The organism is Tenacibaculum sp. SSH1-16 (assembly GCF_040104435.1).
GTDB lineage: Bacteria > Bacteroidota > Bacteroidia > Flavobacteriales > Flavobacteriaceae > Polaribacter > Polaribacter mesophilus.
In genome coordinates this window covers 1-43,342 of sequence record NZ_JBECOV010000019.1, presented here as the reverse complement: position 1 = coordinate 43,342, position 43,342 = coordinate 1, and the positions used below count along the sequence as shown (strand labels likewise).

The following is a 43,342-nucleotide window of genomic DNA, read 5'->3' as shown; positions in this document are numbered from 1 at the left end:
TTTACAAAACGATAACGAGGGTGTGTCTTGTTTTTTACTTGTTCGTACTCACTTATCAAAAATTGATACTTCTGTAAATAGCTTCGAACTAGAGTTAAATCATCTGTATTTATACGCATAACAAAATGTAAGATTTTGTCAACGAATTAGTTAACCTTTACAATTTCTTCCTAATTGGGTTAAGGCTGTAGAAGATTTTGGTGCAGCTCTATTGATTTCTTCAAATCTTTTGGATATTTCTCCAAACATAGTTTCATCCATCATATTTTTAACTTTAGAGAAATTAGTTAATGTTATTATGTCTGAAGGAGTAAATTGATTATTCATAGATAAATTTATTTGTTTCATGAATTTTAATAATTCTGAAATAATTGTGGAGTTTTTGTATTGTGTTAAAAATGAGAATATTTGATACCAACGTAATTGGACAAAATTAATTTGAGAGTTACAATTTTTTAAAATGGTACTAGTATGTTTTTTATCATAATCTCTAGTTAGGTAAACAAGGGTTTTATTTTTAAAAGGCTTTTTCTCTAGATGATCTGCGTAACGTCGTAGTTGATTATATCCTTCTGTTGCGTTTATTTTATTCTCAAAAAATACTAAACTATCCTCCATTGATATAACAATATCAGGACGACTACTTATGTTATGGGATTCTAATTTAGGAAGTTCTACTTGAGTTGATACGCTACCAAATTCATTTGCCTTTAAAGCTCCTATTTTAAAGTGTTTGAGAAACTCTTTTAAAACATCTTGGTTTTGTGCTAGGGTATAGGCAAATAGTTCAGTTAAGTAATCCTCTAAAGGTTCGTTATGGTTTCTTGCCTTTAAATCGAAGAGTATTTTAAAAATTCCTTTTGTCATTTATTTTTTCAGGCAAAAATAAAAAAAGATTAAAGTTTTATTTTAAAAAACTCTTGAAGTTCAACTTCCATAGCGATAGCTAATGCAGATATTGTTACTACGTTAGGTGTAACTACAGCTTTCTCGATTTTATATAAGTATTGTCTATCTTTTCCTACTAATTCAGCAAGTTGTGTCTGAGTTAGACCTTTTTGTTTTCTAATTTCTTTAACTCGTTTACCAATTTTTATTGGTATCTCAGATTTTAATGCCTCTAATTTTTTTTCTGGTAACTCTATCATATTGTAAATGTCCAATATGATAAAAGACATCTTGTAACCTTAAATAACTACATTTTTGTATGTTTGAGCGAATTAAAATAAAATCTTATGAAAAAATATTTAGCAAGTATTATGATTGCTTTTCTAGTATCATGCGGAACAACCACAAAAGAAGAAACCCCTAAGGAGAACTCTGAGAATGATAACTCAACAGAGAAGGTTATTCAAGCTGAAAAGGAAGAAGAATTAGCAAAGAAAAAACAAGAAGAAAAGAAGTTGGAAAAGCTTCACTATTACATGAATAACTCTTCTGTAACAGATGAAAATGGGATAAGATATAACTTGTCTATTAAGTCTAATATAGTGTCTAAAAACGCCTTATATACATCTGAAAAGATACATTATGAGTATCGTTATGATAAGTTTGATATAGTTGTTAATTCTTATGAAATAAACACGGTGTTTAAGTTATATGCAAATGGAGAGTTAAAAGATAAAGTAGAATTAAAAGGTTTTCTGTTGGAGTCTAAAAGAAGCGATACAGATGATGTTTTTGCATATTGTAACGATAGTTACACATATTACCCAAAGGTTGAAAATAAGGATATTAGGAAGCGTAAAGTTTCAAAATTTACAGGGGCTAATTGTGGTTTAGGGAAAGAGATAAATAATAAGGTAATAAACGCTAGAATTAAAGCTGTAAAAGCTTGTAATTTTTAACTCAAATAAATGTGCAAATCCTGGGGATTTTCCCTACTATTAATAGAATAAAAACCTATCCCCAGGATTTGCAGTTAAAATTTTAAGAAAATGACCCAAATTTGGGTCATTTTTCTTTTTAAGGAGTTAAACCTAACTCTTTATATTTTTCAATTCTATAGAGTAATTTTTTTTTTCTTGATTTCCTAACTCCCGAAAATAAATTAAAATAATTAGTAAGCAGGTAAGAATTATTAGAATTAAAGCTGTAAAAGCTTGTAATTTTTAACTCAAATAAATGTGCAAATGCTGGGAATTTTCCCTACTACTAATAGAATAGAAACCGTTCCCCAGGATTTGCAGTTAAAATTTTATTAATTTTGTATGCCTTTCATAGGAAGGGATTACGTTCTTTAATTGGTTGAGATAGTAGGGTATACAGAAAGAATCCTATTAAGAATCAACAAGAAAAATATTTATACAGTTGTTTCATGCAGAAACATGTTTGAGGAAAAGTAAACCTTAAACACAATATGAACGAAATAATAAACAAATTCTTAGTTTGTATAAATAAATTTCACTTAAGAATAAATGAGTTTTATTTTAATAATCCATCAATCTTTCAACTCCTAAAGATTTTGGTTGAATTATTAATAAAACAAGAAGTTTAAAAACATGCAAATCCTGGGGATTTTACATACTATTAATAGAATAAAAACTAACCCCCAGGATTTGCATGTTATTTTTACCTACTTTCCTCCGTTTTTCTCTTTTTCAGACTTTATAAACTGAAGTAAATCAGTATATCTTTTACGATTTTCTTCACCTGATTTCATTATAATAGGCTCAAATTCAGGAACTCTATCCAAAAGTTAAAAGGAAGAGTCGAAACAACTACTGAAACAATATAAAGGTGTTTTCTAATTTTTAGAATATAACTCTTTAAATTGTTTAGCATAATCATAGGATGTCTTACCTATGTAACCAAGAAATGTTTTTTCACTTCTATGACCTGTAACGCTCATGATTAAATAGTTTGGTAGCTTTCCGAAGTTGTTCGTACAGAAGGTTCTTCTACAAGTATGAGTCGAAATTAATTTCCATTTCTCATACTTACCAAATTCTTTACGTTTAGTATCTTTATTAAATAGAAACCCTTCGGTTAATTGATTAATTCTAGCAAGTCTACATACTTCTTTTATGTATTGATTAAACTTTTGTTGACTAATCTTATGAGGAAATCCATTAGATATAATTTCTTTTACCTCGTCTAAAACGGGTATAGTAACTAAACTACCCGTTTTTTGTTGCTTTAATTCGATAACTTCTAGGTCATTTCTAGTATGAAAATTATCTAAAGTTATGTTGAGTAAATCTCCTGCTCTTTGACCTGTGTAACAGCCTAAAAGAAGCCATTTTTGGACGTTTTTAAGGCTTTTTAAAGGGAGTTTAATGTTCTTTATAGATTCCAATTCTTCAGGGCTTAAAACGATTATATATTCGTTTTTCGTTTTATATCCCGATACTTTAAAGAGCTGTGAATGTGTTTCTAAACCATTAAATTTAGCGTCGTTACAAAGTGTTTTAATTACACTTAACATTCTGCCTGCATAACCAGAAGCATATTTCTTAATATCAATCATCCAATTAACAAAACAGTTGCTAAAATCAAGATTTACATCTTTAATTTTGATAGCTTCTTTTCCTTGAAATTCTACTAAAAACTTTTTTAAGATTTTAAAATCGTCAATTCTTGACTTAGATAAACCAAAAGTTCCTTTAGCATTTTTAATAGTCGATGATTTATTTATGTAGTAATCTACATAATTAACTAAAGTTAAAGGAAGTTTATGTTTTGTGTTAGTAGTTCTATTAAAAAAGTTGTTAATACAGTCTTGCAACCAAAGTTTATTAATGTCAGTAACTTCAAAATCAATATTGAACCTATTATAAACGAATTCTTCAAGATTAATAATAATTGATTTTACTTTTAAAGATTCTTTACAGTTCGCCTTAGGGATATTTTAATTGCTTGTTTTTAGAATCAAACCAGTAACTTCTTTTCGATTTAAATTCGGTATTAATAAAAATATCTAGTTTGTTGTTTTTATCCTTATGAGTAAATCTCATAGTTAATGAACCAAAGTCTTTTATAGACCTAAAAATAAATTTAATTGATGCCATTTTTTGCACACTATTTGCACACTAAAGCATAAAAACAGTTAAAATGTGGTGATTTAAGAATGTTGTGAAATTAAGCTTGTTACAGTCTTAAGTCCAATAAGTACGCGGGCGTGGTGGAATTGGTAGACACGCTAGACTTAGGATCTAGTGCCGTGAGGTGTGAGAGTTCGAGTCTCTCCGCCCGTACTAATTTAAAGATAAAACCTTAATTCGTTTAGAATTAAGGTTTTTTGTTTTTAATACTGTAAAAACTAACTATTTCGGTTTTATTAATAACCTTTAGTTATGCAGTTGTGTTAGTTGAATTTTTTTATAACTGAGTCTCTTAGGTGTTAATATTTTAAATACCTTTAGCAGAAAAAGATACTTTTATTTTGATAACTACACTACTTATAATTTTATATGTAGCTATTATTGCTACAGTTGCTGTTATTATTATTAATACTTCAACACCACCAAAAGCAATAGCTTATCTATTTTTGCTGATTCTGTTTCCTGTAGGAGGTATTATTATTTATTTAATGGTTGGAATAAACCATAGAACGTATAAGTTATATAATAAAAAGTTAGAAGTAGACAAAAACATTTTCTTCGACCTTAAAGAGAAGCTAAAAAAGTATAATGAAAAAATACTATCAACGTCTAAAAGCCATTTAGGACATTTTTATAATCTGACGAAGTTTATACATAAAGAAAATATTTTAACTAGTAATAACAAAGTTAATTTACTAATAAACGGGGAACGTAAGTTTCCAGAAGTTATAAAAGTATTAAAAGCTGCAAAAAATCATATACATATAGAATATTATATTTTTCAAAATGATACTATTGGTAAGCAAATAGGAGATGTTTTAAAAGAAAAGGCTAAAGAAGGAGTTAAAGTACGTTTTATTTATGATGATTTTGGAAGTAAAGATATTCGTAAATCGTTTGTGAAGTCTTTAATTGATAGTGGGGTGGAGGCGTACCCTTTTTATAAAATTAAATGGTTATTGTTAGCTAATAGAATTAATTACCGAAATCATAGAAAAATTATTGTTATAGATGGTAAAGTTGGTTTTGTAGGAGGTGTTAATGTTTCTGAAAGGTATATTAATCCTAATAAATTTAATTGTTACTGGAGAGATACACATATTAAAATAGAAGGACTCGCTGTTTTAAACTTACAACGAGTTTTTTTAGCGGATTGGAATTTTTGTGCTAATCAAAATGTTATTATAGAGGAAGAGCTTTTTCCAGCGGGAGATCAAGTAAAAACAAATGAACATAAGCAATTAGTTCAAGTAATTTCTAGTGGACCAGATTCTGATCATCCAGACATTATGTATGCTCTTATTCAAGCAATTTTATTGTCAAAAAAAGAAATCTTAATCACAACCCCTTATTTTGTCCCGAGAACTTCTTTTTTAGATGCTCTTAAAATAGCTAGTTTGAGTGGGGTTACAATAAAACTATTGGTACCAAGTATTTCAGATTCGAAATTAGTTAATGCAGTGTCAAATTCTTTCTATAAAGAAGTGTTAGAAATAGGAGTGGAGGTATATAGATATAAAAAAGGATTTGTGCACGCGAAAACAATTGTATTTGATGAGTTAGTTTCTTCTGTAGGAACAGCAAATTTAGATGAACGTAGTTTTGATTTAAATTTTGAAATTAACGCATTAGTTTATGATAAAGATTTTGCAAGTCAGTTGAAAAATGCTTTTATGGAAGATTTAAAAAACAGTGAGAAAATAGACTTACATCAATGGAATAATAGACCTGTTTTAATACGTTTTACAGAGAGATTAGCTAGATTGTTAGCTCCTATTTTGTAGTTAAGTTACAAAAGAGTAACGATAAAACTTCTTTTCCTTAAGGAGTTTTATCGTTATTTATTCCTCAAAAAGAGCTTTTTGAGTTATTCTTTAATTATAAACATGGATCTACGATTTAGTTGATGTTCGTCTTCACTACACGTAGTTTGGTTATTACATTTGTTAATAAGTTTTGATTCTCCATATCCTTTCGCACTTAGCCTTGTTATATCAATTCCTTTTTTAAGAAACCAATCTAATGTAGCTTGTGCTCTATTTTCAGATAATCTTGAATTGTAAGAATCATTACCTCTAGAGTCTGTATGTGATTCTATATGAATTTTTAAAGTAGGATATTCTTTTAATGCGGCCAAAATTTTAGCTAGTTCAATTTCTGCATCAGGGCGAATATTAGATTTGTCGTAATCAAAATAAAGAGGTTGTAACGTTAACTTACATCCTAAATTATTTGGAGGGCAAGGGTCAGAAAGCTCTAAAGCTAAAGGCATGTTTAGTTTAATAGGCATTTTAATAGTTTTTGGGTTGCTAGGGGTTTCTATAACTTTTTCTTTCGGAAAATATTCCTTTTTCTTTGCCCTTAGGGTATATTGTTCTTGGCAATCCAATAAGAAAGAAAAAGTAGCATCATTACCTACAGTCATTGTTTTTACTTCCTTGTTGTTACTATCTATTAAAGTAACTTCTGTATTTGGAATTAGTTCACCAGTTTTTTTATCAATCACAGGTCCTTGAATGGTGATTTCACAACGTTCCCAAATTTGATAAATATCGTCACTTTTACTACCTTCTTTACCATCACGATTAGATGTAAAATACCCTATTCTATCTTCTTTTATAATGAAGCCAAAATCGTCTTTTGAGCTATTTATAGGTTCTCCAAAAGTAGATATTTCACCATGAGAATCTTTTGTTAGTTTTGTTACAAAAATATCTAAGCCTCCCATACCTGATGAATGCCCATCACTAGAAAAATACAAATCGTTATCGTCACTTACAAAAGGGAAAGTTTCCCTTTCAACAGTGTTAATCTTGTTACCAAGGTTTATAGGATTTGTATAAATGTCTTCTCCTAAAATTTTGACATACCAAATATCGGACATTCCTAAGCTACCAGGCATATCTGATGAAAAGTAGAGTTTGTCTTCTTCAGGGTTAAGGGCTGGATGTCCAACAGAGTAATTATCGTTGTTAAAAGGAAGTTCTTGTATATTTCCCCAAGTATTACCTTTTTTAGTGGCTTTATATATTTTGAGTCTAACAACATGATTTTTATCTTTTTTCTTTTTACCATTTAAATAATTATTCCTAGTAAAATACATAGTGTTTCCATCTTTTGTAAAAATAGCGGTAGATTCATGGTAAGGTGAGTTAATACTTCTGTTAAAAGCTTTTACTTTACCAAAGTTCATATCCTTATCTAAAGGAACTTGATATAGGTTAAGAAAAGGTTGCTTATCCCATCCAGCAAGCTCAGTAGGATGTTCTTTTGATAAAGTTGGATCTTTTCTGCTTGAAGCAAAAACAATATTATTGCCATAAAAGGCTGGACCAAAATCTGAATACTCTGTATTAACAGGAATTTTCTCTATTTCAAAAAGTTTATCCTGAACACCTTTTTTAAATAAAGTGTCAGCAACATTTCTATAGGATTCTAAAGGGATGGCTTTACCTCCTTTTAATCTATAAATTTCCATGAGCTTTTCAGCCTCTTCAGGTTGATTAATGCTTTTTAAGCATTGAGCTGCTCTAAAATAATCAACTGTAAGGGCTTCATTTGGAAATCGGTCTATTAAATTGTAATACCATTTTGCAGCACTTGAATAATTACTATTAAAATAGTACGTATTTCCCAGTTTTCTATAAATTTCAGCTGATCCATAGTCTTCTTCAACGACTTTTAAATAGATTTTTTGTGCATCTATAAAATCATACGTATTGTATTTGATGTTTGCCTTTTCAACTAGTGCAATTTGAGTAAAAGCGTTTGTATTTGTTAAGGCAGTTAAAAAATAGAATATTAAATAATACTTTTTCATGATATTAAGAGTTTAAAAGAATCTTGGTGTTAGTATGCGTTCAGGGTTATTAAAGATGTCAAATCTTAAAAAGAATTCATAAGAACCATTACTATGGTCTTCGATATCTGTAGTTTGAAAATCATATCCCATTCCTAAGAATAACTGATTAGTTATTTGAAACCCTGCCATGGCGCTAATTGCAGCATCCCATCGATAAGAGGCTCCAAGGGTAAATTTATTGTTGAACAGAAAATTTGCAGATAAATCGGCTTGCAGAGGAGATCCATTAACCCACTTAAACATAGTTGCAGGCTTGAGTTTTAGGTTTTCACTAATATCAAAAACATAACCCGCTATAAAGAAGTAATGTAAACGTTCTATGGCTATGGCATCTTCATTGTTGTTATTGACGCTATCTGAATTATAATGTTTTGAATTGAAAAAATTAGGTACTGATAATCCAAGATAGAGTCTGTCGTTATTATAGTAAATACCTGCACCTATTTGAGGTTGTACTTTTTTGTCAATGTTTTCTGCAAATTGCCAATCGTTTTCATCATATATGTTTAGTTTGGAGTAATCTACGTCTAGTATACTCAGTCCTCCTTTAATACCAAACGATATTCTTGAACGACCTGATAAAAGTAATGAGTATGCATAATCTATTGTAATACCTGTTTCGTTAGAAGGACCTATTTTATCATTAATAATAGAAAGTCCTATAGCGTTTCGTTTTAAGGTACCCAAAGGCATATTAAAAGTAAAAGTTCCGGTATTTGGAGCTCCATCAAATCCAGCCCATTGTGTTCTGTATAGTAACCCTAAACCAAGAGCATTTTTTGAACCAATATAACCCGGGTTTACAACTTGGGTGTTATACATGTATTGTGTATACTGTGGGTCTTGTTGAGAAAAACACACATTTACACTAATAATTATTAATAGTAATATAGAATAATGTTTCATTAGGTTTAGTGGTTTTTAGTTTCTTTTTAGATATAAATATCCTTTATCAGTCATGGCTTCTTGATCGGAGTTCCATCGTGTTAGTATATAGAAATAGGTACCTGTGGGTAGTTTTTGATCTTTACTAACTGTTGTACGTCCTTCAGAGATTCCTCTAAATAAATTTCCGTTAATTCCATAAGCATCAGTTTGATAAACTAAAACACCCCATCTATTAAAAACTTTTAAATTATTGTTAGGATAATTTTCAATACCATTAATGCGGAAGAAATCATTAGCCCCGTCTTCATCTGGAGAAACAGCATTAAAAATTTCAAAAGGAATTTCTTCGACGGGTAGGTCTGTTATTGTAGGGTCATCTGGATCACCATCATTATCAATATCAATATCGTCTAAGTTGTTTGGATCGTCAGAAGTATCAGTTACAGAACCTCCTGAAGAGTCTTCAGCTGTAACCAATGCTTGATTGGTAACAGACTCGTTTGTTAAGTCTTGTTCAGTTATAACATAAATAGCAGTAAAGGTTGTACTATCAACTTCGCCAGGCAATAGTTGAGGAATGGTGCTACCGTTAATTGTAATTCCAGGTAAGTTATCTTGTAAAGTAATATTATATAAAACTGAATCTCCAGTATTGTATATGATAAAACTATATGTTATGGTTTCTCCAACATTAGCATATCCATTTCCATTAGCATCATTAAAGGTGCTTACTTTTTCAAGAGAAATACTGTTATTAGGTTGACACAATGTAGTTTGGGTTTGATCGTCTTCAAGAATACTATTGTCATCAGATAAATCACTTACATTGTTACCACTAATACTTGTACCTGTAACAGTTGCTTGATTACTAACTGAACCATTATCAATATCAGATTGTGTAATAGTGTAACTAGCAGAATAACTCCATGTTTCATTTATATCAAGTTGGTTGTTGCTATTGATATCACCTGAGGCAAGGGTAATTGTCCCGCCTAACATTGGGTCAGTTAGGATCACATTTGTAATAGTAGTGTTTCCTGTGTTTGTAAGAGTGAAATTATAAGTTATTGTTTCTCCTACATCGCTACAACCATCAGTGTCTTCATCATTGAAAGTAGCAGTTTTAATTAAGGCAATTCCATCAGACTGACATAGATTGGTTTGTGTTTGGTCATCTTCAAGAGTACTATTGTCATCAGATAAATCACTTACATTGTTACCACTAATACTCGTACCTGTAACTGTTGCTTGATTACTAACAGATCCGTTATCAATATTGGTTTGAGTAATGGTGTAATTAGCAGAATAACTCCAAGTTTCATTAATGTCAAGTTGGTTGTCACTATCGGTATCACCTGAGGCAAGAGTAATTGTACCACCAAGCATTGGATCAGTAAGAACTACGTTGGTAATGGTAGTATTTCCTGTGTTTGTAAGAGTGAAATTATAGGTTATTGTTTCTCCTACATCACTACATCCATCGGTATCTTCATCATTGAAAGTGGCAGTTTTAATTAGGGCAATTCCATCAGACTGACATAAGTTGGTTTGAGTTTGATCATCTTCAAGAATACTATTGTCATCAGATAAATCACTTACATTATTACCACTGATACTTGTACCTGTAACTGTTGCTTGATTGGTTACTGAACCATTATCAATATTTGCTTGAGTAATGGTGTAATTAGCAGAATAACTCCAAGTTTCATTAATGTCAAGTTGGTTGTCACTATCGGTATCGCCTGAGGCAAGAGTAATTGTACCACCAAGCATTGGATCAGTAAGAACTACATTGGTAATAGTAGTGTTTCCTGTGTTTGTAAGGGTAAAACTATAGGTAATGGTTTCTCCGATATCGCTACATCCATCTGTGTTTTCGTCATTAAAAGTAGCTGTCTTAATAAGTGCAATACTATCGGATTGACACACTGTAGTTTGTGTTGGGTCGTCTTCAAGCACACTATCATTATCAGATAAGTCTGTAACAACGACAGCTTGCGATGACTCTCCGCTTGCGGTAGCTTGATTCGTAATTGACCCATTATCAATATTGGTTTGAGTTATGGCATAATCAGCTGTATAAATCCATATTTCACCTACATCAAGTGTGTTGTTTGTGTTCAGGTCTCCTGAATTTAGTGTAACAGGTCCGCCTAATAAAGGATCATTTACAGTTACATTAATTAAACCAGTATTACCTTGATTTGTAACCGTCATTGTGTAGGTTATTGTTTCTCCGACATTGCTACAACCATCTGAGTTTTCATCATTAAAAGTGGCTGTTTTAACAATAGCAATGTCTGGTGCTTGACATAAATCAATCGTAGTGATATCATCTTCCAGGATACTATTGTCATCAGATTGATCACTAACTGTACCTCCAGAAACAGTACTAGCTTGCACTGTAGCTTGATTTTGTACAAAAGTGTTTGTAATATCTAGCGGAGTAACAATATAAGAACCTGTATATATCCAAATTTCATCAACATCTAACTCATTGTCAGAGTCAGTATCTCCTGAGCTGTAAGAAACTGTAAGTAAAGGGTCGGTTACAACTATTGAGTTTAGTGTTGTGTTTCCTGTATTTATAACAGAAAGGGTAAAAGTTATTGTTTCTCCGTTATCGCTACAACCGTCACCATTTTCATCATTAATGGTTCCTTGCTTAATAAGTGCAATACCTTCATTTTGACATAAATTGGTTACTGTAGGGTCGTCTTCCAGAGTACTGTCGTCATCAGACAAGTCGCTTACGTTAGTTCCTCCTGTACTTACTCCTGTTACAGTGGCTTGACCAGTAACAGAGCCATTGTCAATATCGTTTTGAGTGATAATATAGTCTAATGAGTATATCCATGTTTCATCAACATCTAGTTCGTTATCGCCATCAGTATCACCAGACTCTAATGTTAAAGGAGATGGAGAAATAGGGTCTGTTAATTCAACGTTTGTAATACTTACATTACCAGTATTGGTTACGGTATACGTATATGTAATTGTTTCACCTGGATTTGCGCATCCGTCACTGTCTGTGTCATTAAAAATACCTTGTTTTAATAAAGCAATGCCTGCTTGTTGGCAAAAGGTTGAGTTAGTAGCATCTATATATCCACCGTAAACTTCAATTGAATTTACAGCGGCAACTAATGAGTTTACTGTTAATTGAATTTCGTCAAAACTAGTGCTAGTATCAAAAGCTACAACGTAAAAGCTATCTGTACTAGTAGGAGTAATATTAACTAACCCAAGAGCTTCAAGGGCTAACAGATTATTTGCTGTTTGTTGCTCTTGTTGAACGCCATCAAGATAAGTTGTAATTGTGAGTGTGTTCAATAAATCTGCCTGAAGTAAGTCGTTTGTATCTCTAATTATAAAACCTGCTTGTGTACCAGCAGGGTAATCAACAAGTACATCTTGAACTGAAATAGAAGCATTTCCTGCTACACCAGCTACAATGTTTATAAGAGCATAATCAGAATTGTCTTCAGATATAACATTTACAGCATTATCAACTTCACAAGCGATACAAGCAACACCGTCGGTTCCTGTATTTTCGTTGTTAATAATAACCGAACTACTAGGATTTGATATTACGTAAGGTTCATCACAATTAATTATTCCTGGGCAGAAAGATTGAAGTACCATTCCGTAAATTCTGGTACTACCTAGGTTTAAAGAAAGAGTTTGTGTCATAGAAAGTTGTACTTCATCAAAAGGAGCGGTAGTAATAAACCCTAATCGTACAGATTCACTTCCCGTTAATAATAAACCAGAATAAATTGGGAGCAATTCGGTTGTGCCTGTTTTAGATTCAACAAGTGTTCCGTTTAAATAAGTTGAAATGGTTATAGCATCAAACAATTGAGTGTTTAAAAGTGTAGTATTTTCAATATCAAAACCAGCAAAAGTATTTGCGGTGTAATCGGTAATTTCATTTTTATAGGCTATAGTAGCTGTGCCTGCAACACCTGCTAATAAATTTATAGAAGCATAGTTTGAAGTATCAGAATCGATAGCATTATTTGTGTTGTTAACACTTCCTAGTGTTAAAAGTCCTCCAGTTCCTGTGTGTTCCTCTACAGCTCTTACAGGAAAGTTTGGCTTAGTTAGTTGTGTAGCGGTGTTACAGGCTAATTCAGGACCTTCACAAAATCTATTTGTTACAGCAGCATAAACATTAGTTGTTGAAGCAACTCCTGCTAAACTTGAAATAGAGATTTCAACAGCATCATAATTCATAGAGGTGTAAAAGCCGACATAAAATTGATCTTGACCTAAAATAGGACTGTCTAAAGCAAGTAAAGAAGTACTTGTGTTAGTTTCTTGTTGTACACCATCAAGATAGGTTGTTATTGTAATAGCATTTAAAAGATCGGCTTGAAGAATGGAAGTGTTTTCTATTAAGAAACCTGCATAACCACCCGATTCGATAAACTCGCTAGCTGTATTGTCAGTTACAGTTAATGTATGTGTTACTCCAAGACCAATAAGTGTTGATACAGAAGCAAAGTTAGAAGGATCTGTGTCTATAATGTTGCTAGCATCTGAAATGCCACAACCTACTACACAGAGTCCAGAAGTGTTTTCATCTACTGTTAAATCTGTAAAATTATCATTTGTTACTGCTACAGGATTTTCTGTATTACAGGGAACAGGGTATTGTACTCCGTCTGTATAAATAATATACTCTGCTGTTGATTGACATCCGCTAGCATCTGTTACTGTTACATTATAGCTTCCTTGAGTTAATCCAGAAATAGAGGAAGATGTTTGGCCTCCGGGGCTCCATAGATAAGTGTAAGGAGGTGTTCCTCCAGATACGGATAAAGAAATATTCCCATCTGAAGCTCCGATAGAAGTTTCTTTTATTGTGTTACCTGATATTTTTATGGAATTGTCTACATAACTACCATAAACCTCAATGCTGTTAATAGTAGCAGCGAGTGAACTAACTGTAAGTTGAACTTCATCATATTCAAGTGAAGTAGAAAAGCCAACCAAATAAAAACCATTAGTTGTAGAAGGAGTTATATTTACTAAACCTAATGCTTCGAGAGCTAATAAATTGTTTCCAGATTGTGTTTCTTGTACTGAACCATCTAAATAAGTTGTTATAGTTAGAGAATTTAATAAATCTAATTGTAAAAGGTCATTTGTATCCCTAATAACAAAACCAGCAGCGCTTCCAGAAGGAAAATTACTTAGAACATTTTCAACTGAAATAGAAGCTGTACTTGCAACACCAGCAGTTACATTTATCATAGCAAAGTCAGATTCACTTTCGCTAATAACATTTGTTGCGTTATCTACTTCACAAGCTACACAAGCTACTCCGTTTACACCAGTGTTTGTGTTATTAATTATTACAGGTTGAGAAGGATTGTTTAATAATGTAGCAGTATCACAGTTTAAATTCCCTTCGCTAAAAGCCTCTAATATAAGACCATAAACTCGAGTACTCCCTAAGTCTAAAGTAAGAGTTTGTTGAATGGATAATTGAGCTTCATCAAAAGGTAATGAAGTAACAAAACCTACTTGAGAGCGTTCAGTACCAGTAAATAATAAACCACTGTCTACCGATAATAATTCAGAGCTACCTGTTTTTACTTCCTGTTGAACACCATCTAAATAAGTTGTTATGGTAATTCCATCAAGTAGTTCAAGATTTAAAACAGAAGCATTTTCAATGTCAAAGCCTACATACGTTTGTGCAGGATAATTTGTCAGCTCATCTTTTATAGAAATACTTCCAGTAGCTATAACACCTAAAGTAAAATCAATACTAGCGTATGAGTTGCTATTAGAGTCTACCGCAGCATTAGTATTGGTTACGTTACCAACATTTAAAACACCTCCCATTCCAGTATGTTCGTCAACTACACGAGCAGGAAAATCAGGTTTATTAATCAAAGTGGGAGTATTGGGTTCTAAATTAGGGCCAACACAAAAACTATTAGTAACCGGATAATAAATATTAGTACTAGAAGCAATACCTGCTAAACTAGCTATTGAAACTTCAATGCTATCGTAGTCTAAAGTAGTGTAAAACCCCACGTAGAATTGATCATTATTTAATAGAGAACTACCAAGTGTTACTAACGAAGCTCCTGAATTAGTTTCTTGAGGAACACCGTTTAGGTAGGTTCTTATGGTAATAGCTCCTAGTAAATCTATTTGAGCAACAGAGCCATTTTCTATTAAAAAACCGGCATAGCTTCCTCCTTCAAAAAATTCATCCGTGGTATTATCTGTTACTGTTATTGTATGAGTTACACCTAAACCTAAAAGTGTAGAAATAGTAGTGTAGTTTGAAAGATTTGTGTCTGTCAAATTGTTGAGGTTTGAAATACCGCAACCCAATAAACAAAGTCCATTAGTATTTTCAGTTACAGTTAAATCAGTAAAACTAGATGAAGAGATAGCAACAGGAGCATCGGTATTACAGGGGACAGTAATAGGAGGAGAATAATTAATATTATTATTACTCGAATTTTCTTTTTTTACAAAAGAGGATAATACTAAGAGCAATAATATTAATTCAACAAATTTGAATCTTTTATAATTTTTTAGTAAGAGTAAATACGTTAGAGTAATTCTTTTCATAATAGTTGATTAGTTAGGTGTTATAAATAACTATCAAGCTTTAATTAGTGGTTGGTAAGCAAGGATAGTATTATGCGATTTGTAGTTTAGTAAACATGTTTAGTTTTTATTTACTAATACAACAAATAGTAATTCAGGTTTCTTTTTACAGAGCTATTAATAATTCTAAGTAATAATTACTTATGAATTTCAGGTTAATGAAAATCTTAAAAGTAACTGTATAGTTAATTATTAGTATAGCAGTATGTGGAATACGGATTAAGGAAAAACTAATAGTTTAATTATAGCTAACCTTTTGAATAAGAAAAAAATAAACAATCATAACACGAGAGACTTAAATTAAAAATAGCTTAAACATATTCTCAGTAAAACTTAAAAAAGCTTACCAAGTTTACAACAGTTAATAATGCATTATTAACAGTCAACAGTATTTTAACTTTAAGGGGAGAAAAAATTATAACTTTTAATTACATCATAATAAATTTCTTTTAGATCTTTTGTGAAGATAGTGAAAAAAATATTATAAACAAAAGAAAAAGAGCTTGTTAGTAGCTTTTGTAAGCTTTGAAAATAGAGATGATAGAATAAAGGAAAGTGTATTAAGAATGTATTAACATTTTTTTAACTTCGATTAGTTCGGTTTGTTCCGAACTGAAGTTATTTTTGCATGGCAAATTTTTTATGGAGATGAATCAAGTAGAAAAGAAAAAATGTGAATTGGTAGAGAAATTGGGGATTTTTTTAGAAAAAAAAGAACAGTTAGCCCCAGTTGCAGCAAGAATACTTTCACATATTATTTTAACAGGAAAACAAGGAGCAACCTTTGAAGATTTAGTATCTGGTCTTTGTGCTAGTAAAAGCACAATTTCAACACACCTTAATCATTTACAAGGTTTAAAACAAGTAAGTTACTTTACAAAAACAGGTGATAGAAAAAAATACTTTATTCTAAATAGCGATACAATGCTAAAAGGAATAAGTAATATGATAGAAGAGTGGGAAGGAGAAAAAGAACTACACATAGAAGTTAAAGAATACAAAGAAGACATTAACAAAACTCTAAAAGAAGAAGATAGATTTGATCTTGATTTCCACGATAGTTTTATTGAGTTTTTAGATGGAGCAATTGCGTCTGTAACTAAATTAAAAGAAAAAATTATAAACCACAAACAATAACTATATATACATAAAATGAAATATCAACACATATACGGTATTGCTATTCTTAGCATTGTTGCATTATTTTTTACAAGTTGTGAAAAACAACAACAAAAACAACAACAAATGCCAACGCTACCTTTTCCAGTAGTAAAGGTTGCAAAAAAATCAATAACAAATTACCAACAATATCCTGTAACTATTGAAGGAGAAGTAAATAGTGAAATAAGACCTAAAGTTTCTGGATATGTAAAAAACGTTTTGGTAAAAGAAGGTCAAAAGGTTAAACAAGGACAATTGTTGTTTAAGTTAGAAACGCAATCATTAAGTCAAGATGCTGAAGCGGCAAAAGCAGTTGTAAACACAGCACAAGTAGAAGTTAATAAGCTAAAACCATTAGTAGAAAAAAATATTATTAGTCCAGTACAATTAGAAACGGCAAAAGCTAATTTGGCACAGGCTAAAAGTACATATAATAGTGTTATAGCTAATATTAACTACGCAAATATAAAAAGTCCTGTAAACGGGTTTGTAGGTTCAATTAATTATAGAAAAGGTGCTTTGGTAAGTGCACAAAGTGCAATGCCACTTACAAAAGTAGCTTCTATAAAAAATGTATATGCATATTTTTCTATGAATGAAAAAGAGTTTTTAAACTTTATCTCTTCCGCTGAAGGAGAGACAATGGATGAGAAAATAAAAAAATTACCACCAGTAAAATTATTATTAGCTAATGGTAAAGAGTATGAGCAAACAGGAGCCATTGAAACCATTGCTGGTGATATAAATCAGCAAACAGGAACTATCAGTTTTAGAGCAAAATTTGATAATAAAGCAGGTTTGCTACGTAATGGAAGTAGTGGTACAATTTTAATACCTCAAGAGCATAATGATGCGTTGGTTATACCATCAGAATCTACATTTGAGCGTCAAGGTAAGGTATATGTTTATATCGTAAATAATGATTCTTTGGCAGAAAAAACTATTGAAGTTGAAGCCCAAATAGGAAAGCTTTATGTAGTAAAATCAGGGTTAACAACAGAACAAACAATCTTAGCTAAAGGCTTAAATAAAGTTCGATCTGGAGCAAAAATAAAACCTATTCCTACGCCTTTAGATAGCATAGTAAATTCATTCGATACGGTATTTAAATAATTAATAAAACCAGTTATGTTACAAAAATTTATAGAGCGTCCGGTACTCTCTACAGTAATTTCTATTATTATAGTAATATTAGGAGTACTGTCATTAACACAATTACCGGTAACGCAATATCCAGATATTGCACCACCAACGGTGCAGGTTACTGCTTCTTATCCAGGAGCTAGTGCCGAAACAATTTTAGAAAGTGTTATTGTTCCTATAGAAGAACAAATAAACGGAGTAGAAGGAATGACCTACATGACTTCTACTGCAAGTAATACAGGTACAGCAAGTATTCAAGTTTTCTTTGAACAGGGATATGATCCAGATATTGCAGCTGTAAACGTACAAAACAGAGTTGCTAGAGCCAATGCGTTATTACCTTCTGAGGTAACAAGAGCAGGAGTTATTACAGCAAAACAACAAAACTCAGCATTATTATATGCTGCAGTTTACTCTACAAATCCTGAGTATGATGATGTTTTTATTCAAAATTACTTAAATATAAACGTAAAACCAGAATTACAACGTGTATCAGGGGTAGGAGCAGTAAACGTGTTTGGGGCAAAAGACTATTCGATGCGAGTGTGGTTAGACCCAGCAAAAATGGCATCTTATAAGTTAGAACCTAGAGAAGTAATTGCAGCGATTAATGAACAAAGTTTAGAGGCAGCAGCTGGGTCTTTAGGACAAAACTCAGGAGAGTCTTTTGAATATGTAATTAAATATAAAGGACGATACAAAACTGCAAAAGAATACGAAAACGTTGTTGTAAAAGCTCTAGGGAATGGGCAGTTTTTACGTGTTAAAGATGTAGCAAAAGTAGAGCTAGATGCATTTTCATATTCGTCATTATCACGTACAAACGGGAATCCAGCACTTAACTTTGGTGTTTTTCAAACACCTGGATCTAATGCACAAGAAATTATTGAAAACATCTATGTAAAACTAGAAGATTTAAAGAAAGATTTTCCTGAAGGATTAGATTACATTATTAATTATGATACCAATAAATTCTTAACAGCATCTGTAAACAAAGTAAAAAGTACTTTAATAGAAGCCTTTTTATTAGTGTTTGTAGTAGTATTTATCTTCTTACAAGATTTTAAGTCTACCTTAATACCCGCAATAGCGGTTCCAGTATCAATTATTGGTACCTTCTTTTTCTTAAATCTATTTGGGTATTCTATCAACTTATTAACCCTATTCGCTTTAATTTTAGCAATTGGAATTGTGGTAGATGATGCTATTGTAGTAGTAGAGGCGGTGCATGCTAAACTGGAAGATGGAGCAGAAAGTGCAAAAAAAGCATCAATTTCAGCGATGAGTGAAATCAGTGGTGCTATTGTGTCTATTACGTTAGTAATGGTGGCGGTTTTTGTACCAATTACGTTTATACAAGGTCCATCAGGAGTATTCTATGAGCAATTTGGGGTAACACTAATGGTTGCTATTTTAATTTCAGCAGTAAACGCACTAACACTAACACCAGCTTTAAGCGCATTACTATTAAAACCACATAACGATACTCACAAGAAAAAAGGACTATTACAGCGATTTTATGATGCATTTAATGCAGGATTTAATGCGGTAACTAATAAATATACTAAATCTTTAGGGTTTTTAGTAAAGCACAAATGGGTAACAGCAGGTATTTTAGGGTTAAGTGTTTTGGCTATTGTATGGGCAAGTAATACGATACCTACAGGATTTGTACCTTCGGAAGATAGAGGTGTAGTCTTTATGAATGCTGAATTACCTGCAGGTTCTTCTTTAGATAGATCGTATAAAGTAACAGAAAAGTTATATGAAAGTATTAAAGAAATAGAAGGAATCAAAGGGGCATCGTTTATTAGTGGAAGAAACTTTTTCTCAGGAGAAGGAAGTTCGTACGCAATGGGCTTTATTATTCTGGAAGATTGGAGTGAAAGAGAAAGTGATGCTGAATCAGTTAAAAGTATAGTAGGTCAACTTTTTGGTAAAGCAGCTATGATACCAGATGCAAACATTATTTTCTTTACACCACCAAGTGTACCAGGTTTTGGTAGTGCAGACGGTTTTGAAATGAGATTACTAGATCGTGCAGCCAAACCATTAACAGAAATGGATGCAACAGCCAAACAATTTGTTGGTTTGTTAAATCAACAACCAGAAATAGCGTTTGCTTCTAACTCTTTTGACACTGGATTCCCTCAGTTAGAACTAGATATAAATGTAGAAAGAGCTAAAGAAGCAGGAGTATCAACAAGTGCTATCCTTTCAGCTTTACAAGGATATATTGGAGGAAATTATGCAGCTGACTTTAGTAGATTTGGAAAACAATTTAGAGTTTTCGTACAATCGTTGCCTGAAGACAGAATAAATGAAGAAAGTTTAAATAGCATGTTTATAAAAACACCAAGTGGAGAAATGACACCAATCTCTCAATTTGTTAGTTTAGAACGTGTATATGGACCACAAACAGTTAATCGTTTCAACCTGTTCAATTCAGTAACAGTAAATGGAGGAATCACACCAGGATTCAGTACAGGAGACGCAATTACTAAAATAAATAGTTTAGCAGAAAATAATTTACCAGAAGGATATAGTGTTGCTTATTCTGGAATCACTAGAGAAGAGATAGCATCATCAGGACAATCTACCATTATTTTTATGATTAGTATTCTGTTTGTGTATTTCTTATTAGCAGCACAATACGAGAGTTACCTATTACCACTATCAGTAATTTTATCATTACCAATTGGGGTAGCAGGAGCATATTATACAACATATTTAGCAGGGTTAGAAAATAACATCTATTTCCAAATAGCTTTAATTATGTTACTAGGATTGTTGGCTAAGAATGCGATTCTTATTGTAGAGTTCGCTATACAGCGTCGTAAGCAAGGAAATAGCTTATACGATGCTGCTATTGAGGGAGCAAAAGTACGTTTAAGACCTATTTTAATGACTTCTTTTGCCTTTATTCTAGGGTTATTACCATTAGTGTTAGCAAAAGGAGTAGGAGCTGAAGGGAATAATTCTATCGGTACTGGTGCTGCAGGAGGATTATTAATTGGTACTTTAATAGGGGTATTTGTTATTCCTGTACTATTTGTAATATTCCAATGGTTACAAGAAAAAGTATCAAGTAAACCAGCTGTTGTTGAAATTAAAGAAGATTAATTATGAAATTTATTTTAAATAAAACTTTGGTTGTAGTCATTATGGCTACAACCCTACAAAGTTGTTTCGTAGCGAAGGATTATGTGCGACCTGAGTTAAAAGAAACAGAACATTTGTATAGAACAGATAATTTACCAAAAGACAGTATCTCAATGGCAGATGTGTCTTGGAAAGATATGTTTACTGATGCTCATTTGAAAGAATACATTGATGAAGGACTTCAGAATAACTTAGATATCCGTGTAGCCATACAACAAATGGCTGCTGCTGAAGCTTACATGAAACAAGGTAAAGCAGGGTATTTACCTACTTTAAGTGTAGGAGCAAAAGCTACACATCAAGAATTAGCAAAAAACAGTCAGTTTGGATCTTTTTTTAATGGTAGTATAGATCAATATGAAATTACAGGAAACCTTTCTTGGGAAGCTGATATATGGGGTAAAATACGAAGTAATAAACGAGCAGGAAAAGCAGCATATTTACAAAGTGTAGCTGCTCACCAAGCAGTAAAAACTCAATTAGTTTCAGCAATAGCAACTACCTATTATCAGTTAGTAGCTTTAGATGCTCAATTAGAAATTACTGAACAAACTATTGAAACCAGAGAGAGTAGTGTAAATACTATTAAAGCTTTAAAAGAAGCAGGTCAGGTTAATCAAGTAGCTGTAGACCAAAATATAGCACAATATAACAATGCAAAAGCGTTAAAGGTAGATTTAGAAGCTTCTATTTTTAAAACAGAAAATGCCTTAAACTTGCTATTAGGAAGAACATCAGTAGTTGTTAAAAGAAGTAAACTTTCACAACAAGAGTTAGATGTTACTATAAAACTAGGTGTTCCTACTATTTTGTTAAGAAACAGACCAGATGTAATGGCTGCTGAATATGGATTAATTAATGCTTTTGAAATGACAAATGTTGCTAAAAGTAATTTCTATCCATCGTTAACATTAACTGCAACAGGTGGTTTTCAGAGTTTAGATTTAGATGAATTACTAAGTGCCAATTCCTTATTTGCTAATATTATAGGAGGCTTAACACAGCCTATCTTTAATCAAAGAAAAATAAAAACGCAGCACGATGTAGCTAAGGCACAACAAGAACAAGCATTGTTAAGTTTCAAAAAGACTTTGTTAACAGCAGGGAATGAGGTTTCAAATGCACTTTTCGATTATAATGCTGAAACCGAGAAATTTGAATACAGACAAAATGAGGTTGAAGCTTTACGAAGAGCAGAAACTAACTCTGAGGAATTGTTAAAAAATGGGTATGCAAATTATCTTGATTTATTAACAGCAAGAGAAAGAGTTTTGAACGCAGAAATAAACGTTATAAATAACAAATTAAATCAATTATTAAGTACAGTAAATATATATAAAGCTTTAGGAGGAGGATGGAAATAAAGTAGGGTTGATTATGAATAATAGGGAAAAACTTATCAATGTTGCAAAAGAAAAATTTATAGCATTTGGTAGTAAGCATACTACAATGGATGAAATAGCTGAGTTACTTGGAATTTCAAAAAAAACTATTTATGCATGCTTTTCTTCAAAAGAAGAATTGATAATTGAAAGTATCAAAGAATTAATAAATGAATTTAAAATTGATATAGAACCTATTTTAAAATCTGATAAATCAGCATTAAATAAAATAATAGAAATATATGAGGTAATTTTTAAATACGTAATAAAGTTTAAACCTTCTTTTATTTTTGGATTAAAAAAATACTATCCCAATGCCTATGATGCCTATATAGAAGTAACGAAGAATGTTGTATCTAAAGATGTGATAAATTTACTAGAAGAGGCTAAAGTAAACGGAGAAATAAGGAAAGATGTAGATCTTGAGCTATTTAGTAAATTGTATCTAAGTAATTTAGAAGGGAGGTTGTTTAATGCTGACAACTTATTTAAAAATTACCCAAGAGAAGTCTTACTTGAATATATGATTATAAATAATTTAAACTCTTTAAAGCCTAGCAAATAAGAACATAAATTTTTGTGGTTTTTGATGAAAAGTGTCGTGTAGTATGTTATCATATCTACAAGACACTTTTTTGTATTGAAAAAATGATTTATAGATGGAAAAAGAAAAAGTATTTTTGACGTATTTTTGTAATAAAGTAACAGAAATTGTTAAAAAAAATAACTACATATTTATTACTTAGTATTACAACTTTGTTTTATAGCCAGGATAAAACAGGATTGCAGTTCTTAAATATTCAAAAAAAAGCAGAGAATTATTTAGAAAAACTACAAGAAAATTATACAGAAGGAAATTATAAGCTTCATAAAGTTTATAGTGACTCTTTATACAATATATCTAAAAAGAATAACCTGAAAGCATTACAAGTAAAAGCAATGGTTAACCAGGCAATAAGCTTAAACATGCAAACAAAATATGTAGAAGGTATAGCACTGTATAAAGAGGCATTAGCTATTGCTAAAACGATACCAGAAAGCAAACAAGCTGAAACTGTTGTGTTAGTTAACTTAGGAAATATATATAATAATGTAGAACTTTATGAAAAGAGTATAGAAACCATGAAGATGGTGTTAAAGCAAGCAGCCTATACTGAAAAACCAAAGTTAATAAAAATGGCTGCGTTGAACGGATTATCGATAAGTTATTCAGCTTTAAATAAAGAAGAAAAATCATTACTATATGCAGAACAAGTAAAAGAAATAGGAGAAGAAACAGGTAATGAAAATATCATTTTAACATCCTTAAACCATATTAGTAGTTCCTATTATAAATTAGGAGCGTATCAAAAATCTATTGAAACAGCAAACAAAGCAACAAAATACAAGTCTTTTGAGAAAAATACTAGGGTAAAAGCATGGCTTTTAGTTAATTTAGGAGTCGCAAATTTAAAACTAGAGTTTTATAGTGAAGCAGAAAAATACTTAAAACAAGCGTTAAGCATAGCTTCTGAAAAAAGTATAGAAGAAATTGAAATGATATGTTATGAAAACTTGACTACGATATATCAAAAATTAAACAAAACGACAGCTTACTTAAATACAGAAAAGAAATATAATGAGAGTCGAATAAATTTTCTTAAGAATCAAAAAAAAGCGATAACAGAAGAGCTAAAGGCAGAAATTAAAGCAAAAGAAGAAACTATTTCAGCACAAGAAAATAGAGAAGCTTTACTCTCAGACCAACAAAAAACAACCTTGTGGTTTAGTGTGTTATGTATGATTGGTTTAGGTGGATTATTTTGGATTTATATAAAAAAGAATGAAGAAGAAAGTGCTATTGAAGAAATAAAAGAGCAAACAAAAGAAGTAAAAGTAATCCAAGAAAAATATAAAAATTCTTCATTATCAAAAGAAGATAGAAGCTCTTACAAACAAAAAATATTAAAGGAAATTGAAGAAGAAAAAATATACTTAAACCATAACTTAACTCAAGCAAGTTTTGCTAAAAAATTATCACTAAGCAGTCATCATTTGTCTGAAGTGTTTTCGTTTGAATTTGACAAGAATTTTTATCAACTCATCAATTCATATCGAATTAAAGAAGCCAAGAAAATGTTACAATTATCTACAAGCAAAGACCACAAAATACTCGCTGTTGCTTACGATTCTGGTTTTAAAAGTAAAACTACTTTCAACCGTGTGTTTAAAGAACAAACAGGTTATACCCCATCAGAGTATCGAAAAAAACTAATAAATTAGGTTCCACTCTATAGAATGATACTTCTATAACAATCAACGGTTATATCTTGCGCCTCATTACTTAATATAAACGATATTATTAAGTAATACTTAGCTTTTATTTTATATATGAAGATTCAGTTTGAGTTGGTAATATCACCAAACAAACAATACCTATCAAACCAATATTTAATGGCTGGGTAGTTCTTACTTTATGTAGTATGTAAAAAAGCTTGATTAAAATAGAAGTGTTAAAAATTATATTAAAAAGAATGAAGGCATTAATAGGTAAATTTTTAAGAAGTGGTTTAGTAGTACTTTTTTTAATTTTAAGTAGTCAATTGTTTTCGCAGTCGTTCACTTCTTTATGGAACACGGCAAATATTAGTACTGGCTCTTCTGGAGTTAATGAAATAAGCATCCCAACGAATTCAGCTTACACGTATTCATACACCGTTGATTGGGGTGATGGAAATATTGATTCAAACGTAACAGGAGACATTACCCATACTTATGCCACACAAGGAACTTATACCGTAAGCATTAGCGGAACGTTTCCTGCAATTTATTTTAATAATACTGGAGACGTTGACAAAATTATCGAAATCTTGTCTTGGGGTACTATTCAATGGCAAAGTATGGAAAGCGCATTTTATGGATGTTCAAATCTAAATTTTGATGCTATTACTCCACCAAATTTAAGTCAAGCTACTAGCCTACAAAATGCTTTTAGAGATTGCTCATTGTTTAATGGTATTATGAATAATTGGGATGTAAGCACCATAACTAATATTTCAGGGTTATTTATGAATTGCGAAATTTTTAATAGACCTTTAGATCAATGGGACACATCTAGTATAATAGACATGTCTTACACTTTTTATAATGCAAGGGAATTCAACGAACCATTAGATAACTGGAACACATCAGCAGTAACTACTTTAGAAAACTTTTTATATAGAGCCCGTAAGTTCAATCAAAATATTAATAACTGGAATGTAGTTAGTGTTGTTAATATGGAAGGAGCCTTTTACGATACAAGTGCATATAATCAGCCAATGAATAATTGGAATGTTGGTAATGTTACCAATATGAATAACACATTTAAAGGTTCTAATTTTAATAGCCCAATAGACAACTGGAATGTAAGTAGTGTTACAACAATGGAGGGAATGTTTAGTCAAGCTAAATTCAACCAACCTATAAATACATGGAATGTTAGTAATGTTACAAATATGTCTAGGCTATTTTTTAGAAACAGAACCTTTAATCAACCTTTAAATAACTGGGATGTTAGTAATGTAACAAACATGTCGGGTATGTTTGATGGATGGGCTTGGGGAGCAGTTTTTAATCAACCCATAGGTAACTGGGATGTTAGTAATGTTACTGATATGAGTTACATGTTCCGAGATAACTCAGGCTTTAATCAAGGTATAGGAACTTGGAATGTAAGTAATGTTGTTACCATGAGAGGAATGTTTGAAGGCGCCACTGTTTTTAATCGAGATATTAGTTTGTGGAATGTTAGCATGGTTACCAATGTAGAAAGTATGTTTGAAAGAACAGAAGCTTTCAATCAACCATTGAATACTTGGGATGTGAGCAATATTACTAATATACGCAACATATTTCAACGAGCAGAAGCTTTTAACCAACCTTTAAATACTTGGGATGTAAGTAATATCACTGATTTTCAATATATGTTTGATAGAGCTACGTCCTTTAACCAAGATATAAGCAGTTGGCAAACAGGAAATGCTAGAAACATGTCTTATATGTTTAATCAAGCTACTTCATTTAACCAAGACATAGGAGTCTGGGATATATCTAGTGTTACAAACATGACAAACATGTTATCGAATAGCGGTATTTCTCAAGAAAACTATGATAATATTCTTATAGCTTGGAATGCTCAAACAGTTCAAAATAATGTTGATTTAGGGGCGACGAATCTAAATTATTGTGATGCATTAAACCAAAGACAAAGTTTAATTGATAATAACGGGTGGACTATATCAGGAGATATTGTAAACTGTTCTTATGTATTATGTACTCAAATAACAATGCCGCAAGCAGGTGACACGCAAGTGCCTGCAAACAGTGATATTCGTTGGAATCCAGCTCCTAATGCTACAGGATATAGAATTAGTGTAAGAAGAGAAAACGGAGCGACTTCACAGGTTATATATAATAATGAAGATGTAGGAAATGTTGTAGGAGTGGACTTTACCAATGAATTTATAGCAGGAGATACTGTATATGTAACAGTTGTTCCGTATAACGATGAAGGACCAGCTACAGGTTGCCAAGAAATTAGTTTTACAGTAATAGAAAGTTGGGTAAATAGCCCAGATGCATTCAAGCTTACTTATGACACAAGCATACAAGTATTAAGTTATACTAGTCCTACGAATCAATTAGAAATAGAAACAAATTCAGGCTACCCACACTATCTTACTTATAACTATTCTATAGATTGGGGAGATGGACAGTACAATCATAATGTAACAGGGAATATTACACACACATATCTTACCCCAGGTATTTATACCGTAAGTATTATAGGCGTTTTTCCTTCTCCTAAGCATGAGTATGTAGGTGATTCTCATAAATTATTATTTATAGACCAGTGGGGTAATCAAGTTTGGGAAAGTATGAACGAAGCTTTTTATGGTTGTGGAAATATGGAGTACAATGCTACAGATATTCCTAATCTTAGCAATGTAATAGATATGGAAAGAATGTTTAGCTCATGTAGAAAATTTAATGGAAACATAAATAATTGGAATGTTAGTAATGTAACTAACATGCGTGGTATGTTTAGTGGAACTTCAATTTACAACCAACCACTTAATAATTGGGATGTAGGTAATGTTACTAATATGAACTACATGTTTGGTAGTGCCATAGAGTTTAATCAAGACATAGGAAATTGGAATACAGGAAATGTTGCAGATATGGGAGGGATGTTCCAAAATGCAGAAGTATTTGATCAGAATATTAATAATTGGAATGTGAGTAGTGTTACAGATATGAGTAGTATGTTTGAAAGAGCAGAAGCATTTAACCAACCACTTAATAATTGGGATGTCAGTAATGTTACCAATATGTCTGAAATGTTTAATGGTTTTATTTCAAACATGGCTTTTAACCAAAATATTGATAATTGGAATGTAAGTAATGTTACAGATATGTCTGAAATGTTCCAGAGATGTGTTGATTTTAACGAACCTTTAAACTCTTGGAATGTAGGTGCTGTTACAAACACGACTTCGATGTTTGAAGGCGCTTCTTCTTTTAATCAAGCCCTAAGTAATTGGAATGTTTCTTCAGTAACCAACATGGAGAGCATGTTTCAGAGTGCTAGCGCATTTAATCAGAACATAAATAGCTGGAATGTAACCAATGTAACCAACATGAGTTTAATGTTTTACAATGCTCAAATGTATAACCAACCGTTAAATTCTTGGGATGTAAACTCAGTAGTTAATATGTCAGGTATGTTCCGAAGAGCAGAAGCATTTAATCAGCCATTAAACTCTTGGGATGTAAGTGCTGTTGCTAACATGAGTCAAATGTTTCAAGAAGCCACAGTTTTCAATCAACCATTAAATTCTTGGAATGTAAGTTCAGTAACCTTAATGCCTTCGATGTTTGAAGAAGCTGTTGCTTTTAATAGTCCGTTAGAAAACTGGAATGTTTCTGTGGTAACAAACTTTGAAGCAATGTTTAAGAATGCAGAAATATTTAACCAACCTTTAGGGAATTGGAATACAGGTGAAGCACAAACGATGGCTGAAATGTTTTATGGAGCGTCTAAATTTAATCAAGATATTAATAATTGGAATGTATCTTTTGTAACCACTATGCAAGAAATGTTTCGAGGAGCAACGTCTTTTAATAGACCATTAGATTCTTGGAATGTAGCATCGGTAACTAATATGCAAGGCATGTTTCAAACAGCAACAGCCTTTGATGGTGCTATTGGAAGTTGGAATATTAGGAGAGTAACCACCATGCAAGATATGTTTAATGGTGCAACAAACTTTAATCAACCAATGAATAATTGGAGGCCAACAGCAGTAATGAACATGGATAGAATGTTTCAAGGTGCAAGTTTGTTTAATCAACCTTTAAACCAATGGTTATTAAATACGGTATCGATGAATGCTATGTTTAATAACGCTACAGTTTTTAATCAAGATTTAGGTGATTGGAATATTAGTGGCGTAACCAACATGCAAAATATGTTAGATAATACAGCTCTTACTAGAGTAAATTACGACAATACGCTTATTGCATGGTCTGAACAAACACTAACACCTGGAATAAATATAGGAGCTAACACTCTTCCTTATTGTGATGCTGTAGAAGAAAGACAATCAATGATTGATAGTTTTGGATGGTCTTTTACGGGTGATGTTTTAGATTGTCCTATTCCAGAATGTACACAGTTAATAGCGCCTTTAAATGGAGCAACAGATGTTCCTGTAAATACCAATTTAACTTGGGAACCTGTTTTGTATGCACGTGAATATGCTTTAACAATTAGAATTGAACCTTCAGGAATGATAATAAACGAAACTGTTGTAAATGCTACCACTTATGAATTTGCTACAGATTTTTCAGGAGGAGAAACAGTTTATGTTACTATTGTACCTTCAAACGAAAACGGAGATGCAGTAGGACCTTGTGCAGAAGAAAGCTTTACGGTGTCTACAACTCCATCAACAGTACCAGATTGTACCAACTTAACCTTACCACTTGCTGGTGCTACAGATATATCTGTAAGTACAAACTTAGAATGGAATGTTATAAGTAATGCAGATGGATACAGGCTTACAGTAGGAACTACTTCAGGTGGAATAGATATTCTTGATAGTATTGATGTAGGTAATAGTACAACATACGATTTACCTGTAGATTTACCAGAAGACACCGATATTTTTGTAACTATAACTCCTTATAACGATAAAGGAGATGCAACAAGTTGTGGAGAAGAGTCTTTTAAAACAGAGTTTATTCCAGTAGTACCTAGTTGTACAAGTTTAGTGAATCCTATAAATGGATCAACGAATGTTCCGTTGAATACTGATATTTCTTGGAATGAAATTACAGAAGCAACCGGGTATTTAGTAAGTGTAGGAACTACTCAAGGAGGGATAGAGGTTGTGAATAGTATTGATGTAGGAAACATAACAACTTATAGTTTTACTCAAGACTTACAAGCAAATAGAATACATTATGTTCGTATAATTCCATACAATGATGTAGGAGACGCTACAGGTTGTGTAGAAGAAAGTTTTACTACTGGAGATGCAGTGGTAAGTGCACCAAACTGTACCACAATAACAGTTCCAAGTAATGGAGCAACGAATGTTAGTGTTAGTACAGGAATTAGTTGGGATGCAGTAGCAGATGCTGACGGATATTACCTATCAATTGGAACAACTTCAAGCGGAACCGACATTGTAAACAACGAATCAGTAGTAGGAACGAGCTATACTTTAGCTAGTGATTTACCAGAGAACACGACAATTTATGTGTCAGTGATACCGTATAATTCAGTAGGAAGTGCTACAGGATGTTCTGAAATTATTTTTACTACGGAAATAGTACCAACCACACCGAGTTGTACCACAATTACAGTTCCAAGTGATGGAGGAACTAATGTAGTAGTCGATACAGATATTATTTGGGGCACTGTTTCTGATGCTGATGGGTACTATATATCAATCGGAACAACCTCAGGCGGAACTGATATTGTGAACAATGAATCAGTAGTAGGAACGAGCTATACTTTAGCTAGTAATTTACCAGAGAATACAACAATTTATGTATCGGTAATTCCATACAATTCGGTAGGAAGTGCTACAGGATGTTCTGAAATTAGTTTTACTACGGAAATAGTACCAACCACACCGAGTTGTACCACAATTACAGTTCCAAGTGATGGAGGAACTAATGTAGCAGTCGATACAAATATTACTTGGAACGCAGTAGCTGATACAGATGGGTATTATATATCAATCGGAACAACTTCAGGCGGAACCGATATTGTAAATAACGAATCAGTAGCAGGAACAATATATAACCCTACGAGTGATTTACCTGAGAATACTTCGATATATGTATCAGTGATACCTTACAATTCGGTAGGAAGTGCCACAGGATGTTCTGAAATTAGTTTCACTACAGAAACATTGCCGACAGTTCCAAATTGTACAACGATAAATGCTCCAACCAACGGAGCAACGAATGTTAGTGTTAACACTGGAATTACTTGGGGAGCAGTAGCAGATGCTGATGGATATTATATATTAATCGGAACTATTTCAGGCGGAACCGATATTGTAAACAACGAATCAGTAGTAGGAACGAGCTATACTTTAGCTAGTAATTTACCAGAGAATACAACAATTTATGTATCGGTAATTCCATACAATTCGGTAGGAAGTGCTACAGGATGTTCTGAAATTAGTTTTACTACGGAAATAGTACCAACCACACCGAGTTGTACCACAATTACAGTTCCAAGTGATGGAGGAACTAATGTAGCAGTCGATACAAATATTACTTGGAGCACTATTTCTGATGCCGATGGGTATTATATATCAATCGGAACAACTTCAGGTGGAACCGATATTGTAAACAATGAGCTAGTGATAGGAACAACATATAATCCTACGAGCGATTTACCAGAGAACACAACAATTTATGTATCAGTATTACCATATAAGTCGGGGGGCTTAGCAACGGGCTGTGGTGAAGTTCGTTTTACCACAGAAACCGTTGCAATTATACCAAACTGCACCACAATTACAGTTCCAACCAATAAAGCAACAAATGTTAGTGTTAGTACTGGAATTGTTTGGGACACTGTTTCAGATGCCGATGGGTATTACCTGTCAATTGGAACAACTTCAGGTGGAACCGATATTGTAAACAACGAGTCAGTAACAGGAACGAATTATACTTTAACTAGTGATTTACCAGAGAACACCATAGTTTATGTATTAGTAACTCCATACAACTCGCTAGGAAGTGCTAATGGGTGTTCTGAAATTAGTTTTAGAACTGAAGCAAGCTTAGTAGGGGAAACCAAATACGGTTTTTCTCCAAATGGTGATGGAGTAAATGACTTTTGGGAAATAAAGGGAATTGAAGAACATCCTAATAATATAGTAACTGTTTTTAATAGGTGGGGAGATATGGTTTTTCAGATGAAAGAATATGATAATCAATTTAATGTTTTTAGAGGCGTAGCCAATAAGCTAACGGGTATGGGAGGTGATAAGTTACCAGCAGGGACATACTTTTTCAGTATAAAAATTTCAACAGAAGGGAAATCAAAAGAAACAAAAGGGTTTTTAGTTTTAAAAAGATAAGATGAAAGAGATAAGGAACTATATTTTACTGTTTATTTTTATGATGGTACTTCAAAATAATTGGGGACAACAAACAGCTTTGTATCCAGAGTATAATTATAATCCGTTTATTATAAACTCTGCCTATACGGGAATGTCTGATGGAGCAGAAATTACACTTAGTAATTATGGCTATATAAATAGTATTGAAGGAAGTCCCAGAACATTGTCATTAAGCTTTCATACTCCGATTGCAAGAAAAAAAATGGGGATAGGTGGGGCTATTGTACGAGATAAAATAGGGGTAAGTACTTATACAAATGCGTATGCTTCATATTCATATAAAATATTTTTTGATACGGAGATTGATAGACCTTATTGGCAACATTATAACGAACATGTAATATCGTTTGGACTAACAGCAGGAGTACAACAGTTTCATGAGAATCTGTTAGAGTTAGGTATTACTGATGATATAGAGTTTTCAGAAAATATGAATGTAACTGTACCAACCGTAGGTATTGGGTTTTTATATAATCATGCAGATTTTTATGCAGGAATTTCGTTGCCAAATCTTTTAGGTGATAAATTAGCGTCTAGAGATGATTTAAATATATCAAACCCTATTTACGGTTATTTCGGGTATCGTTTTTTTACCAATCGATTTGAGGAAGTAATGATTAAACCTAGTGTTTTCTTAAAGTATGAAGGTGGAGCACCTATGCAGATTGACGCAAATGTTGCTGTTAACTATAAAAACAAATTTGAAATCGGTACGGGCTATAGAAGTAGTTCCTCAATTAATTTTTTAGCAGGTATTTATGCTCTAAAAAATTTAAAATTTGTGTATTTCTATAATGCAGCATTTAGTGATTCTGTGTTAGGAAACAGTCATGGGGTTATCCTTTCGTATGTTTTTGAGAAAAAGCGCAGGTATTAAAAAGGAATGTTGGAATTACCTAAAGCTCCAATTTTTATAATTAGCAGAAGCCTCTAGTTGGTTTTCAATAGTATCAGGTAATTCAGGGAAGAAATCAATACCTGTTTTTTGTTCTAATTCATCAATAGAAACTACAAAATCAGATAGCGGTTTGTTACTTTCTTTATGTGGAAGTAAAAAGGCAATGGCTTTAATTTCAGGCTGAGTATAATCTAGTAAAACCTTATAAAAATAATTAGGAACACTTACTTTTTCCTTTCCTATAGTTTTCAAGTTAGGTTCTAAAACACCACCAGTAACAACATACAAGTGATTATATTTTTTAGCCCAATAACGAGTTTTTTGCTCTAGTTTATTCCAAATACCAGCATTAAACTCATGGTTTTGAGGAGAAATGTTTGAAGTGTAAAAAGTTTCATCATGAGCACTTTTAGAGGCACGTCTATCACCAGCAGGACATAAGTGCCCTTTGTCATAACCAGATCTTTTATAATTTCTCCAATCTGCAGATTTTGTCTTCACTTTGGGGTCTACAATAAAAAATGGACGCTTACGGTTGGTATAAACAATATCACTTTTATCTAAAGGATAAGCAACCCATTCAGCTTGCTCATGCTTTTCACTATACGATAACTGGTAGCCATTATGTTTTATAATGACTCCAGTTGTTGAGGTAGGAAAGTAATTGAAGTTATTAGTTTTATTACTGGCTGTTTCTGTTGTAGGTTCAGAAAAGTTCTTAGCTTCTTCTTTTTGTTGTAACCAATAACCTACAAGTAAAGCAACAATGGTAATAACAACCTTTATTTTCCTTGAAGTACTCATTTAATTACTTAAAACGATTTCTTTAAAATCTTCAGTTTTTTCAACTTCGTTAAAAATCTCTTGAAATTTAACAGGAGGTACTGTTAATTTACGCTTAACCAAATCTAACCAAGCACCATAAACAGTGATAATTGCAGAAAGTTTACCTGCTTGATTAAAAACTTCATGTTGAATTTTCCAACGTTCACCTTTTTCGGATAAACCAGTAACTTTTAAGTTTACAGTTATGTCTTCTCCCATGTGTATTTCACGTAAAAACTTGGTATTTTCTTCAAATAAAATAGGACCAACTTTTTCCTTAGTAAAATCTTGAACAGTTACATTATGCTCTTTAAAAAAACGTAAACGTAATTCAGCAGCGTAATCATTGTATGCGGTATGACGCATGTGTATGTTGGCATCAAAATCTGCCCATCTTGTTTTAAACTCAACACTAAAACTCATATCAAAAAAATTTAAGAAAGCGAATTTACAAATTTTAAGCTTTCACATCTAAAGCATCACGAAGTGTATTTCCAATTAACATAAATGCCATTACTAAACTCATAATTGCTAATCCTGGAATCAATGCTAAAAATGGTTTGCCCAAAATGATATAATTATAATGATTTTTAATCATAGCACCCCAAGAGGGAGTAGGAGGTTGGGCTCCAATACCTAAAAAACTCAGTCCGCTTTCAATTAAAATAGCAGCTGCAAAATTTGCGGCGGAAATTACAATTATAGGAGCTAAAATATTAGGTAAAATATGTTTGAAAATAATTCTAAAATCAGAAAAACCTAAAGCTTTGGCAGCTTCCACATATTGCTGCTGTTTAGTAGTGATTACTTGACCCCGAACTACACGAGCAACCTCTACCCACATAGTTAATCCCACTGCAATAAAAACTTGCCAAAAACCTTTACCCAAAGCCAAAGTAATAGCGATTACTAATAAAAGTGTTGGAATGGACCAAGTGATATTGATAACCCACATAATAAAATCATCAATTTTTCCACCAAAATAGCCAGCAATAGCGCCAATAGGAATTCCTATTAAAAGCGAAATAAACACAGCTATAAATCCAATAAAAAATGAAATTCTAGCACCAATCAACAACCTGCTTAATAAATCACGACCATATTTATCAGTTCCTAAATAAAATGTTTTTTGTTGAATGTATTGTTCAAAAGAAACAGGAAACTCTTTTGGTAAACCATCGGAGTATTTAATAACTTCTAACTGATTGTTTTTAACAGAAAATGATTTTATAGGTATTTCTGTTGATGAATTTTGCTTTCCTTCCATAAAAACAGAAAACCACGATTGTTGTTTTTTTACTTCTGAAGGAATACTTAATAGTTGTACAGAAAAACCAGGAGATTTCGAGTGAATTTCTAAATGCATTTGATTGGCAGAGTTACTGTTGTCTGGAGCTAAAACATAACAAAAAACAGCAATAAACCCGCATAAAATAATATATCCAAAACTAAACATACCTGTTTTACTATGTTTAAATTTTTGGATAGCTATTTGCCATAAAGATGTACCAGTATTATTATTCACTCTTTTGTATTTCTTTCAAGTTATTGATGTCAATACTTGATGGATTTTGAAAAACTTCCAAATCAAAATATTTTACAGAAGCTAAAATATGATCAAAAATGTTCGCCATAACACGTTCGTAATCTACCCAATTTTTTTCTCTACTAAAGGCATAAATTTCTAGTGGAATTCCGTTAGGAGTTGGCTCTAACTGACGAGACATTAACAACATATCTTGATTTATTTTTGGATGATTTTCAATGTATTTATCCAAGTAAATTCTAAAAGACCCAAAATTGGTTAAGTTTCTACCGTTTAATATTACAGATTTGTCAATATTGTTTTCTTCGTTGTATTTTTTTACTTCCTTGCTACTTTTTTCAATATAGTCAGAAATTAACTCAATCTTTTTAAAGCGCTCAATATCTTCATCGGTAAGAAAGTGAATGCTATTTATTTTAATTAAAATTGATCGTTTTATACGTCTACCACCTGAAGTATTCATTGTTCTCCAGTTCTTAAAAGAATCGGATGTTAAATAATACGTAGGAATGCTAGATATTGTATTATCAAAATTTCTAATAATTACAGAAGTAAGGTTAATTTCAACTACATCACCATCAGCGCCATATTTTTCCATGGTAATCCAATCTCCAATTCTAACAGTATCATTTACTGCTACTTGAATGCTTGATACAAAACCAAGAATGGTATCCTTAAAAATTAATAATAATACTGCTGAAAAAGCACCTAATGCAGTTAAGAATCTAATTAAAGGTTTTCCAGTTAATACAGAAAAAGATGATATAGCAGCAATAAGCCACATGATTACCATGAAAATTTGCACATAGCTCTCTAAGGGTTTGTCTTTGAAAGCATTTGTGGTACGAAGAAAATCTTTAACACTTAGTAGAATACTACGTATAAACCAAATAATAGCAAAAATAATGGCAATAGTAGCAATACGTTCAGCGTAGGTAAACAGATTAGGGAAATCGACTAAAATATCTTTTAAAAAATTAAAAACAATAGTAAGAATAACAATTCTTGAAAGGTTTAAAAAGGTTTTGTTTTTAATAAGCATATCATCAAAACTAGTTGATGTTTTTGCTGCCATTTTATTAACTGTTCTTTTTCCAACGTATCTAAAAAATTTGAATAAGATATAACCTAAAATTCCAAACATAATAAGATTTGCAAATAAATTTAGGTATGTAGCTAATGTTTCTGAAAGTGAAAGCTGTTCTTTAAAAATTTTATAAAAAAACTTGTTTAACATAAAGTAATATTCGTTTAAAATTTGCTGATTTCTTCACCTATTTGTAAGTCAAATTTTTTTCTAAACCAATATATAACAACATACAAAACAGGAGTGTCAAGAGCTGCTATAATGACTTTAAATAAAAAACCGCTAAGTAAAAGGCTACCAAAAATACTCCAAGGAAGTATTTTAAAAGAACTCAATAAAAATAATACGGTAAAAGTATCTATAAATTGTGACAAAAAGGTAGAAAAATTATTGCGAAGCCATAAATGTTTTCCTTTAGTTAATTTTTTCCAAAAATGAAAAATTCGAATGTCTATAAACTGAGCAGCTAAGTAAGCTAGCATAGAAGCTAGTACAGCAAAAGGAGAAAGCCCAAAAACTTTGGTAAAAGTTTCGTCGCCAATGGGAGAGTTATTAATTGCAGGAGCATAATCAGCTACTAAAATAATTAACATAGAAAAAAAGGAAGCAAAAATTCCTGATACAACAACTCTGTTGGCCTTTTTCTTACCATAAATTTCAGAAAGAATATCTGTAATTAAAAAAGTAATAGGATATGGAAGTATTCCAACAGACACTTCAAAACGAAATAAATTAAAAGGTTCCCAATAAAAAAACTTCTGAAAAATTAGGTTTGAAGTTACAAGAGAGGCTATAAATAACGAAGCTAAAACTAGGTAAATAAGTTGTGCTTGAGATTTTTGTTGTACAGTCATAAAACGAAGATAGTAATTTTAAAAGTTGTATGTTTGCAAGGTTAAATAAACAACAAAACAAACAAATGAAAGCGTATATTTTTCCAGGTCAAGGAGCACAATTTACAGGAATGGGGTTAGATTTATATGAAAACTCTCCATTAGCTCAAGAACTTTTTGAAAAAGCAAATAATATATTAGGTTTTAGTATTACTGACGTAATGTTTGAAGGTACTGCTGAAGAATTAAAACAAACTAAAGTAACACAACCTGCTATCTTTTTACATTCAGTAATTTTAGCAAAAGTTTTAGGAGACGATTTTAAACCAGAAATGGTTGCAGGTCACTCTTTAGGAGAATTATCAGCGTTAGTAGCTAATGGTGTATTGTCTTTTGAAGATGGATTAAAATTAGTTTCTAAGCGTGCTTTAGCAATGCAAAAAGCATGTGAAATTCAACCATCTACTATGGCAGCTGTGTTAGGATTAGAAGATGTTGTAGTTGAAGAAGTTTGTGCTTCGATTGATGGAGTTGTGGTAGCAGCAAACTATAATTGTCCAGGACAATTAGTAATCTCTGGAGAAATTGAAGCTGTTGAAAAAGCTTGTGAAGTATTAAAAGAAAAAGGCGCTAAAAGGGCATTACTTTTACCTGTAGGAGGAGCATTTCATTCACCAATGATGGAACCAGCTCGTGAGGAGTTAGCTGTAGCTATTGAAGAAACTACATTTAACGAACCTATGTGTCCAGTATACCAAAATGTGGTAGCGAAAGCAGTAACAAACCCTGCTGAAATTAAAGAAAACTTAATAGCGCAATTAACAGCGCCAGTAAGATGGACACAATGTGTGCAGGCAATGATAGCTGATGGTGGTACTGAGTTTGTTGAAGTTGGTCCTGGTAAAGTATTACAGGGATTAATGCGTAAAATTGATAGAAGTGTAGCTGCTAGTGGTGCTTCTTTAGCATAAATAGTAAAAACAGATAGTATAGAAAATCCCGTTCTTTTGGAACGGGATTTTTGTTTTGTGAAAAAGAAAATTGTTATCTAGCTAAAACACAATCTTCACAATCTTTAACTTCACCATAATAGGTTTCTCTGTATTTGTGTACCGTTTCCAGAGGTATAATATTTAAAAACATTTTTTTAATGTAGGTAACATTAGTATGAAGTTTACCCATTTTTCTTGAAAATCGTTTTTCCAAACGTGTTTCTCTTTTAATTTTAATCAATTTCATTATTCTAGTATCATTTAATTAGAGTACAAAGCTAATAGGCTTAAAGCGTGATGTCAATTAATAATCGTTAAAACATTAAAAATCAACTAATAAATGTGTGTTATTAAATTTAGAGTGTATTATTTTAAGAATATGATAATAGGTAGTAGAAATAATTCACAAATTAGAGGTGTGAAAAAGCTGTTTTTTGCTAAAATGAATAAAAAATCACTCAAAAATGATTAAAAACAACCAAAAATGAGTGATTTTTTGTCTTTTTATATAAGAAATCTTAGCTTCTGATATCTAAGGTTTGGAATATTTGTGCTTTTTTTGGAGCTAAAAGAATTAAATAAATTAATAAGATTACTCCTAACAATAAAAAATCAGGTTTTAAAATTAAAATCAAAAAACAAGCACCTTCAATAATAGCCCATCTAGCTATAGAAGCAGACTGATAAATAGCAAGTTTCTCTTCATTACTAGCATCTTTTTGAATGTTTCTCAACATGTTTTTAAAGATGAAGTTACTAGCAACATAAGCTATTGCAGGAATAAATGCATAGAACAAAGATGAGTCATCAATCACCATGTCAAACATGGTCTTGAAATTACCTAAAAATGTAAAAGCAAGAGTAATTCCAGTAATTAAGGCAAGGTGAATAATTTTTAAAATTTTAATTTTTTGATTCATAAGATTTCAATCCAAATTATTGAATAAAATCATTTACAGTTTTAGAGATAAATGTTAGCTGCTCTTCATCTAATTCTGTATGCATTGGCAATGAAATAACTTCATCTATTAATTGATTGGTAACAGTGAAGTCATCTTCATTATATCTATCATCTTGATATGCTTTTTGAGCATGTAACGGAACAGGATAATAAATAGCATTTGGAATTCCGTTATCTAATAAATGTTGGTGTAACTCATTACGTTTTCCGTTAGTAATTCTCAATGTATACTGATGGAAAACATGCGTTGTAAAATCGCTAATAGTTGGTGTGATAATATTTGGGTTGTTAGCAAATGAGTTTGAATAATATTCAGCAGCTTTTCTGCGGGCATCACAATAGCTATCTAATAAAGGTAACTTAGCTTTTAATACAGCCGCTTGAATAGAATCTAAACGAGAGTTTACTCCAACTACATCATGGTAGTAGCGTTTGTACATTCCGTGATTAACCATTCCGCGAAGTGTATGTGCTAATTCATCATCATTGGTAAAAATAGCTCCACCATCACCATAGCAACCTAAGTTTTTAGAAGGGAAGAAAGAGGTAGTACCAACATCACCAATAGTTCCTGCTTTCTTCTTCGTTCCGTTAGAAAAAGTATAATCTGCTCCAATAGCTTGAGCATTATCTTCTATTACTAATAAGTTATGTTCTTTAGCAATTTCTAAAATAGCTTCCATATTAGCACATTGTCCGAATAAATGAACAGGAACAATAGCTTTTGTTTTAGGGGTAATTGACTTTTTTAGAGCTTCAATGTCAATATTAAAAGTGTCAGGTTCAACATCAACTAAAACAGGAGTTAATTTTAATAAACCGATAACCTCAACAGTTGCAGCAAATGTAAAATCAGCTGTAATCACCTCGTCACCTGGCTTTAAACCTAAGCCCATCATAGCTATTTGTAACGCGTCAGTACCGTTAGCACACGGAATCACATGTTTAACACCTAAATAATTCTCTAAATCTGCTTGGAATCCATGAACATATGGTCCGTTAATATATGCTGAAGAATTTAAAACTTCTTGAATAGAAGTATCAACTGTCTCTTTTATTTTTTGATATTGACTTTGTAAGTCAACCATTTGAATTTTTCTCATTTTGACATGATTTTATAAACATCAAAAATACAAACTATCTTTGATTGTTACGAGGTCTTTAGGCAAAATAATATCTATTAAAAATTCAAAATTTAATAGATATATTTAAAACAAGAAAGACGAAGTATCGTTATTTTTACCAAAGATTATTAATTAATGAAAGAATCTAAACGTAAAATAGCTTTTAAGGTTTTAGTGGGGTATGCTACCCTAGCGGTTTTAGCGGTTATTTCAGGAATCTTGTTGTTTTCTGAAATAAAAACATACATAGAGATACAAAAACAAGGAGTTTCTGATAGGAATAATATTATACAAACAGGAGGGTTAATTGCTGATATATATGAAAATGAAAATTTAGGGAGAGCCGCCATTCAGTTAAATTCTTATAAACGATATAATGAATATGTTACCGAGAATAAATTATTGTTGAAAAAAATTGACTCACTTAACTTCATAGCAAAAGACGTATCTAAAACATTTATTTTAGACAGTGTTAAGCTGGTTTTAAATAAAAAACGAAAAAACATAACAAGTTTAAGAAGGTTAAACCAAAGGAATGCTTCAGAAAAATCAATAGATGAGGCTATAGACAAGCTAGGGTCTATAGATTCTTTATTAGGCAAAGGTTCAGTAAAAGATCTTGTAGATAATCCAGATGTTTTTAATAAGAAAACTGGATTAAGTTTAGAAAAGTATTTACGCCTGTTTGATAATGAAGAAGAAGGAGAAGAGAAGCCTGTTAATGTTGAAGAACAAAAGAAAATTGACTCATTAGTTTCTGCATCTAAAGAAATACTTCAAAAAGCGCAGAGAGAAACAGTTATTAAACGTAGATTTTTGAGAATAAAAGAGAGAGAATTAATTGAAAATGATATTATAATTTCAAGAAAATTACGAGAGGTTTTAAATGTACTAGAAAAAGATGTTATTGTTAATGCTAACATAGCTCATAAAAAACATGAAGAAACGTTAGAACGTAGTAGAAACATAATTCTATTAGCAGCTGGAGTAGGTTTTGTAATAATTATACTTTTTTCAATAATAATATTAAATGATTTTTGGAGGAGTCAACATTATAGGCAAGAATTAGAAAGTGCAAATGCAGTTACTTCTTCACTTTTAAAAAGTAGGGAGCAACTAATATCCATGGTAAGTCATGATTTAAGAACTCCTTTAAGCACAATTACCGGTTTTAGCGAGTTATTACAAAAATCAATTACTAGTACTAAAGAGAAAAATTATGTGGTGCATATACAAAATGCATCGGTTTACATGGGACAGCTTGTCGGCGATCTTTTAGAATTTTCTAAATTAGAGAATAGTAAAATAACTATTGAAACTATTCCTTTCGATTTAAAAAGAAATATAGAGGAAGTAGCTAATAGCGCTAAAAGCCTTGTTCAAAATAAACCAATTTCAATAAATGTAAATCATGATGAAAATATAAATTCATTAATTGTTAGTGATCCTTTTAGAATAAAACAAATACTATATAATTTAGTAACTAACGCATGTAAGTTTACAAAAGAAGGTTCAATAACAATAAAAAGTAAGTTAAGAAGCGTAAAAGAAAAAAAATATATAGAGATTAGAGTGATTGATACTGGAGTTGGAATTGGAAAAGATGAACAAGAAAAAGTTTTTAAAGAATTTACGCAAGCACATGAAAAAGAGAATAGGCAAAATGGATTTGGGTTAGGTTTGACCATTTCTAGAAGACTAGCAGAACTTTTGGGAGGATCTTTAACTTTACAAAGTAGTTTAGGAAAAGGCAGTATATTTTCGTTGTTCGTGCCTATTACTTTTGCTGAAGAAAAATCAAATATAAAAGAGATAAGTTCACAAAATAAAAGTCTTAATATTAATGCTATAATAGTTGAGGATGATGCTTCTTTGAGAATACTTTTGAAAAATGTTTTAGAAGAATTAGGAATAGGGGTAACTTCTTTTAGTAATGCGCAAGAGGCACTAAGTAGAATAGATAATATTATCTATGATTTAGTGCTTACAGATATACAACTTCCTAAAATGAATGGTATTCATTTTATGGAAACCTTAAAAAAACACAAATCTTACAAAGGTCAGCCCATTATAGCAATGACAGGGAGAGCAAATTTATCGGAGAATGAATATGTTAAAAATGGTTTTTCAGATGCCATAATAAAACCATTTCACGCTAAAAAATTGGAAGAAATTTTACAGCGATTTTTTGATTTCAAAGCCCAGGAAAAAGATGTGGTTATTAGTAAGATTGACAACGAAATAACAACAAATAGCTTTGATATTACTTCCTTGAAAACATTTTTGAATAATGACGAAGTAGAGATAAAGAAAATATTAAAATCTTTTTTAAAAGATACCGGAGAGAATTTATTGCTATTAAAAGAGTTAGTGAAAAATAATGATGTACAAGGGTTTAATGACGTTAGTCATAAAATGTTGGGAATGTTTAGGCAATTAAAAGCTACTAAGTTAATAACTTTTTTAGAAGAATTTGAGGTTAGTAAAGAGATAAATAAAACCTCATGGAAAGATTTTGAAAAAGAATTAGAAATCTTTTTAGTAGAAATAAAAAAGTATTTTAATTGATTATCAAAAGAGCGTAAAATCAATTTAATCAGTAGTAGTCTTTGTTTAGCTAAGATTGTTAAGTTATCTTGAGAAAATACTTTAAGAAAAGTAACAATTTATTTACATAAAAATTTGGCAGTAATAAAACTATAATATACATTTACGCCACATAAGGCAATATTTGTTATCTTCTTTCTTCTTTTAGAATGGCGCCAAAAATAAAAAAAAGAGAAGGTTTTATATTGTTTAAAGCTTTCTCTTTTTTTATTGAGAAAGCTCTAAAAAGTATTTTAAAATTAATTATTAAACCCAAAAAAAAGAAACTATGGGATCATTTAGAGCAAGTTTCGAATTCGCAGGAAAAGAATTCGACGTATTAGAAGCTGAGTACAGCTTAAACAGAAACACAGACACAAAAGGTAAGCCATCTTCAAGTGTAAACGGAGGAAGAGTTACTTTAACTATTGAATCAACATCAGATACTTCTGTTATCGAGGCAATGGTGAATAGCCAGTTTAAGTCTGTAGATGGAAAAATTGTTTTCAAGAAAACAGATGAAGATTCAAAAA

General features: G+C 31.7%; 28 protein-coding genes and 1 tRNA gene. 14 read left to right on the top strand and 15 right to left on the bottom strand.

The window, feature by feature from the left end:
- Window positions 1–150: 150 nt before the first annotated feature.
- Window positions 151–867 (bottom strand): PD-(D/E)XK nuclease family protein, encoded by a 717-nt coding sequence (locus tag ABMY20_RS15815; protein WP_349265790.1) that lies wholly within the window; start codon window positions 865–867, stop codon window positions 151–153.
- 29 nt (window positions 868–896) lie between these two features.
- Window positions 897–1,148 (bottom strand): helix-turn-helix transcriptional regulator, encoded by a 252-nt coding sequence (locus ABMY20_RS15810; RefSeq protein WP_349265789.1) that lies wholly within the window; start codon window positions 1,146–1,148, stop codon window positions 897–899.
- Between the two features lie 87 nt (window positions 1,149–1,235).
- Here ABMY20_RS15810 and ABMY20_RS15805 point away from each other — a divergent pair, with 87 nt between their 5' ends.
- Window positions 1,236–1,847 (top strand): hypothetical protein, encoded by a 612-nt coding sequence (locus ABMY20_RS15805; RefSeq protein ID WP_349265788.1) that lies wholly within the window; start codon window positions 1,236–1,238, stop codon window positions 1,845–1,847.
- Between the two features lie 899 nt (window positions 1,848–2,746).
- Here ABMY20_RS15805 and ABMY20_RS15800 read toward each other — a convergent pair.
- Window positions 2,747–3,727 (bottom strand): phage integrase SAM-like domain-containing protein, encoded by a 981-nt coding sequence (locus tag ABMY20_RS15800; protein WP_349265787.1) that lies wholly within the window; start codon window positions 3,725–3,727, stop codon window positions 2,747–2,749.
- Window positions 3,728–3,839: 112 nt separating this feature from the next.
- The gene (locus ABMY20_RS15795) at window positions 3,840–4,010 is read right to left on the bottom strand and encodes a hypothetical protein (RefSeq protein ID WP_176550577.1); all 171 of its coding nucleotides are present in this window, start codon (window positions 4,008–4,010) and stop codon (window positions 3,840–3,842) included.
- Window positions 4,011–4,114: 104 nt separating this feature from the next.
- Here ABMY20_RS15795 and ABMY20_RS15790 point away from each other — a divergent pair.
- Window positions 4,115–4,196 (top strand) — tRNA-Leu (locus tag ABMY20_RS15790).
- A 188-nt stretch (window positions 4,197–4,384) separates the two neighbouring features.
- Window positions 4,385–5,827, top strand: coding sequence for a cardiolipin synthase (gene cls, locus ABMY20_RS15785; protein ID WP_281980747.1), 1,443 nt, complete (start codon window positions 4,385–4,387; stop codon window positions 5,825–5,827).
- Window positions 5,828–5,910: 83 nt separating this feature from the next.
- Here the strand turns inward: cls and ABMY20_RS15780 are convergent, their stop codons facing one another.
- The 3 genes from ABMY20_RS15780 to ABMY20_RS15770 are packed head-to-tail and all read right to left on the bottom strand — an operon-like array spanning window position 5,911 to window position 15,396.
- Entirely contained in the window at window positions 5,911–7,863 is a 1,953-nt protein-coding gene (locus tag ABMY20_RS15780; protein ID WP_349265786.1) for an OmpA family protein, read from the bottom strand.
- A 12-nt stretch (window positions 7,864–7,875) separates the two neighbouring features.
- Window positions 7,876–8,811: a type IX secretion system membrane protein PorP/SprF gene (locus tag ABMY20_RS15775; RefSeq protein ID WP_047790750.1), complete on the bottom strand. Its 936-nt coding sequence runs from the start codon at window positions 8,809–8,811 to the stop codon at window positions 7,876–7,878.
- Between the two features lie 15 nt (window positions 8,812–8,826).
- Window positions 8,827–15,396, bottom strand: coding sequence for a gliding motility-associated C-terminal domain-containing protein (locus ABMY20_RS15770; protein WP_349265785.1), 6,570 nt, complete (start codon window positions 15,394–15,396; stop codon window positions 8,827–8,829).
- 681 nt (window positions 15,397–16,077) lie between these two features.
- Between ABMY20_RS15770 and ABMY20_RS15765 the strand changes: the two genes are divergently transcribed.
- The 8 genes from ABMY20_RS15765 (at window position 16,078) to ABMY20_RS15730 (ending at window position 32,834) form a co-directional block, all read left to right on the top strand.
- Window positions 16,078–16,572, top strand: a complete 495-nt coding sequence (locus ABMY20_RS15765) for a transcriptional regulator (RefSeq protein WP_172644862.1) — start codon at window positions 16,078–16,080, stop codon at window positions 16,570–16,572.
- A gap of 15 nt (window positions 16,573–16,587) precedes the next feature.
- Window positions 16,588–17,709 (top strand): efflux RND transporter periplasmic adaptor subunit, encoded by a 1,122-nt coding sequence (locus ABMY20_RS15760; RefSeq protein ID WP_047790746.1) that lies wholly within the window; start codon window positions 16,588–16,590, stop codon window positions 17,707–17,709.
- Between the two features lie 15 nt (window positions 17,710–17,724).
- Window positions 17,725–20,862: an efflux RND transporter permease subunit gene (locus tag ABMY20_RS15755; RefSeq protein WP_047790745.1), complete on the top strand. Its 3,138-nt coding sequence runs from the start codon at window positions 17,725–17,727 to the stop codon at window positions 20,860–20,862.
- Window positions 20,863–20,864: 2 nt separating this feature from the next.
- Window positions 20,865–22,265 (top strand): efflux transporter outer membrane subunit, encoded by a 1,401-nt coding sequence (locus ABMY20_RS15750; RefSeq protein ID WP_173359425.1) that lies wholly within the window; start codon window positions 20,865–20,867, stop codon window positions 22,263–22,265.
- A 13-nt stretch (window positions 22,266–22,278) separates the two neighbouring features.
- Complete coding sequence (locus tag ABMY20_RS15745) at window positions 22,279–22,848, top strand: TetR/AcrR family transcriptional regulator (protein ID WP_073184201.1); 570 nt, start codon at window positions 22,279–22,281, stop codon at window positions 22,846–22,848.
- A 146-nt stretch (window positions 22,849–22,994) separates the two neighbouring features.
- Window positions 22,995–24,545, top strand: a complete 1,551-nt coding sequence (locus ABMY20_RS15740; protein ID WP_349265784.1) for an AraC family transcriptional regulator — start codon at window positions 22,995–22,997, stop codon at window positions 24,543–24,545.
- Between the two features lie 251 nt (window positions 24,546–24,796).
- Entirely contained in the window at window positions 24,797–31,915 is a 7,119-nt protein-coding gene (locus ABMY20_RS15735) for a BspA family leucine-rich repeat surface protein (RefSeq protein ID WP_349265783.1), read from the top strand.
- Between the two features lies 1 nt (window position 31,916).
- On the top strand, window positions 31,917–32,834 hold the full coding sequence (locus ABMY20_RS15730; RefSeq protein WP_159615098.1) for a PorP/SprF family type IX secretion system membrane protein: 918 nt from the start codon (window positions 31,917–31,919) through the stop codon (window positions 32,832–32,834).
- Window positions 32,835–32,849: 15 nt separating this feature from the next.
- Here ABMY20_RS15730 and ABMY20_RS15725 read toward each other — a convergent pair whose 3' ends face one another.
- The 5 genes from ABMY20_RS15725 to ABMY20_RS15705 are packed head-to-tail and all read right to left on the bottom strand — an operon-like array spanning window position 32,850 to window position 37,167.
- On the bottom strand, window positions 32,850–33,659 hold the full coding sequence (locus tag ABMY20_RS15725) for a DNA/RNA non-specific endonuclease (protein WP_349265782.1): 810 nt from the start codon (window positions 33,657–33,659) through the stop codon (window positions 32,850–32,852).
- Window positions 33,660–34,103: an acyl-CoA thioesterase gene (locus tag ABMY20_RS15720; RefSeq protein WP_167712396.1), complete on the bottom strand. Its 444-nt coding sequence runs from the start codon at window positions 34,101–34,103 to the stop codon at window positions 33,660–33,662. It abuts the gene before it with no gap.
- A 34-nt stretch (window positions 34,104–34,137) separates the two neighbouring features.
- Window positions 34,138–35,205, bottom strand: a complete 1,068-nt coding sequence (locus ABMY20_RS15715) for an ABC transporter permease (RefSeq protein ID WP_349265781.1) — start codon at window positions 35,203–35,205, stop codon at window positions 34,138–34,140.
- A complete protein-coding gene (locus ABMY20_RS15710; RefSeq protein WP_349265780.1) occupies window positions 35,198–36,463 on the bottom strand; it encodes a mechanosensitive ion channel domain-containing protein in 1,266 nt (421 codons plus the stop codon). Before ABMY20_RS15710 ends, ABMY20_RS15715 begins: the two co-directional genes overlap by 8 nt.
- Window positions 36,464–36,477: 14 nt before the next feature.
- Window positions 36,478–37,167 carry a queuosine precursor transporter gene (locus tag ABMY20_RS15705; RefSeq protein WP_349265779.1) on the bottom strand — a complete coding sequence of 230 codons (690 nt, stop codon included), beginning with the start codon at window positions 37,165–37,167 and terminating at the stop codon, window positions 36,478–36,480.
- A gap of 65 nt (window positions 37,168–37,232) precedes the next feature.
- On the opposite strand from ABMY20_RS15705, the gene fabD reads away from it, so the two are divergent.
- Window positions 37,233–38,117: an ACP S-malonyltransferase gene (gene fabD, locus ABMY20_RS15700; protein WP_349265778.1), complete on the top strand. Its 885-nt coding sequence runs from the start codon at window positions 37,233–37,235 to the stop codon at window positions 38,115–38,117.
- A 73-nt stretch (window positions 38,118–38,190) separates the two neighbouring features.
- Here the strand turns inward: fabD and ABMY20_RS15695 are convergent, their stop codons facing one another.
- The 3 genes from ABMY20_RS15695 to ABMY20_RS15685 all read right to left on the bottom strand — a co-directional run bounded on the left by ABMY20_RS15695 (window position 38,191) and on the right by ABMY20_RS15685 (window position 40,202).
- Window positions 38,191–38,385, bottom strand: a complete 195-nt coding sequence (locus ABMY20_RS15695; RefSeq protein WP_073184218.1) for a hypothetical protein — start codon at window positions 38,383–38,385, stop codon at window positions 38,191–38,193.
- 271 nt (window positions 38,386–38,656) lie between these two features.
- Entirely contained in the window at window positions 38,657–39,058 is a 402-nt protein-coding gene (locus tag ABMY20_RS15690; protein ID WP_173359437.1) for an MFS transporter, read from the bottom strand.
- Window positions 39,059–39,074: 16 nt separating this feature from the next.
- A complete protein-coding gene (locus ABMY20_RS15685; RefSeq protein ID WP_173359438.1) occupies window positions 39,075–40,202 on the bottom strand; it encodes a DegT/DnrJ/EryC1/StrS family aminotransferase in 1,128 nt (375 codons plus the stop codon).
- Between the two features lie 156 nt (window positions 40,203–40,358).
- On the opposite strand from ABMY20_RS15685, the gene ABMY20_RS15680 reads away from it, so the two are divergent.
- Complete coding sequence (locus tag ABMY20_RS15680) at window positions 40,359–42,791, top strand: ATP-binding protein (protein WP_349265777.1); 2,433 nt, start codon at window positions 40,359–40,361, stop codon at window positions 42,789–42,791.
- Between the two features lie 307 nt (window positions 42,792–43,098).
- The coding region (tssD, locus tag ABMY20_RS15675; protein ID WP_349265420.1) for a type VI secretion system tube protein TssD at window positions 43,099–43,342 on the top strand (244 nt) is incomplete at its 3' end.

What these genes read in the sequence shown, in the direction of transcription:
- ABMY20_RS15815 (WP_349265790.1), bottom strand. Translation starts at nt 867, where the DNA reads ATGACAAAAGGAATTTTTAAAATACTCTTCGATTTAAAGGCAAGAAAC.
- ABMY20_RS15810 (WP_349265789.1), bottom strand. Translation starts at nt 1,148, where the DNA reads ATGATAGAGTTACCAGAAAAAAAATTAGAGGCATTAAAATCTGAGATA.
- ABMY20_RS15805 (WP_349265788.1), top strand. Translation starts at nt 1,236, where the DNA reads ATGAAAAAATATTTAGCAAGTATTATGATTGCTTTTCTAGTATCATGC.
- ABMY20_RS15795 (WP_176550577.1), bottom strand. Translation starts at nt 4,010, where the DNA reads ATGGCATCAATTAAATTTATTTTTAGGTCTATAAAAGACTTTGGTTCA.
- ABMY20_RS15780 (WP_349265786.1), bottom strand. Translation starts at nt 7,863, where the DNA reads ATGAAAAAGTATTATTTAATATTCTATTTTTTAACTGCCTTAACAAAT.
- ABMY20_RS15775 (WP_047790750.1), bottom strand. Translation starts at nt 8,811, where the DNA reads ATGAAACATTATTCTATATTACTATTAATAATTATTAGTGTAAATGTG.
- ABMY20_RS15770 (WP_349265785.1), bottom strand. Translation starts at nt 15,396, where the DNA reads ATGAAAAGAATTACTCTAACGTATTTACTCTTACTAAAAAATTATAAA.
- ABMY20_RS15765 (WP_172644862.1), top strand. Translation starts at nt 16,078, where the DNA reads ATGGAGATGAATCAAGTAGAAAAGAAAAAATGTGAATTGGTAGAGAAA.
- ABMY20_RS15760 (WP_047790746.1), top strand. Translation starts at nt 16,588, where the DNA reads ATGAAATATCAACACATATACGGTATTGCTATTCTTAGCATTGTTGCA.
- ABMY20_RS15755 (WP_047790745.1), top strand. Translation starts at nt 17,725, where the DNA reads ATGTTACAAAAATTTATAGAGCGTCCGGTACTCTCTACAGTAATTTCT.
- ABMY20_RS15750 (WP_173359425.1), top strand. Translation starts at nt 20,865, where the DNA reads ATGAAATTTATTTTAAATAAAACTTTGGTTGTAGTCATTATGGCTACA.
- ABMY20_RS15745 (WP_073184201.1), top strand. Translation starts at nt 22,279, where the DNA reads ATGAATAATAGGGAAAAACTTATCAATGTTGCAAAAGAAAAATTTATA.
- ABMY20_RS15735 (WP_349265783.1), top strand. Translation starts at nt 24,797, where the DNA reads ATGAAGGCATTAATAGGTAAATTTTTAAGAAGTGGTTTAGTAGTACTT.
- ABMY20_RS15730 (WP_159615098.1), top strand. Translation starts at nt 31,917, where the DNA reads ATGAAAGAGATAAGGAACTATATTTTACTGTTTATTTTTATGATGGTA.
- ABMY20_RS15725 (WP_349265782.1), bottom strand. Translation starts at nt 33,659, where the DNA reads ATGAGTACTTCAAGGAAAATAAAGGTTGTTATTACCATTGTTGCTTTA.
- ABMY20_RS15720 (WP_167712396.1), bottom strand. Translation starts at nt 34,103, where the DNA reads ATGAGTTTTAGTGTTGAGTTTAAAACAAGATGGGCAGATTTTGATGCC.
- ABMY20_RS15710 (WP_349265780.1), bottom strand. Translation starts at nt 36,463, where the DNA reads ATGTTAAACAAGTTTTTTTATAAAATTTTTAAAGAACAGCTTTCACTT.
- ABMY20_RS15705 (WP_349265779.1), bottom strand. Translation starts at nt 37,167, where the DNA reads ATGACTGTACAACAAAAATCTCAAGCACAACTTATTTACCTAGTTTTA.
- fabD (WP_349265778.1), top strand. Translation starts at nt 37,233, where the DNA reads ATGAAAGCGTATATTTTTCCAGGTCAAGGAGCACAATTTACAGGAATG.
- ABMY20_RS15695 (WP_073184218.1), bottom strand. Translation starts at nt 38,385, where the DNA reads ATGAAATTGATTAAAATTAAAAGAGAAACACGTTTGGAAAAACGATTT.
- ABMY20_RS15690 (WP_173359437.1), bottom strand. Translation starts at nt 39,058, where the DNA reads ATGAATCAAAAAATTAAAATTTTAAAAATTATTCACCTTGCCTTAATT.
- ABMY20_RS15685 (WP_173359438.1), bottom strand. Translation starts at nt 40,202, where the DNA reads ATGAGAAAAATTCAAATGGTTGACTTACAAAGTCAATATCAAAAAATA.
- ABMY20_RS15680 (WP_349265777.1), top strand. Translation starts at nt 40,359, where the DNA reads ATGAAAGAATCTAAACGTAAAATAGCTTTTAAGGTTTTAGTGGGGTAT.